Origin of the sequence: Pseudomonas sp., assembly GCF_035554175.1 — a bacterium.
Classification (GTDB): Bacteria; Pseudomonadota; Gammaproteobacteria; order Pseudomonadales; family Pseudomonadaceae; genus Aquipseudomonas.
On sequence record NZ_DATMIV010000045.1, the window covers coordinates 1 to 57,671 of the forward strand.

At 58.5% G+C, this 57,671-nt stretch carries 47 protein-coding genes, 2 tRNA genes, 1 other RNA gene and 2 pseudogenes (1 of these 52 running past the window's edge); 17 read left to right on the plus strand and 35 right to left on the minus strand.

The window, feature by feature from the left end; all coding sequences use genetic code 11:
• From nusA to rlmE, 10 genes are all read right to left on the minus strand, one after another.
• On the minus strand, window positions 1–1,400 hold a 1,400-nt coding region (gene nusA, locus VNV36_RS19560; RefSeq protein WP_325719621.1), incomplete at its 3' end, for a transcription termination factor NusA.
• A 47-nt stretch (window positions 1,401–1,447) separates the two neighbouring features.
• A complete protein-coding gene (gene rimP / locus VNV36_RS19565) occupies window positions 1,448–1,906 on the minus strand; it encodes a ribosome maturation factor RimP (RefSeq protein ID WP_007973115.1) in 459 nt (152 codons plus the stop codon).
• Between the two features lie 139 nt (window positions 1,907–2,045).
• A tRNA-Met gene (locus VNV36_RS19570) sits at window positions 2,046–2,122 on the minus strand.
• Window positions 2,123–2,219: 97 nt separating this feature from the next.
• Window positions 2,220–2,305, minus strand: a tRNA-Leu gene (locus VNV36_RS19575).
• 22 nt (window positions 2,306–2,327) lie between these two features.
• Window positions 2,328–2,711: a preprotein translocase subunit SecG gene (gene secG, locus VNV36_RS19580; RefSeq protein ID WP_016771756.1), complete on the minus strand. Its 384-nt coding sequence runs from the start codon at window positions 2,709–2,711 to the stop codon at window positions 2,328–2,330.
• 4 nt (window positions 2,712–2,715) lie between these two features.
• Window positions 2,716–3,471: a triose-phosphate isomerase gene (tpiA, locus tag VNV36_RS19585; RefSeq protein WP_325719625.1), complete on the minus strand. Its 756-nt coding sequence runs from the start codon at window positions 3,469–3,471 to the stop codon at window positions 2,716–2,718.
• 65 nt (window positions 3,472–3,536) lie between these two features.
• Complete coding sequence (gene glmM / locus VNV36_RS19590) at window positions 3,537–4,874, minus strand: phosphoglucosamine mutase (protein WP_325719627.1); 1,338 nt, start codon at window positions 4,872–4,874, stop codon at window positions 3,537–3,539.
• A 16-nt stretch (window positions 4,875–4,890) separates the two neighbouring features.
• The gene (gene folP / locus VNV36_RS19595; protein WP_325719629.1) at window positions 4,891–5,742 is read right to left on the minus strand and encodes a dihydropteroate synthase; all 852 of its coding nucleotides are present in this window, start codon (window positions 5,740–5,742) and stop codon (window positions 4,891–4,893) included.
• A gap of 8 nt (window positions 5,743–5,750) precedes the next feature.
• Complete coding sequence (gene ftsH, locus VNV36_RS19600; RefSeq protein ID WP_325719631.1) at window positions 5,751–7,658, minus strand: ATP-dependent zinc metalloprotease FtsH; 1,908 nt, start codon at window positions 7,656–7,658, stop codon at window positions 5,751–5,753.
• A 202-nt stretch (window positions 7,659–7,860) separates the two neighbouring features.
• On the minus strand, window positions 7,861–8,490 hold the full coding sequence (gene rlmE / locus VNV36_RS19605; RefSeq protein ID WP_325719633.1) for a 23S rRNA (uridine(2552)-2'-O)-methyltransferase RlmE: 630 nt from the start codon (window positions 8,488–8,490) through the stop codon (window positions 7,861–7,863).
• A gap of 101 nt (window positions 8,491–8,591) precedes the next feature.
• On the opposite strand from rlmE, the gene VNV36_RS19610 reads away from it, so the two are divergent.
• Window positions 8,592–8,900, plus strand: coding sequence for a YhbY family RNA-binding protein (locus VNV36_RS19610; protein ID WP_325719635.1), 309 nt, complete (start codon window positions 8,592–8,594; stop codon window positions 8,898–8,900).
• 9 nt (window positions 8,901–8,909) lie between these two features.
• Here VNV36_RS19610 and VNV36_RS19615 read toward each other — a convergent pair whose 3' ends face one another.
• The 8 genes from VNV36_RS19615 to grpE all read right to left on the minus strand — a co-directional run bounded on the left by VNV36_RS19615 (window position 8,910) and on the right by grpE (window position 19,381).
• Window positions 8,910–9,314 (minus strand): MFS transporter, encoded by a 405-nt coding sequence (locus VNV36_RS19615; RefSeq protein WP_325719637.1) that lies wholly within the window; start codon window positions 9,312–9,314, stop codon window positions 8,910–8,912.
• A 28-nt stretch (window positions 9,315–9,342) separates the two neighbouring features.
• Window positions 9,343–9,819 carry a transcription elongation factor GreA gene (greA, locus tag VNV36_RS19620; protein ID WP_325719774.1) on the minus strand — a complete coding sequence of 159 codons (477 nt, stop codon included), beginning with the start codon at window positions 9,817–9,819 and terminating at the stop codon, window positions 9,343–9,345.
• 2 nt (window positions 9,820–9,821) lie between these two features.
• A complete protein-coding gene (gene carB, locus VNV36_RS19625) occupies window positions 9,822–13,043 on the minus strand; it encodes a carbamoyl-phosphate synthase large subunit (RefSeq protein ID WP_325719639.1) in 3,222 nt (1,073 codons plus the stop codon).
• A 124-nt stretch (window positions 13,044–13,167) separates the two neighbouring features.
• Window positions 13,168–14,304: a glutamine-hydrolyzing carbamoyl-phosphate synthase small subunit gene (gene carA / locus VNV36_RS19630; protein WP_325719641.1), complete on the minus strand. Its 1,137-nt coding sequence runs from the start codon at window positions 14,302–14,304 to the stop codon at window positions 13,168–13,170.
• Between the two features lie 256 nt (window positions 14,305–14,560).
• A complete protein-coding gene (gene dapB, locus VNV36_RS19635) occupies window positions 14,561–15,364 on the minus strand; it encodes a 4-hydroxy-tetrahydrodipicolinate reductase (RefSeq protein WP_325719643.1) in 804 nt (267 codons plus the stop codon).
• Between the two features lie 9 nt (window positions 15,365–15,373).
• Window positions 15,374–16,498 (minus strand): molecular chaperone DnaJ, encoded by a 1,125-nt coding sequence (dnaJ, locus tag VNV36_RS19640; protein WP_325719646.1) that lies wholly within the window; start codon window positions 16,496–16,498, stop codon window positions 15,374–15,376.
• 297 nt (window positions 16,499–16,795) lie between these two features.
• Window positions 16,796–18,712, minus strand: coding sequence for a molecular chaperone DnaK (gene dnaK, locus VNV36_RS19645; RefSeq protein ID WP_325719648.1), 1,917 nt, complete (start codon window positions 18,710–18,712; stop codon window positions 16,796–16,798).
• A gap of 102 nt (window positions 18,713–18,814) precedes the next feature.
• Window positions 18,815–19,381: a nucleotide exchange factor GrpE gene (gene grpE, locus VNV36_RS19650; RefSeq protein ID WP_325719650.1), complete on the minus strand. Its 567-nt coding sequence runs from the start codon at window positions 19,379–19,381 to the stop codon at window positions 18,815–18,817.
• Between the two features lie 240 nt (window positions 19,382–19,621).
• Here grpE and recN point away from each other — a divergent pair, with 240 nt between their 5' ends.
• Window positions 19,622–21,295 (plus strand): DNA repair protein RecN, encoded by a 1,674-nt coding sequence (recN, locus tag VNV36_RS19655; protein WP_325719652.1) that lies wholly within the window; start codon window positions 19,622–19,624, stop codon window positions 21,293–21,295.
• A gap of 76 nt (window positions 21,296–21,371) precedes the next feature.
• Here recN and fur read toward each other — a convergent pair whose 3' ends face one another.
• Entirely contained in the window at window positions 21,372–21,776 is a 405-nt protein-coding gene (gene fur, locus VNV36_RS19660) for a ferric iron uptake transcriptional regulator (RefSeq protein ID WP_016771770.1), read from the minus strand.
• A gap of 97 nt (window positions 21,777–21,873) precedes the next feature.
• Between fur and VNV36_RS19665 the strand changes: the two genes are divergently transcribed.
• Window positions 21,874–22,401 carry an outer membrane protein assembly factor BamE gene (locus tag VNV36_RS19665; protein ID WP_325719653.1) on the plus strand — a complete coding sequence of 176 codons (528 nt, stop codon included), beginning with the start codon at window positions 21,874–21,876 and terminating at the stop codon, window positions 22,399–22,401.
• A gap of 61 nt (window positions 22,402–22,462) precedes the next feature.
• Here VNV36_RS19665 and VNV36_RS19670 read toward each other — a convergent pair whose 3' ends face one another.
• Genes VNV36_RS19670 through VNV36_RS19680 form a run of 3 tightly spaced genes read right to left on the minus strand, consistent with a single transcriptional unit; the run spans window position 22,463 to window position 24,615 of the window.
• Complete coding sequence (locus tag VNV36_RS19670; RefSeq protein ID WP_325719655.1) at window positions 22,463–22,807, minus strand: RnfH family protein; 345 nt, start codon at window positions 22,805–22,807, stop codon at window positions 22,463–22,465.
• Window positions 22,770–23,204, minus strand: a complete 435-nt coding sequence (locus VNV36_RS19675; RefSeq protein WP_325719657.1) for a type II toxin-antitoxin system RatA family toxin — start codon at window positions 23,202–23,204, stop codon at window positions 22,770–22,772. Before VNV36_RS19675 ends, VNV36_RS19670 begins: the two co-directional genes overlap by 38 nt.
• A gap of 7 nt (window positions 23,205–23,211) precedes the next feature.
• A complete protein-coding gene (locus VNV36_RS19680) occupies window positions 23,212–24,615 on the minus strand; it encodes a sodium-dependent transporter (RefSeq protein ID WP_325719659.1) in 1,404 nt (467 codons plus the stop codon).
• A 119-nt stretch (window positions 24,616–24,734) separates the two neighbouring features.
• On the opposite strand from VNV36_RS19680, the gene smpB reads away from it, so the two are divergent.
• A complete protein-coding gene (gene smpB, locus VNV36_RS19685; RefSeq protein WP_007953781.1) occupies window positions 24,735–25,217 on the plus strand; it encodes an SsrA-binding protein SmpB in 483 nt (160 codons plus the stop codon).
• Between the two features lie 117 nt (window positions 25,218–25,334).
• Here smpB and VNV36_RS19690 read toward each other — a convergent pair whose 3' ends face one another.
• Complete coding sequence (locus VNV36_RS19690; protein ID WP_325719661.1) at window positions 25,335–26,102, minus strand: FCD domain-containing protein; 768 nt, start codon at window positions 26,100–26,102, stop codon at window positions 25,335–25,337.
• A gap of 263 nt (window positions 26,103–26,365) precedes the next feature.
• On the opposite strand from VNV36_RS19690, the gene VNV36_RS19695 reads away from it, so the two are divergent.
• The 7 genes from VNV36_RS19695 (at window position 26,366) to ssrA (ending at window position 34,858) form a co-directional block, all read left to right on the plus strand.
• Complete coding sequence (locus VNV36_RS19695) at window positions 26,366–28,060, plus strand: lactate permease LctP family transporter (protein WP_325719663.1); 1,695 nt, start codon at window positions 26,366–26,368, stop codon at window positions 28,058–28,060.
• 149 nt (window positions 28,061–28,209) lie between these two features.
• Window positions 28,210–29,034, plus strand: coding sequence for a (Fe-S)-binding protein (locus VNV36_RS19700; RefSeq protein ID WP_325719665.1), 825 nt, complete (start codon window positions 28,210–28,212; stop codon window positions 29,032–29,034).
• Entirely contained in the window at window positions 29,031–30,488 is a 1,458-nt protein-coding gene (locus VNV36_RS19705) for a LutB/LldF family L-lactate oxidation iron-sulfur protein (protein ID WP_325719667.1), read from the plus strand. The genes VNV36_RS19700 and VNV36_RS19705 overlap by 4 nt, the downstream gene beginning before the upstream one ends.
• Entirely contained in the window at window positions 30,485–31,156 is a 672-nt protein-coding gene (locus tag VNV36_RS19710; protein WP_325719669.1) for a LutC/YkgG family protein, read from the plus strand. The genes VNV36_RS19705 and VNV36_RS19710 overlap by 4 nt, the downstream gene beginning before the upstream one ends.
• The gene (locus VNV36_RS19715; RefSeq protein ID WP_325719671.1) at window positions 31,153–33,963 is read left to right on the plus strand and encodes an FAD-binding and (Fe-S)-binding domain-containing protein; all 2,811 of its coding nucleotides are present in this window, start codon (window positions 31,153–31,155) and stop codon (window positions 33,961–33,963) included. The genes VNV36_RS19710 and VNV36_RS19715 overlap by 4 nt, the downstream gene beginning before the upstream one ends.
• Before the next feature lie 129 nt (window positions 33,964–34,092).
• Window positions 34,093–34,371: a hypothetical protein gene (locus VNV36_RS19720; protein ID WP_325719673.1), complete on the plus strand. Its 279-nt coding sequence runs from the start codon at window positions 34,093–34,095 to the stop codon at window positions 34,369–34,371.
• Window positions 34,372–34,469: 98 nt separating this feature from the next.
• Window positions 34,470–34,858: a transfer-messenger RNA gene (gene ssrA / locus VNV36_RS19725) on the plus strand.
• A 569-nt stretch (window positions 34,859–35,427) separates the two neighbouring features.
• Here ssrA and VNV36_RS19730 read toward each other — a convergent pair.
• Window positions 35,428–36,339 (minus strand): restriction endonuclease, encoded by a 912-nt coding sequence (locus tag VNV36_RS19730; protein WP_123418249.1) that lies wholly within the window; start codon window positions 36,337–36,339, stop codon window positions 35,428–35,430.
• A 26-nt stretch (window positions 36,340–36,365) separates the two neighbouring features.
• A pseudogene (locus VNV36_RS19735) lies at window positions 36,366–36,677 on the minus strand (hypothetical protein); the annotation flags it as partial.
• Window positions 36,678–37,184: 507 nt separating this feature from the next.
• Between VNV36_RS19735 and VNV36_RS19740 the strand changes: the two are divergent.
• Entirely contained in the window at window positions 37,185–42,077 is a 4,893-nt protein-coding gene (locus tag VNV36_RS19740) for a DEAD/DEAH box helicase (RefSeq protein WP_325719677.1), read from the plus strand.
• A gap of 567 nt (window positions 42,078–42,644) precedes the next feature.
• On the opposite strand, the gene VNV36_RS19745 is transcribed toward VNV36_RS19740, so the two are convergent.
• Window positions 42,645–43,010: a hypothetical protein gene (locus VNV36_RS19745; protein ID WP_130910737.1), complete on the minus strand. Its 366-nt coding sequence runs from the start codon at window positions 43,008–43,010 to the stop codon at window positions 42,645–42,647.
• 598 nt (window positions 43,011–43,608) lie between these two features.
• Between VNV36_RS19745 and VNV36_RS19750 the strand changes: the two genes are divergently transcribed.
• A complete protein-coding gene (locus VNV36_RS19750) occupies window positions 43,609–44,196 on the plus strand; it encodes a GNAT family N-acetyltransferase (RefSeq protein ID WP_325719680.1) in 588 nt (195 codons plus the stop codon).
• 28 nt (window positions 44,197–44,224) lie between these two features.
• On the opposite strand, the gene VNV36_RS19755 is transcribed toward VNV36_RS19750, so the two are convergent.
• Both VNV36_RS19755 and pmrG read right to left on the minus strand, forming a co-directional pair.
• Window positions 44,225–45,046, minus strand: coding sequence for a phosphatase PAP2 family protein (locus VNV36_RS19755; RefSeq protein ID WP_325719682.1), 822 nt, complete (start codon window positions 45,044–45,046; stop codon window positions 44,225–44,227).
• The gene (gene pmrG, locus VNV36_RS19760; RefSeq protein ID WP_325719684.1) at window positions 45,043–45,714 is read right to left on the minus strand and encodes a lipopolysaccharide core heptose(II)-phosphate phosphatase PmrG; all 672 of its coding nucleotides are present in this window, start codon (window positions 45,712–45,714) and stop codon (window positions 45,043–45,045) included. Before pmrG ends, VNV36_RS19755 begins: the two co-directional genes overlap by 4 nt.
• Window positions 45,715–46,102: 388 nt before the next feature.
• Between pmrG and VNV36_RS25840 the strand changes: the two are divergent.
• Window positions 46,103–47,029 (plus strand): annotated as a pseudogene (locus tag VNV36_RS25840) (methyl-accepting chemotaxis protein); the annotation flags it as partial.
• On the plus strand, window positions 47,024–47,887 hold the full coding sequence (locus VNV36_RS25845; protein WP_408005131.1) for a methyl-accepting chemotaxis protein: 864 nt from the start codon (window positions 47,024–47,026) through the stop codon (window positions 47,885–47,887). The pseudogene VNV36_RS25840 and the gene VNV36_RS25845, both read left to right, overlap by 6 nt.
• A gap of 190 nt (window positions 47,888–48,077) precedes the next feature.
• On the opposite strand, the gene VNV36_RS19770 is transcribed toward VNV36_RS25845, so the two are convergent.
• The 5 genes from VNV36_RS19770 to VNV36_RS19790 form a co-directional block, all read right to left on the minus strand.
• Window positions 48,078–48,497 carry a type II toxin-antitoxin system VapC family toxin gene (locus VNV36_RS19770; protein WP_325719689.1) on the minus strand — a complete coding sequence of 140 codons (420 nt, stop codon included), beginning with the start codon at window positions 48,495–48,497 and terminating at the stop codon, window positions 48,078–48,080.
• Window positions 48,494–48,739, minus strand: a complete 246-nt coding sequence (locus tag VNV36_RS19775) for a FitA-like ribbon-helix-helix domain-containing protein (RefSeq protein ID WP_325719691.1) — start codon at window positions 48,737–48,739, stop codon at window positions 48,494–48,496. Before VNV36_RS19775 ends, VNV36_RS19770 begins: the two co-directional genes overlap by 4 nt.
• 220 nt (window positions 48,740–48,959) lie before the next feature.
• A complete protein-coding gene (locus VNV36_RS19780) occupies window positions 48,960–50,519 on the minus strand; it encodes an FGGY-family carbohydrate kinase (RefSeq protein WP_325719694.1) in 1,560 nt (519 codons plus the stop codon).
• The gene (locus VNV36_RS19785; RefSeq protein ID WP_325719696.1) at window positions 50,516–52,111 is read right to left on the minus strand and encodes a glycerol-3-phosphate dehydrogenase/oxidase; all 1,596 of its coding nucleotides are present in this window, start codon (window positions 52,109–52,111) and stop codon (window positions 50,516–50,518) included. Before VNV36_RS19785 ends, VNV36_RS19780 begins: the two co-directional genes overlap by 4 nt.
• Window positions 52,108–53,712 carry an FAD-binding oxidoreductase gene (locus VNV36_RS19790; RefSeq protein ID WP_325719699.1) on the minus strand — a complete coding sequence of 535 codons (1,605 nt, stop codon included), beginning with the start codon at window positions 53,710–53,712 and terminating at the stop codon, window positions 52,108–52,110. Before VNV36_RS19790 ends, VNV36_RS19785 begins: the two co-directional genes overlap by 4 nt.
• Before the next feature lie 187 nt (window positions 53,713–53,899).
• Between VNV36_RS19790 and gliR the strand changes: the two genes are divergently transcribed.
• Both gliR and VNV36_RS19800 read left to right on the plus strand, forming a co-directional pair.
• The gene (gene gliR / locus VNV36_RS19795) at window positions 53,900–54,916 is read left to right on the plus strand and encodes an AraC family transcriptional regulator GliR (RefSeq protein ID WP_325719701.1); all 1,017 of its coding nucleotides are present in this window, start codon (window positions 53,900–53,902) and stop codon (window positions 54,914–54,916) included.
• A gap of 479 nt (window positions 54,917–55,395) precedes the next feature.
• The gene (locus VNV36_RS19800; protein ID WP_325719703.1) at window positions 55,396–55,761 is read left to right on the plus strand and encodes a DUF6124 family protein; all 366 of its coding nucleotides are present in this window, start codon (window positions 55,396–55,398) and stop codon (window positions 55,759–55,761) included.
• A gap of 78 nt (window positions 55,762–55,839) precedes the next feature.
• Here VNV36_RS19800 and VNV36_RS19805 read toward each other — a convergent pair whose 3' ends face one another.
• Window positions 55,840–56,208, minus strand: coding sequence for a glyoxalase superfamily protein (locus VNV36_RS19805; RefSeq protein ID WP_325719705.1), 369 nt, complete (start codon window positions 56,206–56,208; stop codon window positions 55,840–55,842).
• Between the two features lie 196 nt (window positions 56,209–56,404).
• Window positions 56,405–57,671 carry the 3' portion of an N-acyl-D-amino-acid deacylase family protein gene (locus VNV36_RS19810; protein ID WP_325719707.1) on the minus strand. 191 nt of this gene lie beyond the right edge of the window, so 1,267 of the gene's 1,458 nt are visible here — the last part of the coding sequence; the start codon falls outside the window, past its right edge — the gene reads right to left on this strand; it ends in the stop codon at window positions 56,405–56,407.

A 57,671-nucleotide genomic window follows, 5' to 3' on the forward strand; every position in this document is an offset into this window, starting at 1 on the left:
TCAATAGACTGCTCGGCCAGGTCTTCGCGGGTAATTACGCCGCGCACCGCCAGTTCCATCGCCAAATCCTTGTCCATACCCTCAAGCGAGAGCAGGTCTTCGGCCGGATGGGCGTCTGCCAGCTTTTCCTCAGTAGCGATGGCTTTGGTCAACAAGCGATCCTTGGCACGAGCACGAAGCTCGTCGACGATATCCTCGTCAAAGCCGTCGATGTTGAGCATTTCCTCCACCGGTACGTAGGCAATCTCTTCCAGGCTGGTGAAGCCTTCATCTACCAGCACCTGCGCCAGTTCTTCGTCGACTTCCAGCTCATCGATGAAGTTGCGCAGGATGTCGCCGGTTTCTGCTTGCTGCTTAGCCTGGATGTCCGATTCGGTCATCACGTTCAGGGTCCAGCCAGTCAACTGGCTGGCCAGACGTACGTTCTGACCACCGCGACCGATGGCCTGAGCCAGATTGTCTGCGCCAACGGCGATGTCCATGGCATGGGCATCTTCGTCAACGATAATTGCCGCGACCTCGGCCGGGGACATGGCGTTGATCACGAACTGGGCCGGGTTGTCGTCCCACAGCACGATATCAACACGCTCACCGCCCAACTCACCCGATACCGCCTGGACACGCGAACCGCGCATACCGATGCAGGCACCTTGTGGATCGATGCGCTTGTCCTTGGAGCGGACGGCGATCTTGGCACGCGAACCCGGATCACGGGACGCAGCCATGACCTCGATGAGGCCTTCAGCGATTTCCGGCACTTCGATACGGAACAGCTCGATCAGCATTTCCGGCGCGGTGCGCGACAGGATCAACTGCGGGCCGCGGTTCTCGGTGCGGATTTCCTTGAGCAGCGCACGCAGACGCACGCCGACACGGAAGGTTTCGCGAGAAATGATGTCTTCACGGGCCAGCAGCGCTTCAGCGTTGTTGCCCAGATCGACGATCACGTTGTCGCGGGTGACTTTTTTCACGGTGCCGGAGATGATTTCTCCCAGGCGTTCGCGATAGGCGTCGACCACTTGAGCGCGCTCGGCTTCGCGAACTTTCTGCACGATGACCTGCTTGGCAGTCTGTGCAGCGATGCGGCCGAACTCGATGGACTCGATTTTCTCTTCGACGACGTCACCAACCTTGGCGCCAGGATGCGTTTCGGCAACCTTGCTTGGCCAGGTCTCGATGGCCGGATCGTCAAGATCATTCTCTTCGACGACCGTCCAGCGACGGAAGGTTTCGTAGGAACCGGTGTGGCGGTTGATTTCCACACGCAGGTCCACTTCGTCTTCAAAACGCTTTTTGGTAGCAGTGGCCAGAGCCAGCTCCAGCGCTTCAAAAATTACGCTTGCCGGTACACCCTTTTCATTGGATACCGACTCAACAACCAGCAGTACTTCTTTGCTCATCGTACGCCTCGCCTTTCGCAAGCCATTGGATCCGCGGGATCCGCGTCTCAGTCAAAACTGGGAATAATGTTGGCCTTGTCGATCATATCGATCGGCAACAGGAACTCGTGGTCTTCTACCTGCACCACGACGTCCTGCTCTTCTACACCGCGCAGAAGGCCCTGAAAGTTGCGTCGACCTTCAAAAGGCGAGCGCAGCTTGATCTTCACTTGTTCACCGGCAAATTTGGCAAACTGCTCAAGAGTGAACAGCGGGCGCTCCATGCCAGGCGAGGAAACTTCAAGGGTGTATTCAACGGAGATCGGATCTTCAACATCCAGTACACCGCTGATCTGACGGCTGACAATGGCGCAATCGTCCACCAGCACGCCACCCTCTTTATCGATATAAACGCGCAACATCGAGTGCCGACCCTGAGCCGAAAACTCGATACCCCAGCATTCATAGCCCAGGGCCACGACCACCGGGGCCAGCAAGGCCTGCAACTCTTCTAGCTTGCTCGACACCTGAACCCCCTAGTGCATGATATGTGCATGCTTTGCAAAATAAAAAAATGGGCATAACGCCCATCCTTGAAACGCCGTCGAACAGCGGCGTTGAAAGTATCCAGCTAACAAAAAGCCCCTTAAAAGGGGCTCTTTAAACTGGTTGCGGGGGCCGGATTTGAACCGACGACCTTCGGGTTATGAGCCCGACGAGCTACCAGACTGCTCCACCCCGCGACAAAGCTGGGGCGGAAGTATACGACCGATCCCTTATAGGGTCAATGTAACCTTCCACCTGCAAGAAAGCCCGCAACAGCGGGCTCTCCTGACTAATTGGTACCGAGAAGGGGACTCGAACCCCTACACCCTATGGGCACAACCACCTCAAGGTTGCGTGTCTACCAATTCCACCACCTCGGCAATACTACGTTTGAAACCCTTCTTACTTCTGCTCTTGAGCTGGAGGTACGTCAGTCGCTGGAGTAGCCGACTTTTGCTCTTGAAGCACCGGGACATCATCAGAAGCCGGTTGTTGCTTAGGCACTTCCAACACTGCTGGATCTGGAAGACCTGCTTGAGTCAGCTGATGAGCTTTCTCTTTAGCAAAGTAACCTAACCCCAAGCTGGTTATGAAGAAACCGGCGGCAAGTATAGCAGTAAACTTACTAAGAAAGGTAGAGGAACCTTGGCTTCCGAACACAGTATTTGAAGCACCTGCTCCGAAAGACGCGCCAGCGTCCGCACCCTTACCCTGCTGCAGCAAAACCAGAGCAACTACGCCCAATGCACCCAGCAGATGAAAAACGACTACGACTGTTTCCAGCATTTTTTCAGTTTCCCGCGGCGCGACAAATCGCACCGAACTCATCTGCATTCAGGGAAGCTCCACCAATGAGCCCCCCATCGATATCCGGCATGCCGAACAGTTCGACCGCATTGGCCGCCTTCACGCTGCCGCCGTATAGAAGCCGCACACCTCGTGCGACTTCAGAATTCTCTGCCGCCAACTGCTCGCGAATGGCTTTGTGCACATCCTGAGCCTGTTGCGGCGTTGCAGTCAGTCCGGTACCAATGGCCCAGACCGGCTCGTAAGCGATTACTGCCTTGGCAAAGGCACCGACACCGAGCTCTTCAATGATGCTGCCAAGCTGACGCCCGACAACTTCAAGGGTTTTTCCGGATTCGCGCTGTTCGAGGGTTTCCCCTACACACAACACCGGAACCAAGCCACATGCCTGTGCCGCTGCGAACTTGCGATTCAGCATCCCGTCCCGCTCGCCGAGAATCTGGCGGCGTTCTGAATGCCCGACAAGCACTAGGGAACAACCTGCATCCACCAGTTGACTGGGAGCAATCTCACCGGTCAGCGCACCTTGCATGGCTTCCACCGCAGAATTCTGCGCGCCGACCGAAATCGACTTTCCTTTCAAGCCATCAATCACTTGATTGATATACAAGCAAGGCGGGAACACCGCGACATCAACACCGCTTGGCAAGGCCAGATGACGAAGGCCGTTGATCAGCTCAGCGACGCTGGCGCGGGTACCGTGCATCTTCCAGTTACCAGCTACCATAGGGCGACGCATGCTGTACCTCGTCGGTCAAAGTGGGCGCAGATGTTACCCAACACAATCATGGCTTGCAAGCCGTATCAGGCAGAAACTTCAGTTACCAGTTTTGCCAGCTCTTCGGCATAGCCGCGAACCTGGTTTTCGTCCTCGCCTTCGACCATGACGCGCACCAAAGGCTCTGTGCCGGACTTGCGCAGAAGCACGCGACCGCGCCCCGCCATCGCCTGAGTTACACGGGCACTGGCTTCCTTGACAGCCGGATGCTCCAGCGGGCTTTCACCGCCGCCAAAGCGGACGTTGATCAGAACCTGCGGGCACTTGCGCAGCGCCTGCCGGGTTTGGGCGAGCCCTTCGTTGCGGGATTTCAGCGCCATCAACACCTGCAGAGCCGCGATGATCGCGTCGCCCGTTGTGGTGTGATTGAAACACACGACATGCCCGGAGTTTTCTCCACCGACAAGCCAGTTGCGCTCTTGCAGCTCAGCGATCACATAGCGGTCACCGACATTGGCACGAACGAAAGGGATCGACAGATCTGCCAGGGCCAGTTCGAGGCCGAGGTTGCTCATCAACGTACCGACCACTCCACCCTGCAACTTGCCGCGCTCATGCAGATCGCGGGCAATGATAAACAGCAGATCATCACCATCGACGATGGTGCCGGTGTGATCAACCATCAATACCCGATCGCCATCACCATCGAATGCGATCCCGAGGTCGGCATGCTCGGCGAGTACCGCAGCCTGCAACGGCCCCATATGCGTGGAACCGCAGTTATCGTTGATATTCAGCCCGTTCGGTTGAGCAGAAAGCACAACAACTTCAGCGCCCAGCTCACGGAACACACTTGGCGCGACTTTATAGGTCGCCCCGTGTGCGCAGTCGATGACTATCTTCAGTCCGGAAAAATTGGTCCCGGTGGGCACGCTGCTTTTACAGAACTCGATATAGCGACCCGATGCGTCATTTATTCGCGAGACTTTGCCGATCTTGCTCGACTCGACGACGGTCATGGGCGTATCGAGCAACTCTTCGATCATCAACTCCAACTCATCCGGCAGCTTGGTGCCTTTGCCAGAGAAGAACTTGATACCGTTATCATCATGAGGATTGTGCGAAGCGCTGATCACGATTCCGGCTTCAGCCTGGAACGTACGCGACAGATAAGCGATGGCCGGGGTCGGCATCGGCCCGAGCAACATCACATCAGCACCTGCCGATGTCAGTCCCGCTTCAAGCGCCGATTCGAACATATAGCCGGAGATCCGCGTGTCTTTGCCGACGAGCACCTTGCAGGCACCCATCTTGCGGAAAGCCATGCCTGCCGCCCAGCCAAGCTTGAGCATGAAGTCAGGCGTGATCGGGTATTCACCAACGCGACCGCGAATGCCGTCGGTGCCAAAATATTTCTTGCTCATAAGTGCTCCATCATTCTTATTCGGCTGATTCTACGGCCGCGATCATTCGTACCACATCGACAGTTTCCGCCACATCGTGAACCCGCAATATCCGCGCACCCTTGACCGAAGCCAGCGCCGCAAGCGCCAGGCCACCATGCAGACGCTCGCCCACGGGACGGTTCAACGCGTGGCCAATCATACTCTTGCGCGAAACACCTACCAGCAAAGGTCGACCCAGCGCATGCAGGGCCTCCATGTGCTTGAACAAGCTTAGATTGTGCTGCAAGGTTTTGGCGAAGCCGAAGCCGGGATCAAGAATAATCCGCTCGGCGGGAATGCCAGCCTGGGCGCACTGATCCATGCGCTCGGCAAGAAACTCTCCGACCTCGCGAGTGACATTCTGATACTGCGGATTATCCTGCATATCGCCCGGCTCGCCGAGCATATGCATGAGACAGACGGGTAAACCGGTCGCCGCCGCCGCGTCCATTGCGCCATCACGTCGCAGCGAACGCACATCATTGATCAATCCGGCACCGAGCCGCGCGGTTTCGCGCATGACTGCCGGGGTCGAAGTATCGACTGAAATGACGACATCCAGCTCTCGATTGATCAGCTCGACAATTCGCGCAACTCGCTCAAGCTCTTCCAGGGGAGAAACCGCCCGTGCACCCGGCCGGGTCGATTCGCCGCCGACATCGATCAGCGTCGCCCCGGCCAGCACCATGGCTTCGGCGTGGCGCAGCGCAGCATCGAGCTGGCTGTAGCGGCCGCCGTCGGAAAAGGAATCAGGAGTGACATTGAGAATGCCCATGACATGCGTCTGGGCCAAATCAAGAACCCGGTTGCCGCAAGGCAACCGGGTCAGGGACTGTACAGAAGTCATTTCAAGCCTTAAACGTCAGCAGCCGGACCGCCAATCGGTTTTTCCGGACGCTCATCCTGCACGACAGGCGGTGGAGGCGTACCGGTGCCGCCCGACCAGTCACGCGGTTCTCGAGGCGTGCGACCCGCCATGATGTCATCGATCTGCTCGGCATCAATGGTTTCGTACTTCATCAGCGCATCGGCCATTGCATCCAGCTTGTCACGGTTATCCGTGAGGATCTGCTTGGCGGTGCCGTAGCACTGATCAATGATACTGCGCACTTCAGAGTCGATCAGCTTGGCTGTCTCACCGGAGAAGCTTGCGTTCTGACCGCCACCGCCACGCCCGAGGAATACTTCACCCTCTTCTTCGGCGTACATCAGCGGACCGAGTTTTTCCGACAGACCCCATTTCGTCACCATGTTCCGCGCAATCTGGCTGGCACGCATGATGTCGTTGGAAGCGCCGGTAGTAACACCATCGAAGCCCAGAGTCATTTCTTCGGCGATACGACCGCCGTACAGCGAGCAGATCTGACTGATCAAGGCGCGCTTGGACAGGCTGTAGCGATCTTCTTCCGGCAGGAACATGGTCACACCCAGCGCGCGACCGCGCGGGATGATCGACACCTTGTAGACCGGATCATGCTCAGGCACCACGCGACCCACGATGGCGTGGCCAGCTTCGTGATAAGCGGTGTTCTGCTTTTCTTTCTCGGACATGACCATGGATTTGCGCTCGGCGCCCATCATGATCTTGTCCTTGGCCAGTTCGAACTCTTTCATCTCGACGATACGCTTGCCGCTGCGGGCAGCGAATAGCGACGCTTCGTTGACCAGATTGGCCAGGTCAGCACCCGAGAAGCCTGGAGTACCACGCGCGATCACTGCCGGAGCAACATCATCGCCCATCGGAACTTTGCGCATGTGCACTTTCAGAATCTGCTCACGACCACGAATATCCGGCAAGCCAACCACCACCTGGCGGTCGAAACGTCCCGGACGCAGCAGCGCAGGGTCGAGTACGTCTGGACGGTTGGTTGCGGCGATCACGATGATGCCGTCGTTCATTTCGAAGCCGTCCATCTCGACCAGCAACTGGTTGAGAGTCTGCTCACGCTCATCGTGACCGCCACCCATACCGGCGCCACGGTGGCGACCGACAGCGTCGATCTCGTCGATAAAGATGATGCAAGGGGCATGTTTTTTAGCCTGCTCGAACATGTCGCGAACACGGCTGGCGCCGACACCGACAAACATCTCGACGAAGTCAGAACCGGAAATGGTGAAGAACGGCACTTTCGCTTCGCCGGCAATCGCCTTGGCCAACAAGGTCTTACCGGTACCTGGTGGGCCGACCATCAATACGCCGCGCGGAATACGACCGCCCAGACGCTGGAATTTGCCCGGATCACGCAGGAACTCAACCAGCTCGCCGACTTCCTCCTTGGCTTCGTCGCAACCGGCAACGTCAGCCAAAGTGGTTTTCACCTGATCTTCGGAGAGCAGGCGCGCCTTGCTCTTGCCGAAGCTCATTGGCCCACCCTTGCCGCCGGCACCGCCCTGCATCTGGCGCATGAAGAACATGAACACCGCGATGATCACCAGGATCGGGAAGCTGGCTACCAGAAGCTGGGTCCAGATGCTTTGCTGTTCAGGCTGCTTGCCTTCAACCACAACGTGGTTGTCGACCAGATCGCCGATCAGGCCATTATCCTGAATTGCCGGACGAATGGTCTTGAAGCTGTCACCATCGGTGCGCTTGCCGGTAATCACATAGCCATCAACGGCTACGCGCTCGACCTTGCCATCCTTGACCTGCTGGATGAAGTCGGAATAGTTGAGGGTCTGCGGCTCGTTAGGGCTGGAGAAGTTGTTCATCACCGTCACCAGGACAGCCGCGATGATCAACCACAGGATCAGATTCTTTGCCATATCGTTCAATTAACTACCCTCTGAAGCAAGCTCCGCTACTGGCGCGCGCTTCGCATGATATTCACCGGCCTAACTTACTACATTACCTACAACTCTGGCAGGCGCCGTCTGTAACCCTTTGTGAAACACTTTCTACACAATATTCGCTTATGCCCGCAGAGCGAAATATGAAAAACCTATCGCCCTGCCGAAAAACCTCGCTTTACGCATCACCACCGCGGTAACCCCAGGCCAGCATATATTGCTCGCGGGAGCTGCCACGGGAGGAGTCTGGCTTGATCATCTGGATCTTGTCGAACTTCTTGCGAGCATCCTTCAGATAAACATCGAAACCTTCACCCTGGAAAATCTTGATGACGAAATTGCCACCCGGCTTGAGTATCCGCTCTGCCAGATCGAGAGCGAGCTCGCAAAGAAACATGGCTTTGGGCATGTCCACTTCGGGCGTACCACTCATATTGGGGGCCATATCGGAAATCACAAGGTCCACCTGCGAATTACCCACGGCCTCGAGGATCTCAGCGAGCACCGTGTCCTCAGTGAAGTCGCCCTGAATAAAATGCACGTCAGGGATGCTGTCCATCTCCAGAATATCAGATGCGATCAAACGGCCCTGCCCACCGATCAATCGACTGGTGACCTGCGACCAGCCGCCCGGCGCCGCGCCGAGGTCGACAACACTCATGCCCGGGCGGATCAGTTTGTATTTTTCCTGGATCTCCAGCAGCTTGTAACTCGCACGCGAGCGGTAACCGTCCTTCTGCGCCTGCTTCACATAAGGATCGTTGACATGTCTTTTCAGCCAACCAAGGCTTGTCTTGGAACGCGCCATTGGGCACCTCGATGATTAGGGTCGTGATTAGTTGGGCGGATCCACGAACCCTCGGGTAAAATGGCCGCCATTTTACAGAATCCAGACGAAAGGGTCAGATTATGCCGCTCACTCCAGAGCAGAAGAAACAGTACAAATCCATTGGCCACCACCTGAAGCCAGTGTTGATTGTGGCTGACAACGGTTTGACTGAAGGTGTGTTAGCCGAACTCGAACGCGCATTGGCGGATCACGAGCTGATCAAGATCAAGCTCAACATCCTCGATCGCGAGTCGCGCCTGGCGCACATCGCCGAACTGTGCAAAGTCGGCAAAGCGGATCTGGTACAGGTCATCGGCAAGATGGCACTGGTTTACCGCAGGAATTTCAGCGCCAACAAGCAGCTGTCGAACGTTCATCGCTTCAAATGATGACCAGGGTCAAGGGTGTGCTTCGCGCACCCTGCCACCCCATCCCGGCACCGGCTGCATCACCAGCACCAGCCCGGAAAACCCCAGCACCAGATAACTGAATACCTGCCAGCGCTGCGCATCCGGCCAGCCGACACGTACCGCGACATACATCGCGCACGCGTACAACGCCATCAACAGCACTTGTCCGCGAAAATCCCGCCATAGACTGCCAAGGCCCTCGGCCTGTACCAGCACCAAAACCTGAAAGACAACGCACAGAGCGGCGAATCCAACCACCAGCACTTCGAATGCACGGGCTACTTCGTCGATCAACAGCGGCGCCAGGCCAATCTGGCCCAACGCCGGCTGCAAACCGATGTGAATCAGCCATAGACCACCGACCCAAAGCATTTGGGTTAGCTGCCAAAGCATGGCGCCCGCATGCAGCGGGCGCCTTCTTTCAGATGTGACGAACTTCGACAATCTCATACTCGATATCGCCGCCCGGCGTTTTCACGACGACGGTGTCGCCCTCTTCCTTGGCAATCAAGGCGCGGGCGATCGGCGAACCGACCGAAATCTTGCCGAGCTTGATGTCAGCCTCGTCCTCACCCACGATCTGGTAAGTGACGCTTTCATCGGTTTCGACATTAGCGATTTCAACAGTGGTGCCGAAAATCACCTTGCCGGTATGCGGAATGGTCGTGACGTCGATGATCACAGCATTCTGCATGCGGCCTTCAATATCGCGGACTCGCGCTTCGACCATGCCCTGCTCTTCACGAGCGGCATGGTATTCGGCGTTTTCCTTGAGATCGCCGAGCTCGCGCGCTTCGCCAATCGCCTGGCTCAGACGCGGACGCTCAACCTTGGTCAGGAACGCATGCTCTTCTTCCAGAGCTTTAGCGCCCTGAACAGTCATCGGGTACTTGGTTATGCTCATGCCTTCAATCCTGCGTGTAGATCCTGCAAGCGACGCACGGTCTTTTCCGGACCGAACTTCAGCGCTTCACAGATAGCTTCGCCAGCAGCAATAGTGGTGGTGCAGTAAATCTTGTGCTGCAGGGCATTGCGACGAATGGAGTACGAATCAGCGATCGACTGGCGACCTTCGGTGGTGTTGATGATCAGCGTGACTTCGTCATTCTTGATCATGTCGACCACGTGCGGGCGACCCTCGGTCACCTTGTTCACGCGGCGCACTTTTAGGCCTGCCGCTTCGATCAGCCTGGCAGTGCCAGCCGTGGCGACCACTTCGAAACCCAAGTTGATCAGATCACGGGCCACGCCTGCAACCAATGGCTTGTCGTCGTCACGCACACTGATGAACGCAGTACCGCCGGTCGGCAGCACTTCGCTGGCGCCCATCTGCGCCTTGGCGAAGGCTTCACCGAAGGTGTCGCCGACGCCCATCACTTCACCGGTCGACTTCATTTCCGGGCCGAGGATCGGGTCAACGCCAGGGAATTTGGCGAACGGGAACACCGCCTCTTTTACGCTGTAAAAGTTCGGGATGATTTCCTTGGTGAAACCGATTTCCTTCAGAGTCTTACCGGCCATCACGCGGGCAGCGATCATCGCCAGGGAGACACCGATGCACTTGGAAACGAACGGCACGGTACGCGAGGCGCGCGGGTTGACTTCGATGACGTAGATGTCTTCGCCTTGCAACGCCAGCTGCACGTTCATCAGACCGACAACGCCCAGCTCCAGGGCCATTTTCTTGACCTGCTCGCGCATCTCGTCCTGGATGTGCGCCGGCAGCGAGTACGGCGGCAGCGAGCATGCGGAGTCGCCGGAGTGAACCCCGGCCTGCTCGATGTGTTGCATGATCGCGCCGATGACGACATCTTTACCGTCACTGACCGCATCCACATCCATTTCTATGGCGCAGTTGAGGAAGTGGTCGAGCAGCACAGGGCTGTCGTTGGACACTTGCACCGCGTCACGCAGGTAACGCTTGAGCTCGTCTTCCTTGTAAACGATTTCCATTGCGCGGCCGCCCAATACGTAGGACGGGCGCACCACCAGCGGATAACCGATTTTTGCTGCAGCACGCACCGCTTCGTCTTCGCTGCGCACGGTGGCGTTTGGCGGCTGACGCAGGTTCAGGCGCTCAACCATCTGCTGAAAGCGCTCGCGATCTTCCGCACGGTCGATGGCGTCAGGGCTGGTGCCGATAATCGGCACGCCGGCGGCCTCCAGAGCGCGGGCCAGTTTCAACGGGGTCTGGCCACCGTACTGGACGATCACGCCTTTGGGCTTCTCGACGCGGCAGATTTCCAGCACGTCTTCCAGGGTTACCGGCTCGAAGTACAGACGGTCGGAAGTATCGTAATCGGTGGAAACGGTTTCCGGGTTGCAGTTGACCATGATGGTTTCATAGCCGTCTTCGCGCAGTGCGAGAGCAGCATGAACGCAGCAGTAGTCGAACTCGATGCCCTGGCCGATACGGTTCGGCCCACCACCGAGAATCATGATCTTGTCGCGACCCGATGGCGCCGCCTCGCACTCTTCCTCGTAGGTCGAGTAGAGGTAAGCGGTGTCGGTGGCGAACTCGGCGGCGCAAGTATCGACGCGCTTGTAGACCGGGAACACTTCCAGCTTCTGACGGTGTGTACGCAGGTTCTTCTCGGTCACACCCAGCAGTTTGGCCAGACGCTGATCGGAGAAGCCTTTGCGCTTGAGCTTGAACATCAGATCGCGGTCGATCGCGGACAGGCCGAGGGTCTTGACCTTCTCTTCGTCCTTGATCAGGTCTTCGATCTGCACCAGGAACCATGGGTCGATCATGTTCATGCCGAAGATGTCTTCGACCGACAGGCCGGCGCGGAAGGCGTCTGCCACGTACCAGATACGCTCGGCGCCCGGCACGGTCAGTTCGCGCTTGAGCACGCTCATGCTTTCCGGGTTGCTCAGGTCGAGCTTCTCGTCCAGACCGCAAACACCGACTTCCAGACCGCGCAGAGCTTTCTGCAGGGACTCCTGGAAGGTCCGGCCGATGGCCATGACTTCACCAACCGACTTCATTTGCGTGGTCAGACGCGCGTCAGCCTTGGCGAATTTCTCGAAGGCAAAGCGTGGCATTTTGGTGACGACGTAGTCGATCGACGGTTCGAACGACGCCGGGGTCTTGCCGCCGGTGATGTCGTTCGACAGCTCATCAAGGGTGTAACCCACAGCCAGTTTGGCCGCGACTTTGGCGATCGGGAAACCGGTGGCTTTCGAAGCCAGTGCCGAGGAACGCGATACACGCGGGTTCATTTCGATCACGACCATGCGGCCAGTGTTCGGACAAATACCGAACTGCACGTTGGAACCGCCGGTCTCGACGCCGATCTCGCGCAGTACCGCCAGCGAGGCGTTACGCAGGATCTGGTATTCCTTGTCGGTCAGGGTCTGGGCTGGAGCAACGGTGATCGAGTCGCCGGTGTGCACGCCCATCGGGTCGAAGTTTTCGATCGAGCAGACGATGATGCAGTTGTCCTTTTTATCGCGGACAACTTCCATTTCATATTCTTTCCAGCCGATCAGCGACTCGTCGATCAGCAGCTCTTTGGTCGGCGACAGGTCCAGACCACGGGCGCAGATTTCTTCGAACTCTTCACGGTTGTAAGCGATGCCGCCACCGGTGCCGCCCATGGTGAAGGACGGACGGATGATGCATGGGAAACCGAGGGTTTCGAGAACCGCATTGGCCTCTTCCATGCTGTGGGCGATGCCGGAACGCGGACAGGCCAGGCCGATGGATTTCATCGCCTTGTCGAAACGCGAACGGTCTTCAGCCTTGTCGATGGTGTCGGCGTTGGCACCGATCATCTCTACGCCGAACTTCTCCAGAACGCCTTCGCGCTCCAGATCCAGGGCGCAGTTCAATGCAGTCTGGCCACCCATGGTTGGCAACACGGCGTCCGGACGCTCTTTTTCGATGATCTTGGCAACGGTCTGCCACTTGATCGGCTCGATGTAGGTAGCGTCGGCCATGTCCGGGTCGGTCATGATGGTGGCGGGGTTGGAGTTCACCAGGATGACGCGGTAACCCTCCTCGCGCAGGGCTTTGCAGGCCTGGGCGCCGGAGTAGTCGAATTCGCAGGCCTGGCCGATCACAATCGGGCCAGCGCCGAGAATCAGGATGCTTTTAATGTCTGTACGTTTTGGCATGGTTTGTCACTCAAATCCGCAGGTCAGTCGGCAAGCCGTCTTGATCGATTTCTGAAGCCTGGAAGGGGCCACCGGTGCCGGGGCCGCCCTCGAGGGCTTCTCTCTACAGTCTCAAGGCGAACGCTTAGCGTCGCTTGGCCATCTCGTTGATGAAGCGGTCGAACAGTGGCGCGACATCGTTCGGGCCGGGGCTCGCTTCAGGGTGACCCTGGAAGCTGAACGCACTCTTGTCGGTGCGCTCGATGCCTTGCAGGGTGCCATCGAACAGCGATTTGTGGATCGCACGCACGTTGGCTGGCAGGGTGGCTTCGTCTACCGCAAAACCGTGGTTCTGGCTGGTGATCATCACCACCCCTGTGTCCAGATCCTGCACCGGGTGGTTGGCACCGTGGTGGCCGTGGCCCATTTTCAGAGTCTTGGCACCGGACGCCAGAGCCAGCAGTTGGTGACCCAGGCAGATACCGAACACCGGGGTCTCGGTTTCAAGGACTTCCTTGATCGCCTGGATCGCGTAGTCGCATGGCTCCGGATCACCGGGGCCGTTGGACAGGAACACGCCGTCCGGCTTGAGTGCCAGCACATCGGCGGCCGGAGTCTGAGCCGGCACCACGGTGACGCGGCAGCCGCGCTCTACCAGCATGCGCAGGATGTTGACCTTGACGCCGTAGTCGTAGGCGACCACGTGGTATGGCAGCTCGGAGGCTTCGATGGTCGCGTGGCTGTCGGTTTTCAGATCCCAGACAGTCGAGCGCCACTCGTATTGCTTCTGGGTGCTGACGACTTTCGCCAGATCCATGCCCTTCAAGCCCGGGAAGCCTTGCGCAGCGGCAATGGCCGCTTCCTCCGAGATGTTGTCGCCGGCCATGATGCAGCCGTTCTGAGCGCCTTTTTCACGCAGGATGCGGGTCAGGCGACGGGTGTCGATACCGGCGATAGCCACTACATTGTTGGCCTTCAGGTAATCGGACAGGGACATCGTGTTACGCCAGTTGCTCGCTACCAGCGGCAGGTCGCGGATAACCAGGCCAGCAGACCAGACGCGGTCGGACTCGGCATCTTCCGGCGTGGTGCCGGTGTTGCCGATGTGCGGGTAAGTCAGGGTAACGATCTGTTGGGCGTAGGAAGGATCGGTAAGGATTTCCTGATAGCCGGTCATTGCGGTGTTGAACACCACCTCACCAACGGTCTGACCGTCGGCTCCAATGGCTTCGCCGCGAAAAATGCTGCCATCAGCAAGGGCGAGTATGGCTGGCTTAGTCAAGAAGACCTCCCGTAAATAACGCATGAAAGGGCAATCGCAGGTTGTAAAAAAGCGGAGTGACGTATGGACACGTCACCCCGCTTCTTCACTGAAATTATTCTGCGCGCTTTTAGTGGACACACTAAAGCTGTAGCTTACAGAAAAGGGCGTTTTCGGTCCACCGCTAAAGAGCCTTAAAGGCCGGAGAATGCGACAGGAAGTCGCCAAGCGGTAAAAACCGGTGCAAACAGGACGCTTGCACCGGTTCAGTCACGGCTCAACGCAGGTCGAGCACGTCTTGCATGTCATACAGACCCGGCTCACGACCGTCCAGCCACAGCGCCGCACGTACCGCGCCCTTGGCGAATGTCATGCGGCTTGAGGCCTTGTGGGTGATCTCGACGCGCTCGCCATCGGCAGCGAACAGAACTGTGTGATCACCGACGATGTCGCCAGCACGCACGGTGGCGAAACCAATGGTTTCACGCCCACGCGCACCGGTCTGGCCTTCGCGGCCGTAGACCGCGACCTTCTTCAGATCACGCCCCAGCGCGTCGGCAATCACTTCGCCCATGCGCACCGCCGTGCCCGATGGCGCGTCGACCTTGTGCCGGTGATGAGCTTCCATGATTTCGATATCGACATCGTCACCCAGCACTCGCGCAGCAGTGTCGAGCAATTTCAGGCAGAGGTTGACGCCAACGCTGAAGTTGGCGGCGAAGACGATCGGAATGTCCTTGCCCGCCTCGGCTAGCAATTGCTTCTCTTCAACACTGAAACCGGTCGTACCAATGATCATCGCCTTGCCGTGTTTGCGGCAGAACGCGAGATTCTTCAGAGTCACGGTCGGGTGCGTGAAGTCGATCAGCACGTCGAACTCTTCAACCACGCGATCGAGATCTCCAGACAGTGGCACGCCGATACGACCCAGCGCTGCCAGCTCACCGGCATCGGCGCCGACCAGCGTGCTGTCGGGACGATCGACCGCCGCCGTCAGCCCGGCGCCCGGGGTTTGCTGTATCGCCTCTATCAGGGTCTTGCCCATGCGCCCGGCGGCGCCCATCACTGCAATACGTCGCATGCCGACTCCTTACAAATCGCCGAAGAAGCGCTTCACACCGTCGAACCAACCGGTGGTTTTCGGTGAGTGACTGTTGTCGTCGGCCAGGGAGCTGCGGAATTCTTCCAGCAGTTCACGCTGACGACGATTGAGGTTGACCGGCGTTTCAACGGCCACACGGCACATCAGGTCGCCTGCACCACCGCCACGCACTGGCGCAACGCCTTTGCCGCGTACGCGGAACTGCTTGCCGGTTTGCGTACCTTCGGGGATTTTCAGTTTGACGCGACCGTCGAGGGTCGGAATTTCCAGCTCGCCGCCCAACGCTGCATCGACGAAGCTGATCGGCACTTCGCAGAACAGATGCTTGCCGTCACGCTGGAAGATGTCGTGTTCGCGCACATTGATCACAACGTACAGGTCGCCAGTCGGCCCGCCCTGGGTACCCGCCTCGCCTTCGCCGGACAGACGAATGCGGTCGCCAGTGTCGACACCGGCAGGCACTTTCACCGAGAGGGTTTTGTACTCTTCGACGCGGCCGTCGCCGTGGCAGGACTCGCACGGATCGGAAATGATCTTGCCCTGACCGTGGCAGCGCGGGCAGGTCTGTTGCACCGAGAAGAAGCCCTGCTGCATGCGCACCTGGCCGATCCCGCCGCACGTCGGGCACGTCGTAGGCGAAGAACCTTTCTTGGCACCGGAACCATCGCACGGCTTGCAGTTGACCAACGTCGGCACGCGGATATTCACCGACGTGCCGCGCACGGCCTCTTCCAGATTCAGCTCCAGGGTGTAGCGCAGATCGCTGCCACGCTGGGCACCGCCACGGGAGCCGCCGCGACCGCCGCCGAAGAAATCACTGAAGACATCGCCGAAGATGTCCGAGAAGTTCTGGCCACCGAAACCGGCACCGCCACCCCCCATGCTCGGATCCACGCCGGCATGACCGTACTGGTCGTATGCCGCTCGCTTGCTGGCGTCGGACAACACTTCATAGGCCTCGTTGGCCTCTTTGAATGCCTCTTCCGAAGCTTTGTCGCCGGGATTACGGTCGGGGTGGTGCTTCATTGCCAGGCGGCGATAGGCCTTCTTCAGGTCCGCTTCGCTCGTGCCTCGCTCGACACCCAATACTTCGTAATAGTCACGCTTTGCCATAAGTTCTTTGCACTCTTAAGGACGTTCGGCAAACCCCTCCTGAGCCTCGCCAAACTCGTTGAGCCCCCATTAAGGCCCGGACCCAACTCACGTCAATTCAACGATCCTGGTCTTGATTGATGCGGTAATTGCGGCGCGAAAAGCAGGAGCATTCCCGGCCATACCACCAGCATCCGAACGTCGTCGCATGCTGTAAAAATTCGCGTATTCCAGATACGCCAACGCGGGAGGCAAGCTCCCGCGCGGCGACATCCTACCAGTCACCGCCGCAAGGCAGTCAACCGGGCGACCAACAACTTACTTGTGGTCTTTGACTTCTTCGAACTCGGCATCGACAACGTCGTCAGCCTTCTCAGCCGATTCGCCTTGCGGGGCAGCGCCATCAGCTGGCGGAGCCTGATCGGCGTACATCTTCTGAGCAACCGGAGCGGAGACTTTCGACAGCTCTTCAATCTTCGCTTCGATAGCAGCCTTGTCGTCACCTTTGACGGCGGCTTCCAGGGCAACCACAGCCGCTTCGATTGCAGTCTTCTCTTCGGCGGTGACTTTCTCACCTGCGTCAGTGATCATCTTGCGAGTCGAGTGAACCAGTGCATCACCCTGGTTACGCGCAGCGGCTAGTTCCTCGAACTTGCGGTCTTCCTCGGCATTCGCCTCGGCGTCACGCACCATGCGCTCGATTTCTTCATCGGACAGACCGGAGTTGGCCTTGATCACGATCGACTGGGTCTTGCCGGTAGCCTTGTCTTTCGCGCCGACGTGCAGAATGCCGTTGGCGTCGATGTCGAAGGTCACTTCGATCTGCGGCACGCCACGTGGAGCTGGTGGAATGTCGGCCAGGTCGAACTTGCCCAGCGATTTGTTCTGTGCGGCTTGCTTGCGCTCACCCTGCAGAACGTGAATGGTCACAGCGCCCTGGTTGTCGTCGGCAGTCGAGAACACTTGCGATTTCTTGGTAGGAATCGTCGTGTTTTTCTCGATCAGCGCGGTCATTACGCCACCCATGGTTTCGATACCCAGGGTCAGCGGGCTGACGTCGAGCAGCAGCACGTCTTTCACGTCACCGGCCAGAACAGCGCCCTGGATCGCAGCACCCATGGCAACGGCTTCGTCCGGGTTGACGTCTTTACGCGCTTCTTTACCGAAGAAATCGGTAACCAGTTTCTGCACCAGCGGCATACGAGTCTGGCCACCGACCAGAATCACGTCGTTGATCGCGCTGACGTCGATACCGGCGTCTTTCATGGCGATGCGGCAAGGTTCGATGGTGCGCTGAACCAGGTCTTCAACCAGAGCTTCGAGCTTGGCACGGGAGATTTTCACGTTCAGGTGCTTAGGACCGGTCGCGTCTGCAGTGATGTACGGCAGGTTGACGTCGGTCGACTGAGCGGACGACAGCTCGATCTTGGCTTTCTCAGCGGCTTCTTTCAGACGCTGCATGGCCAGCGGATCACCCTTGAGGTTCATGCCGCTTTCTTTCTTGAATTCGTCGACGAGGTAGTCGATCAAACGAATGTCGAAGTCTTCACCGCCGAGGAAGGTGTCACCGTTGGTGGCCAACACTTCGAACTGGTGCTCACCGTCAACTTCAGCGATCTCGATCACCGAAACGTCGAAAGTACCGCCACCCAGGTCATAAACGATCACGGTGTGATCGCCCTTGGCCTTGTCCATACCGTAAGCCAGAGCGGCTGCGGTTGGTTCGTTGATGATACGTTTTACGTCCAGACCAGCGATGCGGCCGGCGTCTTTGGTGGCCTGACGCTGGCTGTCGTTGAAGTAGGCCGGAACGGTGATCACCGCTTCGGTCACTGCCTCGCCGAGGTAGTCTTCGGCGGTCTTCTTCATTTTCTTCAGAATTTCAGCCGAGATTTGTGGCGGGGCCATTTTCTGGCCGTTCACTTCAACCCAGGCGTCGTTGTTGTCAGCCTTGACGATCTTGTAAGGGACCATCTGGATGTCTTTCTGCACAACTTCTTCGTCGAAACGACGACCGATCAGACGCTTTACCGCGTACAGGGTGTTGTGCGGGTTGGTCACAGCCTGGCGCTTGGCCGACTGACCTACCAGAATTTCGCCATCGTTGGCGTAAGCGATGATCGACGGCGTGGTACGCGCGCCTTCAGCGTTTTCAATAACCTTGGCTTTGCCGTTTTCCAGCACGGAGACGCAGGAGTTGGTAGTCCCCAGGTCGATACCGATGATTTTGCCCATGTTCACTCTCCCGAAACTTTGGATTTTGTTGCCGCAGCAGTGGTGGCCGACTGCGGTAGCACTTAAACGCTTGACTTCTAAATGGGGGCCTTGCGGCTAATTTCAAGCCTGCTCGTCAATCGAAGGCGAAACCGGCGCCGGCGCCTTGCTGACCACGACCATTGCCGGGCGCAGCAGGCGACCATTGAGCTGGTAGCCCTTCTGGAAAACCTTCAATACGCTGTTCGGCTCGACGTCGGCACTTTCCTGCATGGCCATCGCCTGATGGTGAACGGCGTTGAACGGTTCGCCATGCGGATCGATCGCTTCAAGCTGATAACGCTTGAGGGTGTCGTGGAACATTTTCAGGGTCAGCTCGATACCTTCGCGCATCGGACGGATGCTTTCGTCGTCCGGGCTCGACAGCTCGAGACCGCGCTCCAGACTGTCGACGATCGGCAGCAAGTCGCTGGCAAATTTTTCCAGGGCAAACTTGTGCGCCTTCTCGACGTCCTGCTCGGCACGGCGGCGAACGTTCTGCAGATCGGCAGCAACACGCAGAGACTGATCCTGCGCGGCGGCCAATTGCTCTTCGAGCACTTGCACACGGGTCGCCAGGTCGTCACCCGAAGCTTCGGGCGCCTGATTGGCTTCTGGGTTTTGCGTATCTACTGTCTGTTCGTCAGCCATAGAATTCTCCTTTCAATTTCGTCCGCGAGCCTGACTCGCGCTTCTGCCCCGATATATGGGGCCGCAAAATCAGGCTTCAAGGGCTTCATTGCATTGTCCCTACAAAAAAGTGCTGATTATTCATTCTCGAATGCGCTAAGAAAACTTCTTTATCAAGCAAATCGAGCTAAGCATTGGCATTGTCACGCCAGAACAAAACACTGTATAAATAACCAGACCTCAAGCTTGGGAGCGGCCTTTATGCTGGTGCACCTGTCCGTACACAACTACGCCATCGTTGAACATCTCGATCTCGAACTCGATCGCGGGATGAGCGTGATCACAGGGGAAACCGGCGCTGGCAAGTCGATCATGCTCGACGCCTTGGGCCTGACACTGGGTGATCGCGCCGACAGCGGCGTGGTCCGCCCGGGCGCTGACAAGGCCGATATTCTCGCCACGTTCGATCTCGCAGACATCCCCGAAGCCAGCGCATGGTTGGCCGAGCGCGACCTGGAAAACGATGGCCCATGCATCCTGCGCCGCGTCATCACTTCGGAAGGTCGTTCTCGCGGCTATATCAATGGCACGCCCTGCCCGCTTGGCGACCTCAAAGCCCTCGGCGAATTGCTGATCGATATCCACAGCCAGCACGAACATCAGTCGCTGTTGAAAACCGACACCCATCGCCGCCTGCTCGACGAATACGCCGGTGCCACCGATCTGGCGCGCCAGGTACAACTGGCTGCACAGCGCTGGCGTCAGACCCGCCAGGAGCTGGAGCGTCTTTCCAATTCCGGCGACGAACAACGCGCACGCCACCAACTGCTCAGTTATCAGCTCGAAGAACTGGAAAACCTCGGCCTCGGCGAAAACGAACTGGAACAGCTGGAGCAGGAACACAAAAACCTGACCAATGCCGAAACCTTGTTGGGCATTTGCCGACAAGTTGTCGAGCAGTGCAGCGAAAGCGATTCAGGCAATGTGCTGAATGCGCTGACTGCCAGCCTCAATCGTCTGTCCAGCGTGAACAACTCGGTTGGCGCCTTGAGTGAAGCCAGCAGTTTGCTGACCAGCGCGCAGATTCAGGTAGAAGAAGCGGTTGGCGAACTCAATCGCTTTCTCGACAACTTCGATGCAGATCCGGCTCGCCTGCAATATCTGGAAGAGCGCCTCGACGCGATCTACACCCTGGCGCGCAAACACCGGATTCAGCCGACCGAAGTTGGCGAGATGCAACAGAAACTGCTGGATGAAATCGAAACCCTCAACGCCAATGACGAATCCATCGAGCGACTGGGCGAAGAGCTGGCGTCCTACGCTCGCCACTATCAAGAGAAAGCCCGCGAGCTGAGCGACCTTCGTCATCAGGCCGCCGGCAGCCTCGCCAGTGCGGTAGAGCAGGAAATACAGCGTCTGGGCATGCCTGGCGGTCGTTTCACCATCGAACTGAAAGCCAACAGCAGCGACGAGTTGCTGCCGAACGGGCTGGAGCAGGTCGAATTGCTGGTCAGCGCCAACCCCGGCCAACCGCTCAAGGCACTGGCCAAAGTTGCATCGGGCGGTGAGCTGTCGCGGATCAGTCTGGCGATCCAGGTGATTACCGCGCAGACCTCCCGTGTCCCGACGCTGGTATTCGACGAAGTGGATGTGGGTATCGGCGGGCCGACTGCAGAAATTGTCGGCCAGCTACTGCGCCGTCTCGGTGATCGCGGCCAGGTCTTGACCGTGACCCACTTGCCGCAAGTGGCAGCGCAGGGCCATCAGCATCTGTTTGTGCACAAGGTTCGCGATGAAAAGGCTACACACACTGCGGTCGCGAAATTGAGCAAGAACGAACGCATCGAAGAAGTCGCGCGCATGCTCGGCGGCATCGACCTGACCAAAGAGTCTCTGGCTCACGCGAAAAAAATGGTGGTGACCGCCAAGGCCTGACCAAGAGTAGAAAGCACGAAGGCGACCCTGGGGTCGCCTTCGTTCGTTTCGCGAATGTGAAATTCGCGCGACATGCTTACTTTTTCTTGCGTACGTACAGTACGAGATTGTGATCAACCATTTCGAAGCCGTGCTTCTCAACGATCGATTTCTGAAGCTTTTCGATTTCTTCGTCGAAGAATTCAATGACTTCACCCGACTCCACGTTGACCATGTGGTCGTGGTGGCCACCGTCAGCCAGTTCGAATACCGCGTGGCCGCCGTCGAAATTGTGGCGGACCACGAGGCCGGCCGCTTCGAACTGGGTCAGTACACGGTAAACCGTGGCCAGACCGACGTCCTCGCCAGCTTCCATCAACGCCTTGTAGACGTCCTCGGCACTCATGTGGCGCTGCTCGGTGGAGTCGAGCATTTGCAGGATCTTGACCCGTGGCAGGGTCACTTTGAGGCCGGCTTTGCGTAGTTCGCTATTTTCAACCATGGTCAGCTTTCTCGCGATGCTGCTTCGCAGCTTCTCTTAATGCGGGTATGATCGGCGTTTACGTTGTCCCAGCCAAGATAGTGGAAGTCGCCCACCGATGCAAAACACCAAGCTCTTGCTAACCAGTTTCACCTTTGTGGGACTGCTCGCACTCGCCGGTTGTTCATTCCCCGGGGTTTACAAAATCGACATCCAGCAGGGCAATGTCGTCACGCAGGACATGATAGACCAGTTACGCCCGGGAATGACCCGGCCGCAAGTACGGTTTATCATGGGCAACCCTCTGCTTGCCGACACGTTCCATGCCGATCGCTGGGATTATCTGTACAGCCTGCAACCGGGTGGCGGTGAACGCCAGCAGGAACGAATCAGCGTTATCTTCAATTCCAACGACCAGCTTGTCAGCCTGTCCGGTGATTTCATGCCGGGTGTGAGCCGTGACGAGGCCATTCTCGGCAAGGACAGCGGCACGACCGTGACCGCGCCAGCTGAAAACGCCGAGAAGCCGGAAACCGAAAAACCGGCCAAGCCAGGCTCCTTGTTGGATCAGATCCAGAAGGACGTCGATGGTGTGGAAACCGTACCGGTTCCGACACCAGAGCCGCTGGATACTTCGCCGCAGTAATGGGCGAAGCAATAAAAAACCCGGAGATTCCGGGTTTTTTATTGCCTGCCGCTTGGCTCGATCAGGAATTGCGCGCCTTGGCCTCGGCAGCCTTGGCCGCGCGCAGGCGTCGAACCTCTTTGGGATCAGCCAGCAGCGGCCGGTAAACTTCGATACGATCGCCGGCCTGAACAGCACGCACATCCGCGTCAGCCACGACTTTGCCAAAGATCCCCAGCGGGCACTCTGCCAGATTCAACTCAGGAAATTCGGCGGCGATTGCCGATGCCTGCACTGCCGCACGGACCGTGACGCCCTCGGCCACGCTGATCTTTCGCAACACCTGCCGATCAGCCGCCGCATACACAACTTCTATTTCGATCACCGGCTCAACCGTGCATTTGCTTGGCGCGCTGGCAGAAAGCATCCACCAGCTGATTGGCCGCCTGGTTGAACAAAGGGCCCAACGTAGCGCGTACCAGCGGCCCTGCGTAATCGAATGACAGATCCAGACTGATCTTGCAGGCCTTCTCGTTCAGCGCCTTGAATACCCACACGCCGTGCAACTGAGTGAACGGGCCTTCTTCAAGGTTCATCTCGATCGACTGCCCAGGCACCAAGGTATTGCGCGTGACGAAATGCTGGCTGAGGCCGCCCTTAGCCACGCCCACACTGGCGCGCATATGCTCCGGCGAGCTTTCCAGCACCTCAGCCGACGAGCACCACGGCAGAAACTCCGGATAACGCGCAACGTCGTTGACCAGGTCATAGAGAAACTGTGCCGGGTACGGCAGGAGCGCGGATCGTTGGATATGTGTCGTCATGTAAGCGTTACTTCCAGAGCTGAGCGGCAAAGACTACAAGAATGCCGATAGGCGCCACGTAGCGCATCAAGAACAGGGACAGGGCAAACAGAACCGGGTTACGGATGGACAATTCATCCCGCACCGCTTCACGCCCCATCACCCATCCCGCGAACAGCACGAAACACAAGCCACCGAGGGGCAACATGATCCGCGAGGTGAAAAAATCGATCACGCCGAAGAAGTCGAGACCGCTCTGCGCACCCCATTGGTAGAGGCTGAACACCCCGCCTTCGTTCACGAAAAACTTGGCTTGCTTCCAGATATTGAAGGAGAACACCGTGCCCAGACCGACAAACCAGCAGGTGAACGCCAGCCAGAAAGTCACCCAGGCGCGGCTGATTTTGGTGCGCTCAACCAGGTAAGCCACCATCGGTTCGAGCAGGGAAATCGCCGAGCTCCAGGCCGCGACCGCGACCAGCACGAAGAACACCACGCCCATCAACTGGCCGAGAAATACATTACCAAAAGCAAATGGCAGGCTGACGAACATCAGGCCCGGGCCTTCGCTCGGGTTCAGGCCAGCGGCAAATACAATCGGAAACAACGCCAGACCGGCCACCAACGATACGAAGGTATCCAGCAAAGCAACGCCGACCACGGTGCCCGACAGCGAGGTGTTCTTCGGCATGTAGGCGCCGTAGATCATGATCGAACCAACGCCGACGCTCAGCGAGAAGAATGCATGCCCCATCGCTGGCAGCAAGCCGTCGAGGACTTTTTCCGGGTGGAAGTCGAACATGAAATGCACGCCCTCCATGAAATGCCCGGTGGTCATGCTGTAACCCAGCAGCACCAATACCATCACAAACAGCAACGGCATCATGATTCGCAGACTGCGCTCGAGCCCGGCGACCACGCCTTTGGCGATCACGTACGCCGACAGCAGCATGAAAATCGTGTGCCAAAGTGTCAGGCGCCATGGATTGGAGATGACATTGCCGAAATAGGCGCCGACCTGATCGGCCGTCGCGCCCTGAAAGTCTCCGCGCCCCATGTCGACGATGTAATCCAGCGACCAGCCGCCGACCACACTGTAGAAAGACAGAATCAGCAGGGCCGTGATCATCCCGGCAAACGCGCCCCACGACCATTTGGCCGAGTGCCCCGCCTCCAGCGCCAGCACCTTCAAGGCGTTCGCCGGACTTTGTCGGGCGCGCCGGCCGATCAGGGTTTCCGCGAGCATGACCGGTACACCGATGAGCGCGATGCACGCCAGAAACATCAGCACGAAGGCGCCGCCACCGTAGACCCCGACCATATAGGGGAACTTCCAGATACTACCCAGTCCCACGGCCGAACCGGTCGCGGCGAGTATGAATACCCAGCGGCTAGCCCAACTGCCGTGGACAGAAACCTTGTCTGTCGACATCGTTTATCACGCCCAAGCGTTAGAAAAAGAGGCCGCATTGTCCGGGATTCACTCAACGTGCTCAAGCACGCAGCAACACCGTAGCCGACAGCCGAACAACTCCATATAATGCCGCCCCTATGGCTAAACAGAAGAAACACCCAACAGGGACCATCGCGCAGAACAAAAAGGCGCGACACGATTACTTCATCGAGCACAAGTTCGAGGCTGGTCTGGTCCTGGCCGGCTGGGAAGTAAAAAGTCTGCGGGCGAGCAAGCTGCAGCTGGTTGACAGCTATGTGCTGCTCAAGGACGGCGAAGCATGGTTGCTCGGCAGCCACATCACGCCGTTGATGACCGCAAGCACTCACGTCATCGCCGACCCGGTGCGCACGCGCAAACTGCTGCTCAACCGCCGCGAGCTGGACAAGCTCGCCGCCGCCGTGCAGCAAAAGGGTTACGCCTGCGTCTGCCTGTCCTGGTACTGGAGCAAGCACATGGTCAAGTGCGAGATCGCTCTGGGCAAGGGCAAGAAGGAATACGACAAGCGTGACACCGAGCGCGAGCGCGATGCCGGTCGTGAATTGCAGCGTGCGGTGCGCAATAAGGGCAAGGAAGACTGATCTTTCCCCTTTAGCGCCAATTCGCGAGCAGGCTCGCTCCCACATCAGGAATGCATTTCCATGTGGGAGCGAGCCTGCTCGCGAAAGCTATTTCAGCATCAACACAAACGCGCCTGATCACATCCCCTTGCGCCGCTCCGCCCGAGCCATGCGCTGCACTTCCTGACGCACCTCTTCCAGCACTTCCTGCACATACAAAATATGTCGGCTGGACACTTCCCGCGCCTGCTCGGCACGCCCTTCGATAATCGCCAGATACAATTCCCTATGCTGCGAGATCAGCATGTCGCGGGTTTCCGTACGCTGTTTGTACATGCCGCCAATGTTGGTCACGACGTTGCGCTTGAGCAGATCGAACAGCCCTCGAATGGTGTGCAGCAACACCGCATTGTGGCTGGCCTCGGCAATCGCCAGATGAAACTTCGCATCCGCCGCGCCCTCTTCCGCCCGGCTGACTTCTTCATGACGCGAGTAGCAATCCTGCAGCTCTTCGAACGCGGCCGTCAGGCGCTCACGATCGACATCGGTGGCGCGCAAAGCGGCGTAGTAGGCGCACGATGCCTCCAGGGTGTGGCGGAATTCGAGCAAATCACGCTGCGCTTCAGGATTGCTCTCAAGCAACTGCAACAGCGGATCGCTGAACGTCGAACCAAGCCCCTCCACTACATAATTGCCGCCGCCCTGACGACTGACCAGCAAGCCTTTGGCCGCGAGTTTCTGAATCGCCTCGCGCAGCGACGGGCGTGATACGCCAAATTGTTCGGCCAGGGTGCGCTCAGCCGGCAGCCGCTCGCCCGACTTCAGCGTGCCCTCAAGGATCATCCCTTCGAGGCGCTGGACAATATCGTCAGACAAACGGCGCTGACGTATCTGATCAAAGCCCATAACTCATTTCTCCACAATCCCGACCGCTCGCCGGGCTGTCTATTCTGGCCTATCCGCGCGCTGCCCACACCTGCCAGACGCCAGTACGCCAAACCGGATCAGTTGCCCTCTGCACCGCACCTTCGACAAAAGTTTCAGGGCGGCAAATTGACACACCCACACCAAGGCTTTTACCCTAGCCAACAGCGCTTGTAAATTGGTCTGACCAATTATCCAAGATTGCTCACAGTGCCTGACCAACAACAATTAGGGGCCACCCCACTATGCAAACCTGGCAACAGCTCTACAGCCCGCTCGGCAGTCTCGGCGTCTCCGCACTCGCGGCCGTCATTCCCATCGTGTTCTTCTTTCTCGCGCTGGCGGTGTTCCGCCTCAAAGGCCATGTGGCCGGCACCATCACTCTCGCGCTTTCGATTGCCGTGGCGATTTTCGCCTTCCAGATGCCAGTGGACATGGCCTTCGCCGCCGCTGGTTATGGCTTCGCTTATGGTCTGTGGCCGATTGCCTGGATCATTGTCGCGGCGGTATTCCTCTACAAGCTGACGGTGAAGAGCGGTCAGTTCGAGGTCATCCGCAGCTCGGTCCTGTCGATCACCGATGACCAGCGCTTGCAGGTGTTGTTGATCGGTTTCTGCTTCGGCGCATTTCTGGAAGGTGCCGCCGGTTTCGGCGCGCCGGTGGCGATTACTGCCGCACTCCTTGTAGGACTGGGCTTCAACCCGCTGTACGCTGCGGGCCTGTGCCTGATCGCCAATACCGCGCCGGTAGCGTTCGGCGCCTTGGGGATTCCGATCATTGTTGCGGGTCAGGTCACTGGCATCGACGCTTTCAAGATCGGCGCCATGACCGGTCGGCAACTGCCGCTGCTGTCGCTGTTCGTGCCGTTCTGGCTGGTGTTCATGATGGACGGCCTGCGCGGCGTGCGGGAAACCTGGCCGGCCGCGCTGGTTGCGGGTTTGAGTTTCGCCATTACCCAGTATTTCACTTCCAACTTCATCGGCCCGGAACTGCCGGACATCACCTCGGCACTCGCCAGCCTGATTGCCCTGACCCTGTTCCTCAAGGTCTGGCAACCACGCCGCGTCGCCGGTCAGCACATCGTCGGCGCGGTGTCCGCCTCGGTGGTCAGCGCCAGCGCTGGCGGTTTCGGCCAGAAGCGTACCACCGTGGCTTCGCCCTACAGCCTCGGGGAAATTTTCAAAGCCTGGTCGCCGTTCCTGATCCTCACCGTACTGGTGACGATCTGGACGCTGAAGCCTTTCAAAGCGATGTTCGCCGCCGGCGGTTCGATGTACAGCTGGGTGTTCAACTTCGCCATTCCGCACCTTGATCAACTGGTGATCAAGACTGCACCGATCGTGGCCAACCCGACCGCCATTCCTGCGGTGTTCAAACTCGACCCGATTTCTGCCACCGGCACGGCGATTTTCTTCTCCGCGCTGATCTCGATGCTGGTGCTGAAGATCGATTTCAAAACTGGTCTGACCACTTTGAAAGAGACCTTCTACGAACTGCGCTGGCCGATCCTGTCGATCGGCATGGTGCTGGCATTTGCCTTCGTCACCAACTACTCCGGCATGTCCTCGACCATGGCTCTGGTGTTGGCCGGCACCGGCGCGGCGTTCCCGTTCTTTTCGCCGTTCCTCGGTTGGCTGGGCGTGTTCCTCACCGGTTCCGATACTTCGTCGAACGCGCTGTTCAGTTCGTTGCAAGCGACCACCGCACACCAGATCGGCGTCAATGACACCCTATTGGTGGCGGCCAATACCAGCGGCGGCGTGACCGGCAAGATGATCTCGCCGCAATCGATCGCCGTGGCTTGCGCCGCGACCGGTCTGGTCGGCAAGGAATCGGATCTGTTCCGCTTCACCCTCAAGCACAGCCTATTCTTTGCAACGATTGTCGGTTTGATCACCCTGGCTCAGGCCTACTGGTTCACCGGCATGCTGGTGCACTAAGACTACAAGAAGCATGGAAATAACCGACGCCGGCCCGTGATCCGGCGTCAGCAATTCACCACCGGTTCTGTAAGGCTGCTGAAAGCAACGCGCTTTATATTCGGCAGCCGCAGCAGACGGATAACCGGGCCCACCCGGAGACACGCCTGATGAGCGAGCTTTTTTACAACGCTGTGCCGAACGCGACCCGCGTGGCACCGCCACTGCGCGAACCTCGGCAATACCCCAGCGAAAAACCGTCGCGAGTCTACCTGTTCGGCACCTGTGTGGTCGATCTGTTCTACCCCGAAGCCGGAATGGACGCGATTCACTTGCTGGAGCGCGAAGGGATCCGGGTCGAGTATCCGCAAGGGCAGAGTTGCTGCGGTCAACCTGCCTACACCTCGGGTTATACCGAGCAGGCGCGGACGGTAGCGCGCTCGCAACTGGCGCTGTTTGCCGGGGATTTTCCGGTAGTGGTGCCATCAGGTTCCTGCGCCGGCATGCTGCGCGAGCATTACGCCGACTTGTTCAAGGACGAGCCGGAAACGTTGAAACAGGTGCAGGCCCTTGCGGCTCGCACTTATGAACTGGCCGAGTTTCTGCTGTTCGTCTGCAAGGTGCAGCTCAAGGACAGCGGCGCACCGGTGAAAGTCGCGCTGCACACCTCGTGTTCGGCACGCCGCGAAATGAACACCCACCTGCACGGCCGCGAGCTGTTGGCGCAGTTGAGCAACGTGGAGCGGGTCAATCACGACCACGAAAGCGAATGCTGTGGCTTTGGTGGGACATTCAGCGTCCGTATGCCAGACATTTCCGGCGCGATGGTGGCTGACAAGACCCGTGCGCTGAAGGAATCCGGCGCGCACAAGGTACTGAGTGCCGACTGCGGGTGTTTGATGAACATCAACGGTGCGCTGGAGAAACAGCAGGAAGTGTTGCGCGGCCAACACCTGGCGAGCTTCCTCTGGCAGCGAACCGGAGGTGCGCAATGAGCACCTCGACGATTATTCCTACGGTCGCCGTAGAAGAAGATTTCCGCACCCGGGCACACAATGCCTTGGGTGATCAGCAGCTGCGGAACAACTTCCGCACTGCCATGGATTCACTGATGACCAAGCGGGCAGCGGCTTTCAGCGATGCCCACGAAAGAGAACACCTGCGCGCACTGGGCAATTCGATCAAGGCCCGCGCGCTGTCCAAGTTGCCCGACCTGCTCGAGCAACTGGAACAGAACCTGACCCGCAACGGTGTGACAGTGCACTGGGCGGAAACGGTGGACGAGGCCAATGGCATCGTCCTGTCGATCATCCGCGCTCACGAGGCGCGGCAAGTGATCAAGGGCAAATCGATGGTCAGCGAAGAGATGGAGATGAACCATTTCCTCGAGGCTCGGGACATTGAATGTCTGGAGTCCGACATGGGGGAATACATCGTCCAGCTCGACCACGAAAAGCCTTCACACATCATTATGCCGGCGATCCACAAGAATGCCGGTCAGGTCGCGTCCTTGTTCCACGACAAACTTGGCGTGGAATACACCAAGGACGTTGACCAACTCATTCAGATCGGTCGCAGGGTCCTGCGGCAGAAATTCTTCGAAGCCGACATCGGCGTCTCCGGCGTCAACTTCGCCGTGGCCGAAACCGGCACCCTGCTGCTGGTGGAAAACGAAGGCAACGGGCGCATGACCACCACCGTGCCACCGGTGCATATCGCCGTGACCGGCATCGAAAAAGTCGTGGAAAACCTGCGCGACGTGGTGCCGCTGCTGTCACTGCTGACGCGCTCGGCGCTGGGCATTCCGATCACCACCTACGTCAACATGATCTCCGGCCCGCGCAAGGAACATGAACTCGACGGCCCGCAGGAAGTGCATCTGGTGCTGCTCGACAACGGTCGCAGCCAGGCCTTCGCCGACAGCGAGTTGCGCCAGACTCTCAACTGCATTCGCTGCGGCGCCTGCATGAATCATTGCCCGGTGTACACCCGCGTCGGCGGCCACACCTATGGCGAGGTCTACCCGGGGCCGATCGGCAAAATCATCACGCCGCACATGGTCGGCCTGGCCAAGGTCCCGGATCACCCGAGCGCGTCATCGCTGTGCGGCGCCTGCGGTGAAGTCTGCCCGGTGAAGATTCCGATCCCCGCAATTCTACGCCGCCTGCGCGAAGAGAACGTCAAAGCCCCTGACAGTCCACATCAAGTGATGCGCGGTCAGGGCAGCAAATATTCGCGCAAGGAGCGTTTTATCTGGAACGCCTGGGCCAGGCTCAACAGCTCGCCGAGGCTGTACAGAATCTTTGCTTATTTCGCCACGCGCCTGCGTGCCCTCACACCCAGCAATGTCGGCCCGTGGACGCAAAATCACAGCGCCCCAAAACCGGCCGCGCGTTCGTTGCATGACATGGCCCGCGAGCATCTGGGCAAACAGGGAGAGCGTCGATGAGCGCCAAGCAAAACATCCTCGGCAAACTGCGGAAAAGTCTGACGGGCACCACACCGATTGCCGACGACTTCGACGTCGATCTGGTAACGCAGCCCTACACCTACAGCGCCGAGCAACGCATCCCGCAACTGCGCAAACTGATGGAAGCGGTGCATACCGAAATTCATCTGACGTCTGGCGCTGAGTGGCCTGCGCTGCTTGCGCAACTGCTGCGTGACCGCCAGTTGCCGAGCCTGCTTATCGCACCGACTACACCGCATGGGCAACGCATCACACAGCACTGGGCGAATAATCCCGAGCTGCCAGCACTGAAATCCTACGACCGGCCGATGGAAGAGTGGAAAGCCGAGCTGTTCAACGACACCCCGGCCAGCCTTACCGGCACCCTTGGCGCCATCGCCGCCACCGGCAGCCTGATTATCTGGCCGACCCGTGAAGAGCCACGCTTGATGAGCCTGGTGCCACCGGTGCATTTCGCCCTGCTCAAGGCCAGCGAAATTCGCGATAACTTTTATCAGGTGCAACAGGAATTCGAATGGGCGCAAGGCATGCCGACCAACGCGCTGCTGGTCTCCGGCCCGTCAAAAACCGCCGATATTGAACAGGTGCTGGCGTATGGCGCGCATGGCCCGAAAGATCTTGTGGTGCTGATTCTGGAGGATCAATGAGTCTTCCAGCCGCTTTCCTGCGTGATGCCGAGCAATTGATTCCGGCAGACCGGCGCTTCGACGATCCGCTGTCGACCCTAGCCTTTGGCACCGACGCCAGTTTCTATCGACTGATCCCGAAACTGGTGATCCGCGTAGAATCCGAGGACGAAGTGGTAGCGCTGTTGCAACTGGCCCAACGCGACCACGTGCCGGTGACGTTCCGCGCCGCCGGCACCAGCCTGTCCGGCCAGGCGATCAGCGATTCGGTGCTGATCGTGCTTGGGGATAACTGGAACGCCCGCGAGATTCGCGGCCAGGGCACGCAGATCCGCCTGCAACCGGGCGTGATCGGCGCACAGGCCAACGCCTGGCTGGCACCGTTCGGACGAAAAATCGGCCCGGATCCGGCGTCGATCAACGCCTGCAAGATCGGCGGCATCGTCGCCAATAACGCCAGCGGCATGTGCTGCGGCACTGCGCAAAACACCTACCACACGCTGGCCGGGATTCGCCTGGTGCTGGCCGATGGCACACGACTCGATACCGAAGACCCTGCCAGCGTCGCAGCGTTTCGCTCAAGCCACGGCGAACTGCTCGAACGACTCGCGACATTGGGTCGCGAGACCCGCGCCAATGCCGAACTGGCCGCAAGAATTCGCCATAAATACCGCCTGAAAAATACCACCGGCCTGTCGCTCAATGCCCTGGTGGATTTCGACGACCCTGTGGATATCTTGAGCCACCTGCTGGTCGGCTCCGAGGGCACGCTCGGCTTTATCAGCGCGGTGACCTACGACACCGTCATCGATCACCCGAACAAGGCCTCGGCGCTTATCGTGTTCCCCGATGTGGAAACCTGCTGCAACGCGGTCACCGTGCTGAAAAGCCAACCGGTGTCCGCAGTGGAACTGCTCGACCGACGCAGTCTGCGCTCGGTGCAGGACAAAAGAGGCATGCCCGCTTTCGTACAGCGGCTGTCGGAAAATGCCTGCGCGCTGCTGATCGAATCCCGCGCGGCCTCGTCGACATTGCTGCAGGAACAATTGGCGCAGATCATGGCGTCGCTGCGCGATTTTCCCGTTGAGAAGCAGGTCGACTTCACTGAGGACCCAGTGGAAAACGCCCGACTCTGGGCCATCCGCAAGGACACCTTCCCTGCCGTCGGCGCCGTACGCCAAACCGGCACCACAGTCATCATCGAAGACGTGACCTTTCCGGTCGAACAACTGGCGATCGGCGTCAATCGCCTGATCGAACTGTTCGACAAACATGCCTACGAAGAAGCGATCCTTTTCGGACACGCACTGGAAGGCAATCTGCACTTCGTCTTCACCCAAGGCTTCAACAGCCCGGAAGAAATCGCACGCTACCAAGCATTCATGGACGACGTCGCGCAACTGGTCGCAGTGGAATTCGGCGGCTCGCTGAAGGCCGAACACGGCACCGGGCGCAACATGGCGCCGTTCGTGGAGCTGGAATGGGGCAGCGACGCCTATCAACTGATGTGGCAGCTCAAACGCCTGCTCGACCCCAACGGCATTCTCAATCCGGACGTGGTGCTCAGCGAAGATCCGCAGATTCACCTCAAGCACCTCAAACCGCTGCCAGCGGCCGATGAGATTGTGGATAAGTGCATCGAGTGCGGTTTCTGCGAACCGGTCTGCCCGTCGAAAGGCCTGACCCTGAGCCCGCGCCAGCGCATCGTGATCTGGCGTGATATCCAGGCGAAAAAACGCGCCGGCATCGACACCACCGAACTGGAAAAAGCCTACGACTACCAAGGCATCGACACCTGCGCCGCGACCGGTCTGTGCGCGCAACGCTGCCCTGTAGGCATCAACACCGGAGAGCTGGTGAAAAAGCTCCGTGGCCGAAACGCCACGCACCAGAAAACCGCTGACTGGATTGAAGGAAATTTCGCCAAGACCCTGCAAGGCGCGCGCTTCACTCTGCACGTCGCCAACGGCGCGCGGATGATGCTCGGTGCGCCGCGTCTGGCGAAGTTGTCGGCGACGCTGACGCGCTTGTCCAAAGGCCAGGTGCCGCTATGGACCAACGCCATGCCACAACCGGAAAAAGCCATTCGCTTCAGCCCGAGCGTGTCGGACGAGCGCCCGCGCGTGGTCTATCTGGCGGCCTGCGTGTCGCGGGTCATGGGCCCGGCGGCGGGCGACAAAGAACAGATGTCGTTGTACGAAAAAACCCGTGGCCTGCTGGAAAAGGCCGGTTATCAAGTAGTCTTTCCCGACAATCAGGACAACCTCTGCTGCGGCCAGCCGTTCGCCTCCAAAGGCTACGCCGAACAAGCCGAGCACAAGCGCCAGGAACTGATCAGCGCCCTGCTCCACGCCAGTCGCGGCGGCCTCGATCCGATCTACTGCGATACCAGTCCGTGTACGTTGCGACTGGTTCAGGACCTCGGCGAATCGCGACTGGATCTGTACGATCCGGTGCGCTTCATCCGTACGCATCTGATGGATCGCCTGGAATTCACCCCACAGGACGCGCCGATTGCCGTGCACGTGACCTGCAGCACTCAGCACCTGGGTGAAAGTCAGGCGCTGATCGATCTGGCGCGCAGGTGCAGCAACACCGTGGTGATCCCGGAAGGCATACATTGCTGCGGATTTGCCGGCGATAAAGGCTTCACCACACCGGAGTTGAACAGCCACTCACTGCGTACGCTTAAAGATGCCGTGCAGCACTGCAGCGAGGGGATTTCCACCAGCCGCACCTGTGAGATCGGCCTGACTCAGCACGGTGGAATCGACTACCACGGGCTGGTTTATCTGGTGGATCGGGTGACGAGGGCAAAAGTCGTCTGAAGAAAAATAGAACTCTTGAGCGAGACGGCAATCCACAGAACAGGCCTCGACCAATCGGGGCTTTTCCTCCATTCGGTGGCTCGCGCAGCGGTCAGCGAAGCCTGGATCCCTCAGTTCAAGGAGATACACATGAAGCGTTCTGTACTGTTAGGTCTGTTCGTTACTGCCTCGATGATGGCCTCCACTTCGTTCGCCGCAGACAAGCCTGCCGATCTGTGCGATGCCAATGTTAAAACCATCGAGAACATGAAGGGTCAGCTGTCAGCGAAGCCAGAGCTGAGCCAAAAGGCTGATTCCACTCTGACCAGAGCACATGACCTGAAGAGCAAAGGCCAAATCGACAATTGCGTTGCGGAAACCCAGCAGACAATCCTGGAACTCCAAAAAGCCACCGGCACCAACAACTGATCCATGCTGACGGGCCAACCTGCGGGTTGGCCTCGTCGGCAGATTGACGTACACTGCACACGCTTGTTGCCCGAACAGATTCACCGGGCAATGAGTTCGGGGCCGTTTAGGATTCGACGCCGGTTGCGAAACTCTAGGTGCATGCCGACTTGGTAACAGAAGTCGTAAATCCACTGTTGCAACTACTTATAGTTGCCAATGACGACCAATACGGTGTTGCTCTCGCTGCTTAATTGCAGCTGACAATGCTCCTGGTACCTTCGGGTCCAGCAATCATCAGGGGATGTCTGTAAACCCGAAATGATTGTCATATAGAACAGAATCGCCGTGCAGTACGTTGTGGACGAAGCGGCTAAAACTTACACAACTCGCCCAAAGCACCCTGCCCGTCGGGTCGCTGAGGGTTAACTTAATAGACACGGCTACGCATGTAGTACCGACAGCGGAGTACTGGCGGACGGGGGTTCAAATCCCCCCGGCTCCACCAACTCGATGAAGAAGACGCCTTAGGGCGTCTTTTTTTTGTGCCTGTGATTTGGTGCAATCAAGGAGACGGCCAAGCAACCAACAGCCGATAAGTATTCAGCGGTGACAATAGCGACCAAGCCCGAGCCGAGGAAAAATGACTCGATGAGTTAGGGTTCTAGCTAGCGCGAGAGCTCAATACCTCGAATGACCGTGTTAGCCTTAACCCAACTTTGCCGCAACAGCCTGATGGGTAGTCTCGCCATGATTAACGAACACCCGCATGCATACGACCTCGATTTTTCAGAGATGATGAGAATCAAAAGGCTCTCACGTAACCGGCAGGTGGAGGCTGTCTATGCCGCTAGCCCACAAGCACTAGACTTAGCTTCTGAAAGTGCAAAAGCAATCCTTCGTGGAAAGACTGGCTCAATCGCTCGCCCAAAACGTTTCACTGACATGAGCGATTGTTGAACGTCGGCAAGCCTTCGCTATCAATTGGGATAGGAGCTGTAGCAGGCCACGTTAAGCAGGGCCCTAGCCTTGAAAAATGTCACGCACGTTGACTGCCCCTGCCAGCGACGTTGCAAGTCATTCGCCCGCGAAGTAGTCACTGTCGAGTTGCTTCACTTCGTAAACTTGCTTGATGCTCACGCCCAGGTTGTTTTCTACCATCAGGCGCGCCAGTTCAACACCGTCGATCAATACCACTTTGATATCCAGCCCGAGCGCTGCTGTGCGAGCTCCTTCAGAAAAGTCCGAGGTGGTAATAAACACGCCCTTTCGTGCACGCTGTCGAGTCAGGGCGCCTATAAACTTGTCGATTTCGGGGCGATGAACAGTGTTGGCCCAGCGCTTGGCCTGCAGATAAATCACATCAAGGCCTAGCTTGTCTTCTTTGATGATGCCGTCAATGCCGTCATCATTGGTCGCTTGGGTCGCCTTACCAGCCTCTTTGCGCGAGCCGCCATATCCCATGGCGATCATGAGATCGACGACCAACTGTTCAAAGAAGCTAGGGCTGGCCAGCCTAACTTGCGTCAGCAGCTCATCTGCCAAAGACTGCACCAGTGCCTGATGCGCCTCTGCTAGTTGCTCGTCTGGAGTGGTTTCGGCAACACCAACGTTCAGCACAGCGGGGACATCATCTGCTTGCGCTTTGGCAGTATGGAATTCTGCGAATTCGGGATACTGCTTCAGCCAGCTAACCGTGATGCGCTGCGGGCCATTGGCCAAGGCGTCAAGGCCACGCGGGGTAATTTGCACCATGCCCTTGGTCGGAATGCAAAGCAGCCCAGCTTTATTCAAATAGGTACGAGCCCAGCCCACTCGATTGTTGATCACCGTCTGATAACCGGAAGGCAGGCGCTCCTTGCGTTCGTCCTCGGTCAGCTGAAACTGATCGGCTACACGCTCGCGCAACTCATTTAGCGGCAGCGCCGCACCGTTCTGTACGGTGCTCAAGACAGGGCGCATCACACTTTGAAAATCCGGAATAGCCACTGTTGCTCCTTAATTTACCGCCTGCTTCAGACACCGCCCGTATGAATATCATCGAGGGTAGCTACCGTTTTAAGCATCTTCAAAAATCACTAGCGCAAACGCCAAGCTCTTCGTCTCGTTATCCAACACTTCAAGCGAAAGCTTTTCGTGGTCAGTCATGGCGTCCAGCACAGTGTCGAGAACGCGCTTGGGAAAGAGGCCGCGCATCACTTGATCAATCGAATGATTGTTTACCTGCGCCATCACATCTTACTGACGACTGATGCCCCGCGCGATGTCGGTGAGGAGTTGCAATTGGTCGTCGTTCATTCGGCACCGAAGATATCGTTAAGCGCCTCAGAATCACCCGTATCCTGTAACTCCCCTCAGCCAGCAAGCAATCGCGAATCTGGGCGAGCTGAACCACTAACATTTATAACGCCTTAGCCTCGGCACGCGGAGGCGGCGGCCCACGTCCAGCGACGCCTTACTTAGCGCATCGCGTTGCATGGACTGCAGCGTCGAGCAAATGACGGGGCATGACTTTCGTGCGGCAGCGATAACCGTTGGAGGTGAGGTGCTAGAGCTTCGCTCTTACCTACTGGTTCATCAGCGCTCACCCGGTAAAAAATCGCTTGGAAGTGCCTTTGATCGAACCACCTTCTTGCCGAGATGCCATGAAATGAGGCAAACCTGGGCCGATTATCTGGACTCGATAAAAAACTGAATGCCCGGTCGTGGACTCAACCCGCCCCAAAAGATCACTACAAGCATTAGCCCTTAGCACCATCACTGCCCGAATTGCTAAACTGCGCCGATTTGGCGCCTGTAATGCGCCAGACGCAGTCCAAAAGGAATTCCTACCGATGTCAGCCTTATCAGCTTTGCTGAATACCTACCGCAGCGCTTCTGTCACCGAACGCGAAAAAGGTACTTACTTCGAAGAGCTGATTTGCACCTATCTACGCAACGAAGCCACCTACCGCGACCTTTACGACAACGTATGGACGTATGCGGAGTGGGCGAAGGAACAAAGCCTCAGTGGCAAGGATGCGGGCATTGATTTAGTGGCTCGTACACAGGGCACCGGCGAGTACCACGCCATCCAGTGCAAGCTGTACGCCGAGGACTACAAAGTCCAGAAGAAGGACATAGACAGTTTCTTCACCGCCTCGGGCAAAGCGCCGTTCTCGCACCGCGTCATAGTCGCCACAACCAACAATTGGAGTGAGCACGCCGAGGACGCGCTGCAGGGCCAGCAGCCTCCGGTCAGTAAAATCGACCTGCAAGCCTTGGAAGACAGCCAGATAGACTGGGCCAAGTACCAGCCCAATCAGGCAGTCGCGCTCAAGGCCAAAAAGCAGCTGCGCGAGCACCAGCAAACCGCGTTGAATGCCGTGGCCGCTGGCCTCAAGGACGCCGAACGCGGCAAGCTGATCATGGCATGCGGCACCGGCAAGACCTTCACCAGCCTGAAAATTGCCGAGCAGCAGGCCGGCAAGGGTAAGCGTGTACTGTTCCTGGTGCCTAGTCTGTCGCTGCTATCGCAGACCCTTACCGAATGGACGCAGGAAAGCGCCACCCCGCTCCACAGCTTTGCCGTCTGCTCCGACAGTGACGTAGGCAAGAAGCGAAAAGCAGAGGATGACGCGGTTCAGGTGTTCACCCATGAACTGCGATACCCGGCCACTACCAAGGCAGATCGCCTCGCGGCAGAAATGCTCAAGCGTCACGATGCCGAACACATGAGCGTGGTGTTCTCCACCTATCACTCCATCGATGTGATCAGCCGCGCCCAGGCTGATCATGGCTTGGCCGCTTTCGATCTGGTGATCTGCGACGAAGCGCACCGCACCACGGGTGCCACCTTTGGCGACGATGACGAAAGCAACTTTGTGCGCGTTCATGATGCCGACTACATCCGCGCCACCAAACGTCTGTACATGACCGCCACGCCGCGCATTTACGGTGACAACGCCAAGCTCAAGGCCGAGTCCGGCGAAGTCACCCTGTGCTCCATGGACGACGAAGCGCTCTACGGCAAAGAGCTGTTCGTCATCAACTTCTCCGAGGCCGTTCAGCGGGGCCTGCTCACCGATTACAAGGTGCTGGTACTCACCGTCGAGGAAAGCACCATCAGCCGCCGCCTTCAGGAAATGCTGAAGGACGAGAACAACCAGCTCAAAGTAGACGACGCCGCCAAAATAGTCGGTTGCTGGAAGGCACTGGCCAAGCAGGGATTGGCCGAAAACTTGGTGGGTGATGATCAGCCCATGAGACGCGCTGTAGCTTTCTGCCAGGTCATCTCGCCCAACTACAAGGGCACCAAGCACAAGGTTAGCTCGATCAACATCGCCAGCATGTTCCAGTCGGTGGTGGAAGCTTATCAAGACTCCGAAAATATCGATGAAGACTCACGCATCATCTGCGAAGCCGCACACGTCGATGGCGGCATGAATGCTAGTGCCAAAGAAGCCAAGCTCAACTGGCTCAAAGAAGAACCGCCAGCCAATACCTGCCGCATCCTCAGCAACGTACGCTGCCTGTCTGAAGGTGTGGACGTACCAGCGCTGGACGCCGTTCTCTTCCTCACCCCGCGTAATTCCCAAGTCGACGTGGTGCAATCCGTTGGCAGGGTAATGCGCAACGCACCGGGTAAGAAGCGTGGCTATGTGGTGCTGCCCGTGGTCATTCCGGCCGGCATGGAGCCCCACGAAGCGCTCAATGACAACCAGACCTACAAAGTTGTCTGGCAGGTGCTTCAGGCCCTGCGCTCGCACGACGACAGCTTCGACGCCATGGTCAACAAGCTCGACCTGATCGGCTCTGACCCGCGCAAGATGGAAGTCATCGCCATCACCGACAAGGCCGACAAAAAGACCAAGAAAAACAGCGCAACGAGCAACGGCCAGGCTGGCAAAGGCCAATACGGCATTGGTGAGAAACGCGCTAAGTACGATGTCGAAGGCCAGATGACCCAGCAGGCCGAGCTGGCCTATGAGGTGGGGGAAATAGAGAAGGCCATCTACGCCAAGATCGTCTCCAAGTGCGGCAACCGCCACCACTGGGAAGACTGGGCCAACGATATCGCCAAGATCGCCCGCACCCATATCGACCGTATCCAGGGAATTTTAGAGAACCCTGAATATACCCAGGAGAGAGCGACTTTCGAGGCCTTCGCCGCTGAGCTGCGCGATGATCTCAACGACAGCATCAGCGATGGCGAGATCGTCGAAATGCTTGCTCAGCATCTGGTAACCAAGCCAGTGTTCGATGCATTGTTCGATGAATACAGCTTTGCCAGTCACAACCCCATGTCCAAAGCTATGCAGGGCGTGCTGGACGCGCTTCATGAACATCACCTGGCCAAGGAAGCCGATACCCTAGAGAAGTTCTACGCCAGCGTGCGTCAGCGTGCTGCCGGTATCGACAACGCCCAAGGCAAGCAGAAGATCATTGTCGAGCTGTACGACAAGTTCTTCCGCAACGCCTTCCCCAAAATGACCGAGCGCTTGGGAATTGTTTATACGCCGGTCGAAGTGGTGGACTTCATCCTTCACAGCGTCAACCACCTACTCCAACAGGAGTTCGGCCAGACACTGGGCAGCAAGGGCGTTCACATCATCGATCCCTTCACGGGCACAGGCACTTTCATCACCCGCCTGATCCAATCTGGTCTGATCAAGCCGGAAGAGTTGCCGCACAAATACCGGCACGAGATCCACGCTAACGAGCTGGTACTACTAGCCTACTACATTGCTGCCATTAATATCGAAGCGGCCTACCACGGCGAAGTAATCGACGAGTACGCTCCGTTTGAAGGCATCTGCCTGACCGATACCTTCCAGATGTATGAGAAGGACGATTTGGTAGATGCGCTGTTAGAGGACAACAGCGCCCGGCGTAAGCGGCAGAAGGATTTGGATATACGCGTGATTGTGGGCAATCCGCCGTATTCAGTCGGCCAAGGTGACGCCAACGCTAACAACGCTAATGTCCCTTATCCAAGCTTGGATGAGCGCATTCGAACAACCTATGCTGCTCGTTCAAACGCGAACAACAAGAACGCGCTCTATGACAGCTATATCCGCTCCATTCGCTGGGCCAGTGATCGTATCGGCGATGCCGGCATCATTGGATTCGTTACCAACGCAGGCTTCGTAGAAGCCAATACTGCAGATGGCCTACGCAAGTGCTTGGTGGATGAGTTCTCCAGCCTCTATGTGTTCCACCTACGTGGCAACCAGCGTACCAGTGGCGAAACCTCACGTAAGGAAGGCGGAAAGATTTTTGGTAGTGGTAGCCGTGCCCCAATTGCCATCTCGCTGCTGGTCAAGAACCCCGAAGCGGTAACCCACGGCCAAATCTATTTTCACGATATTGGCGACTATCTCAGCCGCGAAGAAAAGCTGGAGAAGATCGTCAGCTATGCCAGCGTAGCCGGTATTCCAGGTTGGCAGCACGTAGTCCCCGACGAGCATGGGGATTGGTTGAAGCAGCGTGATAGCAGCTTTGATCAGTTTATCGTTCTCGGGGACAAGAAAAGCAATGGCCTCAAGATTTTCGACAACTATTCTGGGGGGGTTCAAACCAATAGGGATGCTTGGGTTTTTAACTACTCAAAAGCATCGCTTATTCACAATGTAAAACGTTTGATCGAAAAGTATAGCTACGAGTTGTCTCGATTTAATGCTACTCATCCAGTATCCGAACGACATACAAGAGACGCTGTGGCTGCCGGTTTCCTTGATAAGGATGCCACGCTTATTAGTTGGTCACGATCACTTCGAACTGACGCTATCAAGAGCAAGCCACTCAACTTTAATGCCGAGCCGATCACGGTTTCTACGTATAGACCATTTACGAAGCAATGGATGTATTTCGACAGACGCTTGAATGAAATGGTCTTGCAGATGCCGAGACTATTCCCGGTTCCGTCTGCGCCGAATTTGATAATCACGTTCAAAGAACGCTGGAACGGTGTTGGCCAGTTTGCGTTGATCACCAACTCTATTTTGGAACAGCAAACAGATGGCGGTGCGCAATGCTTCCCTCTTTATCTCTACGACGAAACCGCCCAGACCGCGAAAGATGATCTCTTTGCTGAACCTGTTGAAGGTGGCCTGCGTCGCCGCGATGCCATCACGGATGCCGGTCTGGCTCACTTTCAAACAGCATATCCCAGCGAGCAGATCAGCAAGGAAGACTTGTTCTACTATGTCTACGGCATCCTTCATTCACCGGACTACCACGAACGTTTTGCTGACAATCTGAGTAAGGATCTACCGCGCATTCCGGCTTTGAAGAAAGCCGCCGATTTCTGGGCTTTCAGCAAGTCTGGCCGCGCCCTGGCTGATCTTCACCTGAACTACGAAACTGTCGAGCCCTACCCGCTCACCATCGAAGCCAAGGGCACGCTCACCAACGCTGATTACCGCGTGGAGAAGATGAAGTTCGCCAAGAAGGGCGACAAAACCACCGTCATCTACAACCATCGCATAACCCTCAAGGGCATCCCTGAGGCGGCATGGGACTATGTGGTCAACGGCAAGGCCGCGCTGGACTGGGTGATGGAGCGCCAAGCCGTGCGCACCGACAAAGCCAGCGGCATCGTCAACGACGCCAACGACTGGGCCGTGGAAACCATGGGTAACCCTAAGTACCCACTGGAGCTGTTCCAGCGCGTGGTCACTGTTAGCCTGGAAACCCAGAAAATCGTCAAGGCGCTGCCCAAACTCGATATCGGCACAGATGAATAGTTGATTCCGATAGAACGCTGAGCATTCAATCAACTACTGCCTTCGTTGGGCCACCCTTTCCTAACCAAGGCAGAGCACCTGCTAATTGCCAGCCCGGAACTCTCATGTTAAAAAGTGTCCGTCCCAAGCGATCCCTATTGATCCGCAACAGTCCGCCACGTCGCCCTGGTAACGACGTTAAAAACGTTCGCCTCGTTCGCATCCGCTGAACGGGCAGCATCAACTGCCATTGGTTGATTTGCGTATCTGGTCAGAACACTCGCAGTCCGTTCTGCCCCTAGAGGCCTTAGTGCCCTAGAACTTCTGTAGCCCACAACGACCTCCGACGCTACCGACCATAAATCTCGGAAACGCGCATATACCTATGCGTGTGGCAAATGCCTGTGCTCACTATATAGCCAGCCGATATCCGTCTTTTACCCTTTTTAGCAGTAGTGCCGTAGGACGCTGCCCACGCTTCAGGGCTTAGGACATAAAACCTATGCGATGCAATGAACTACGTCCTTCAGCATCACAAATAGAATCACGACCACAAAAAAGCCCAGCTCGATGGCTGGGCTTCTGCACTCAAGAAACCTGTCGGCTGTTGTGCCAGTAGAGATACGCCAGGCCAACCGGTGCAATGAAAATTGCAAACGACCAGCACATCGCCATCGTGAACCCTTTGACCATTAGCATAAGAATGGCGTTGACGAAGAATACGTTCCCGCCCATCACGTAGCCTACAACGCTCTCATATACGAACCGAGAGTATGGATACAGCAGCGTGCAGATTACCGACATCACAATCAGCCCAGGCTTACCCATGAGGCCGGATGGGCTATTGGCCGCGACCGACAAAATCAGAATCGTGAACAACGATCCAAAAATAAGCTGCCGGATGTAGTAGCTGGGGGTCAGCCCGCCAAAAGTCTTTGCCAAAAACGAATGCATAAGATCCCTCTAAAAACGCTGATTTGAGTGGTGGCCATCATAACAGCATCACCACCCAGAATCAGAAGGGGCAATCCAAGTGTGGTGCCTCCCTATCGCTTTGATCATGATCTCAAGCTCACATCGGTAATTCCGGGCGCCGTTGAAAAAGGGCGTCTTTCGGGACCAAGTCAGGACTAAGTCGGGATCAAGTAGGGACTGAGTCGCTTACGAAGGAGAAACAAGCCGATACTCGCCTATCTCTATGCGAAGAGCGGTTAAAACACCCCCTTGCCAGCAGGCGACCCAACATAAGCGTGAAGCGCCGGAACGCGTCTCGCACGCTCTGGCAACCGATGGCAGGGCAACCCGCAGGTGAATGACGAAAAACGGTTGTCTTTGCGCCTGATTTGCTTCGACGATCCCGCCACCTAAATCGACATGAATTTTTCTTCACCGCACCCCGCCCCGCGAACCGATAAAATCCCCCCGCTCATTCAAGAAACTACGGTTCGCCCGCGCTCCTAGCGGGCTTTTTTTCGCCCTTCATTCCCCAAACCTTGCCGCTCCCCACCATATGCGCGACTCTGCCTGCAGATCCCTCGCCAAGGAGCGCTCGATGCCGCTGTTATCCCTGCCCTGCCCGCGCCTGACACTGGCCGTCCTCTCCCCCGAACAGGCCGAGCTCGAAAGCGCGTTCTACCAGCGCAACCTGCGCCACCTCGCCCCTTGGTCGCCCATCCGCACCACCGATTACTTCTCCACCGCCAACATCCGCCGTCGCCTGGAGATCCAGGCCAGTGCCTTCGAGGCCGGCCTGGCGATGCATTTCGCGCTGCTGTCGGCGGACGGTCAGCAGATGATTGGTGCGTGCAATTTCAGCGGGATTATTCGTGGGGCGTTTCAGGCGTGTTATTTGGGCTATCACATCGATGAGGCGCATCAGGGGCAGGGCTTGATGCAGGAGGGGCTGGCGGCGGGGATTGGTTATATGTTCGATGTGCAGAATCTGCATCGGATCATGGCCAATTACATTCCCGGCAATGAGCGCAGTGCGCGTTTGCTTGAGCGCTTGGGTTTTGAGCGCGAGGGGTATGCGAGGGCGTATCTGAACATTGCCGGGCGTTGGCAGGATCATGTGCTGACGGCGCTGGTCAATCCCGGGTTCGAGGCGCCGGATCAGCGTTGGTCGCGGCGCCTGGGCTGACGGTCAAGCCATGTTTTTCTGAACGCTTTCAGAGAGCGACTTCAGGCTGAGTGCTGAAAGCTTTCTGTGAGCGTTTGCCCAGTACAGGCAGCTCCAGGCGTGCGCGTCCGTAGAAGGCCAGAGCCGTCAGTAAACACGTCAGCCAAACGAAGATACCGGCCCAGAACGTGTGGGACATGTAGTGCCAACCCTGTAGGACCCGCGTGGTGCCGTAGACAAAACCGAGCAGCAGCGAGCCCCACAGCAATGCGCTGGAAAAGCGCCATTGATAACGACGCGCCACGAAATACAGCGCCAGCATGGTGAAACCGCCCGACGCATGACCGCCCGGCCAGCAGCGGCCACTCCCGGCTTCATGCAACAGTTGGAAATTGCTGTACCACTCGACGTGAGGCATTTTCCCGCCGTACAACGTGGTCTCGATCGGGCAGTAGACGCTGGTGTGGGATTTGAGAAAGTGAATCACGCCCGTACAGAGCGCAAAGGCGACCACGACAAAGAAAAAATCCCGACGGTGATCTGCGGTAAATCGCAGCACTGGCGCGACTCTGCTGCGCTCTAAAGACGCGCCGAGTCGTGGTCGTTTGTGCGGATTGAGCGATGGCCAGACCAGCGACAGCAGCGCGCCGATCAGGGCAATTTCTGCCGTCCAGTTCGGAATGATCCGCGCCCATTTGTGGGTGAGTTTTTCGAAGAAGTGGATTTTGTCGATCGGGAAAGTTTGGGTCAGCGGATCGAACAGCAGATTGCTGAAGGCGATGTCGGTTTTGGTCATGTCGAACATCAGGAACACCACGACCGCACAGACCAGCGGAATGCCGAGATTGTAAGCGTAGAAACGGGATTTCATCGGGTAGTCACCGTGCGCCAGTCGGAGGCTTCAATGAAGCCGAGCATCTTCGGTGCAGCCGGGCTGGCGGCGGAAATGAACAATGACGCGCCGTACCCCATGTTCGAGGCCGGCACTTTCAGGTCTTTTTCAATCTGCGCCATGCACTCGCTGTGGGTCACCAGAATCAGGTTACGCCCGGGGATCTTGTGCGCCAGCGCATCCTGCAACATGCGGCCTCTGCAGTTGATCAACCAGTCATCGCCACTGGTGGCATGGTTGAACATATAGCCGGCCGTCTGCACGGTGCGCATTGACGGGCTGTTATAGATATCAGCGTCAGCCAGGCCGAGTTGTTCGAAGCGGCCACCGACGGCCACTGCGACACTGCGCGAGCGATCGGTGATGCCGTCATTGCCACTCAGGCACGCCGCTTTGGAGTGATCGCAACGTTCGACGTGACGTACCAGCACGATAATGTCGCCCTTGGCCCATCCCGTCGCCAGAGTTTGTGCACCCGCCACATTACCGTGGGCCAGGTCCGGCACTGCGTTCGGGGCCAGCAACCACAGGGTCAGCGGGATCACCAATATCGATGCCGCCAGCACCACCCATGTATCGCGAAAACGCGCCAGACCGCTCAGATCGATCGAGCGTTTGACGCCAAACAGACTCAGTCTCAATTCCACAAAAACCGCCTCGCCACGTTGCATCACAGGTCATTCGATGCGGCGAAACTACAGAGGCGCGCGTGGGCAGCCAGTGAAACCCATGTGAAAAAGTCCTTGAGATTCGTTGCTTCGTGGACTGTCAGACAAAAATCCTTTCAGCTCTCGCCTTTGCGGCCGATACAGACCTGCTAACACCCCTGCTGGCTCAAAAGAACAACAATCTTCCAGCTTAACTGACGACCAAGAAACCCAACGTTTCTGGAGGATTTGCATGAATAGCTGGTTCGGTAACATCAGCGTGAACATGAAACTCGGCCTGGGCTTCGGCCTGGTGCTGGCCCTGACCTGCATTCTGGCGCTGACCGGCTGGACCAGCCTCGGCGGCCTGATCGACCGCAGCAACTGGATGAGCGACATCACTCAGCTCAACGCCGGCCTGACCAAACTGCGCGTGGTGCGCCTGCAGTACATGCTGACCAACGGTGACGAAACCGCCGCGCAGAATGTGCAGACCACCCTCGAAAGCTTCGCCGCGCAGCAGCAGGCGTTGATCAGCAAATTCAAAAGTCCGGAGAACGTCAAACTGCTCAAGCAGCAGGCCGCGACCATCGCTGAATACCAGACCTCGCTGAACAAAATGCGCAACGCCTACCGCACCGGCAACAGCGCCCGCGACACCATGAGCGTCAACGCTCAGACCGCGTACAACCTGATCGAATCGATCAGCCAGCGCGTGCAGCAGATGGAGTTGAGCGATCAGCGTTTCGAGCAGTTCCAGGCGGTTACTGCGGCCAAGGAAGCGTTCATCCTCGCGCGTTATGAAGTGCGTGGCTACACCGCGACCAGCAACGCCGATACCGAGCAGAAAGCCGTCGGCCAGATCGACGCGGCCATCGCCAGCCTCAAGCCATTGAATGCGCAATTTGCCGCGACGCAGCAGGATGCCTTGCGCCAATTGGAAACCGCGCTGGCCAGCTACCGCAGCGCATTGATGGCGTACAAAAACGCCAACACCGATGCCGTGCAGGCGCGTAAGGAAATGACCGATCAGGGCACCACCATCGTCGCCCTGAGCGAGCAGCTGTACCAGATTCAGCTTGATCGCCGTGACGCTGAAAGCGCCCAAGCGCGCACCTTCCAGTTGATCAGCACGTTGCTGGCGCTGCTGGTTGGCGTGATTGCAGCGGTGCTCATCACCCGTCAGATCACCCGTCCGTTGCAGGAAACCCTGGCCGTGGTCGAGCGCATCGCCAGCGGCGACCTGACCCAGAACGTCACCGTCACCCGCCGCGACGAACTCGGCGTGCTGCAACAAGGCATCGCCCGCATGGGTGTGACCTTGCGTGACTTGATCAGCGGCATTCGCGACGGCGTCACGCAGATTGCCAGCGCTGCCGAAGAATTGTCGGCCGTGACCGAGCAGACCAGTGCCGGCGTGAACAGCCAGAAAATCGAGACCGATCAGGTCGCCACCGCCATGCACGAGATGACTGCCACGGTGCAGGAAGTTGCGCGCAATGCTGAGGAAGCGTCGCAAGCCGCCGCTGCGGCGGATGGCGAAGCCCGTGAAGGCGACAAGGTAGTGAATGAGGCCATTGCGCAGATCGAGCGTCTGGCCAGCGAAGTGGTGCGTTCGACCGAAGCGATGAGTGTGCTGCAACAGGAAAGCGACAAGATCGGCAGCGTCATGGATGTGATCAAAGCTGTCGCCGAACAGACCAACCTGCTGGCGCTCAATGCCGCGATTGAAGCGGCGCGTGCCGGTGAAGCCGGGCGTGGGTTTGCCGTGGTCGCCGATGAGGTGCGCGGTTTGGCTCAACGCACGCAGAAATCCACCGAGGAAATCGAAGGTCTGGTCGCCGGCCTGCAGAACGGCACCCAGCAAGTTTCGGCGGTGATGAACAACAGCCGTGCGTTGACCGACAGCAGCGTCGCCTTGACGCGCAAGGCCGGCGTATCGCTGGAAAACATCACCCGCACGGTGTCGAACATCCAGTCGATGAACCAGCAGATCGCCGCCGCTGCCGAGCAGCAGAGCGCCGTGGCTGAAGAAATCAGCCGCAGCATCATCAACGTGCGCGACGTGTCAGAACAGACCGCAGCGGCGAGTGATGAGACGGCAGCGTCGAGTGTTGAACTGGCGCGCCTGGGTGGTCAGTTGCAGCAGATGGTCAGCCACTTCCGCGTATGACGTTAGTTTTGCGCTGAGGCTGAAATCGAATCGCGAGCAGGCTCACTCCTACATTTGGATGTGTGCCACGCTGGATTTTGATCCCGCCGCAAAATCCCTGTGGGAGCGAGCCTGCTCGCGAAAGCGGTGGGTCAGTCAAAGCAACATTAACTGATACCGCGCCTTCGCGAGCAGGCTCGCTCCCACAGGTTCAGACCTGCCACGGATTGATCACTTCAATCCCGGAAAACTCGAAATCCCGAACATTGCGCGTACCAATCGCAGCTCCGTGGCCTCGGCAGATGGCCGCGATTTGCGCATCGGCCATTGCAATCCCTCGCCCCTTCGCCTCTGCATCGGCGACCAGCGTCGCGTACTCGACGGCCGCGTGCGCATCGAATGGCAAAATCCGCCCGGCAAAATCCTCTTCGAACATTGCCAACGCGTGGGCCTGGAGTTTTTGTTTGCGCTTGCCGGAAGGTAATCGAGCGATGCCGTGCAGTATCTCCGCCACAGTGATCGCGCTGATGGCCAAGTCCATGGCTGGTTGCGCATCCACCCAAGCCAGCACTTGAGCCTCGGGATCGATTCGCATGAATTCGGATAGAACATTGGTATCGAGCACTATCATTCAGAGAAGCCCACACCGACCGGTTTCTCTGCACGCGCAGGCAGCTCGAGGTCGACTCCGCCCTCGGCCCTGAAACGCTGGTGTATCCGACTGCCGAGCCCTCCGGCACGATCAACCTTGGTGAGCGCTCGGCCCAGAATCAGCCGAGCTTCTTCTTCCATGGAGTGTCCATTGTGTGCAGCGGTAATGCGCAGCTGCTCCTTGAGCGTCTCGTCAAGGTTTCGAATAGTGATGCTAGCCATGTCGTCCTCCTGCAATCAATGAAATCATTGATTGCAGGCTAGCATATTCAGGTCTGCAAGGAGTGAGGCTTAGCCGAACGGCACCGTCGGCATCGGCACTCCGCAATACCCCCGTGGGAGCGAGCCTGCTCGCGAAAGCGGTGGATCATTCAAATCGTCATTGACTGACACTCCGCCTTCGCGAGCAGGCTCGCTCCCACAGGGATCCAGGGTGTCAGCACTATTCGGGATACCCGGTGATTTTGCGGATGCTCTGATACAGCGGTTTGAGTTGGCGATACATGCGTAGATAGACGTCTTTGTACAGTTGCTCGTAGATCTTCTGCGCCTCAACTTGTGGCATGAACACCGCTCCAACCCGAGTCATCGCCGCAATGGCCGTGGAAAAATCCCTGTGCAATCCCAACCCCACCGCACAGCAGATCGCCGCGCCCAATCCTGACGCTTCATACACATGCGGACGCTCGGCCGGCAGGCCGAAGATGTTGGCGGTCAGTTGCATGGCGGCGTCGCTTTGCGAGCCGCCGCCGGCGACGCGCAGTTGCTTGATCGATACCTTCGAACGCCGCTCGATATTTTCCATTCCCTGGCGCAACGCATAGGCCAGTCCTTCGAGAATCGCCCGGTAGATGTGCGCGCGGGTGTGTACGTCGCCGAAGCCGATCATCGCGCCTTTGGCTTCCACGCCCGGTTCGCGGATGCCCGGTGACCAATAGGGTTGCAGCATCAAACCCATGGAGCCGGGCGGCACCGCGTCGACCAGTGCGTCGAACAGTTGCTCCGGTTCGATGCCCTGCGCTTTCGCCTGTTGCATTTCGCGCAGGCCGAACTGGTTCTTGAACCAGCTGACCATCCAGTAACCGCGATAGATCATCACTTCGCAGTTGTACTGATCGGGCACGGCCGATGGGTACGGCGGGATCAGCGGGACGATTTCCAGATAGCGTGAGCGGGTACTGGTGATGGTCGCGGTGGTGCCGTAGGACAGGCACACGGTGCTCGCATCGACCACGCCCGAGCCGATCACTTCGCAGGCCTTGTCCGCGCCTGCGGCGATCAGTGGCAGCCCTTCGGGAATGCCCGTGTGGCGGGCGGCTTCAGCCGTGATGTAGCCGAGGTTTTCGCCGGGTTTGTGCAGGGTCGGCAACTGCTCCGGGCGCACCGCCAGCGCTTGCCATTTCCAGTCACGCGGGGACGCCCATTTCAGCCGTTTGAAATCGAACGGCAGATAACCGACGCAACAGCCGACAGAATCGACGAAGCGTCCGCACAAGCGATGGGTGAGGAAGCCCGAGAGCAGGAGAAGTTTGTCGGTCGCCGCCCACACGTCGGGTTGATGGCGGGCGATCCAGTTGGCCTCGGCCTGGGCGCGAAAATAATCCACCGTGGCCTCGGCGCCGACCAGTTTCAACAGCCAGCCCCATGGCCCCTTGATGCGGCCCTCGACTTCAGTCTGGCGTTGATCGAGCCAGACAATCGCCGCACGCAGCGGTTTTCCGTCGGCGTCGACATTAATCACTGTGCCGCGCTGGGTGGTCAGCGATACGCCGGCGATCTGCGCCCGGTCGCTGCCAGTCTGCTGCCAGAGTTGCTGGCAGGCCTCGCCGAGTTTCGCCCAGTAATACTCCGGGTCCTGCTCGGCCCAGCCGGGATGCGTCGAGTAATACGCCTGAAGATCGACTTTGCCTTTGCCGAGCAGATTGCCCTGCAGATCGAAGAGCAACGCGCGCACGCTCTGGGTGCCGTTGTCGATCGCCAGCAGATATTTTTTCCCGGTCATGGCGTGGCCTCCGGCAAACCGTGATCGCGCAACCACAGCAAACGATAGCGCTGAACTTCCGCTTGCCAACGCTCATCGTCCCAGGTCAATCGTGGCTGGCACAGCGTGCGAATCGCCGGCAAATAATCCTCGCCACCGCGCGCCAGCAACAAGCCCAAACGGGTGCGGCGCAACAGCAAGTCGTCCAGATGCAGCACCAGCTCAGCCTCGCAGGCAAACGCCAGTTCTGCCCACAAAGTATCGGTGGCGCCGACTGTTTCCTGACCGAGCTCAGCGAGCAAATGCGCCAGCCTCGGAAGGTCGCGGCCATGACGCCCGGCCAGCCGCCGCGAGTGATTGGCGCTTAACCCGGGAATCGTCAGCGCAGCCACGGCGGCGAATACCGGCGCGCCGTCATCGATAAAGGGACGCCCGAGCATCGCCGCGCAGGCTGTAAGCACTTCGATCGCCTGGGGACGAAACGTGGTGAGTTTGCCTCCGGCCAAGGTCACGCAACCGGGCTCCTGCCACAGCACATGTTCGCGAGTCTCGTTGGACGGTTTGTCCTGATGCGCACCCGCCGCGCTGCCCACCACCGGGCGCACGCCTGACCAGGTTGAAAGCACATCGTCGACGCCGACTTCGGCACCGGGAAATTGCTGCCGGCACGCGGCGAGCAGATAGTCGAGTTCTTCGCTGGAAATGCGCGCGCTCTGGTCGAGATCTTCGCGGTGATCAAGATCAGTGGTGCCGACCACCGTCGCGCCTTCCCACGGAAAAACAAACACAGGGCGCCGATCTTGCTGATGCAAAAACGTGAACGCCTGCGCCACCGGCAAACGCCAGCCCGGCAACAACAAATGGCTACCACGCAACGGGCGCAATTGCTTCGCAGCTTCAGCGGGACGTAAACGCTCGGCCCACGCGCCGGTGGCCACGGCCAGCACGCCGGAGCGCAATTGCAGCATCGCACCACCCTCGCAATCTTCGACCTGTACCCCGCACACCCGCCCGCCTTCACGCAGCAATTGCGTGACCCGCACACCATTGAGCACCACCGCGCCGTCAGCCCGCGCCTCGCGCAAAACGCGCATCACCAGCCGCGCATCATCGGTCAGCGCATCGACAAAACAGCTGCCGCCGAGCAAACCGTTTTCCTTCACCCCCGGAGCGAGAAAACGCAGTTGTTGTGCGTCATGAAAACGATGGCTGCGCCGCCCGGCCAAGGCGTCGTACATCGTTAGCAATCCACCCATGACGCGCGGCCCGGGAAAGCCGCCGCGATAGTGCGGCATCATGAAACTCATCGGCTCGACCAGCCCCGGCGCTTCGTCGAGCAAGCGCTGACGCTCGTGCACTGAATCGCGGGTCAGCCGCCACTGGCCCTTGGCGATATAACGCAAACCGCCGTGGACCATTTTCGATGATCGGCTGGAGGTGCCCCAGGCAAAATCCCGCTGCTCCAGCAGCAAACAGCGCCAGCCCCGGCGCGCGGCTTCGCGGACGATCCCGGCGCCGCTGATGCCGCCGCCGATGACGATCAGATCCCAGGTTTCATCCGCCAACGTAGGCAGAATCTGCTCGCGCCATTGCGCACTCCAGTCCGCATTCATGGCTTTGACTCTGGCAACAGCGTGCCCGGATTGAAGCGCCCTTCCGGGTCGAAATGTTCGCTCAGCGCCTGCAGGGTCTGCATCGCCAGCGGGCCTTTTTCGTGCAGCAAGTAGGGCGCGTGATCCTTGCCCACGCCGTGCTGATGACTGATGGTGCCGTGGTTGGCGACGATGGTCTGGCTGGCGGCGTGTTTGAGCGCCTGCCAGCGCGCCAGCGTCGCGGGATAGTCCGCCGCCGGGCGAAATACGTAGGTGGTGTAAATACTCGAGCCTTCGCCGTAGACGTGGGACAAGTGAGTGAACACATGCACGCGTTCGCCCTCGGCGGCCAAGGCGTCGCGCAAGCTGTTTTCGATCAGGCTGAGCAAGTGATCGACGTTGCTCCAGTCGGTCGCGGTTTCGAGGGTGTCGACCACGTAACCGGCGTTCCACAGGTTCTCGCGCAGGTAGGGAAAACGGAAGCGGTTCTGCGCCCACTTCTTGCCCAGCAGCGTGCCGGTGAAGACGCCGCCGAAGGCTTTGAGATGCTGGCGCGCCTGTTTCAGCGACAACGCATTCTGCTGGCGATTGCCGGTCACGCCGAAAGTCAGCAGGCATTTGCCTTCGCCGGCGCCACGCAGCTTGAGGTACTTTTCCAGCCAGGCGATCTGCTGCGGATGACCGGCCAGCGCCAGTTGCGTTTCGGTTTCCATCGCGTTCGACAGACGCAGCATCGACAGCGGCACGCGCGCCTGCGCCAGTTGCCGGATCGCTTGCAGCGCCTGCGGCCAGTCGGGCAGAAATACGCCGTAGAAACGCTCGTCCGCCGGCAACGCACTGACCCGCACTTTGACCTCGGAAATGATCCCGAAACGGCCTTCGCAACCGAGCACCATTTCACGCAGATCGGGACCTGCCGCCGACGCTGGGAATGTCGGAATCTGCAGAGGCCCGGCGAAGGTTTCCAGGGTGCCGCCGGCGAACAACTGCTCGATCCGCCCGTAGCGCAACGACTGCTGACCGCTGGAACGACTGGCGACCCAACCGCCCAGCGTCGACAGCTCCCACGACTGCGGAAAATGCCCCAGCGTGTAGCCGCGCGCGCGCAATTGACTTTCCACTTGCGGCCCGCTGGCACCGGGGCCGAATGTCGCCAGCAGGCTCTGTTCGTCGAGGTCGGTCAGGCGATTCATTCGCGCCAGCGACACCGTCAGCACCGGCCGCGCCGATGTCGGCGGGTTGATGTGTCCGGCCACTGACGTGCCGCCGCCGTACGGAATCAGGCATAAGTCCTGATCCTGGGCGAGTTTCAGCAATTGTCGGATCTGCTCGGCGGTTTCCGGAAACGCCACGGCGTCGGGATAGGTGCCCAGCGCGCCTTCGCGCAACGCCAGCCAGTCCGGCAGGCTCTGGCCGCGTGCGTGCAGCAGGCGATCGTGAGTGTCGACGCTGTACAAGCGATGAGGCACCAGGCGCGAGGTCGGCACCTGCGCCAATGCCGCGTCCAGCGTCGCATCGGACAACGTTCGGCCAGCGCCCAGGCGTTCGTGGAGAAATGTCGCGCCCTGGGCCGGCAGTTCGACCACCGTGCCTGCCTCGCCCCAGCCGTTCCAGCGTCGCATGCGTGCGTCCTTTTTTGCCGTCGGATCAAGCTTGCATACTAGTCAGCGCTGGGGTTCTGTCACGGTCGCATCCGGCCAGATCCTGTAGCCAATGGCGCCAAACGTCAGGGCATTTACTTTCGTCGGGCAATCCACTTACCTTGCGCCATTCATTCGCTCACGCGCCGTCAATCAAAGGAGCGCGACCATGCCATCGCTCGGCTTCACTTCCGTTCCGCCGCTGCTCAAATACCTGCGCCATGCCGAACAGTTGGGCATGGCCATTGAGCCTGCGTTGGCGGCGGCCGGGTTGCAGGCGCAGCAGTTGAGCGACAACACCTTGCGTCTGCCGGGTGAGGTGCACGAGCGCTTGCTGGACTATTTCTGCGAGCACTCGGGCGATGGCTTGTTCGGGCTGCACGCGGCGAATTTCGTCCTGCCCAACTCGTGGAGCGTGCTCGGCTACATCACCATGAATTGCGCGACGTTGGGCGATGCGATGAGCCGAATCATGCCGTTCGAAAAACTCGTCGGCGACATGGGCATCAGCCGCGCCGAGGTGCAGGACGATCACGTTCATCTGATCTGGACCTGCCGTTACGAGCGGCCACGGATTCGTCGGCATCTGGTGGAAAACGTGCTCGGTTCGTGGCTGCACTACGCGCGCTGGATTGCCGATACACAGCTGTCGCCGGCCTGCGTATGGCTGGAGCATTCGCGGCCGGATGAGGTGACGCTGGCCGAGTACGAAGCGTTTTTCGGTTGCCCGGTGCTGTTCGATCAGGCGTATTCGGCGCTGGTTGTGCCGCTGGCTTATTTGCAGTTGCCGCTGCGCCAGGCCGATGCGCAATTGCTGCGAACGCTGGAAGAGCACGCGATGGGTTTGCTGGCAACGCTGGAGGATGCATCACTGGCGCAGCAGGTGAAAAACATCCTGCGCGGATTGCTCAAGGAGGGCTTGCCGCGCAAGGAACAAGTGGCGGAACAGCTCAGCGTGTCGGTGCGGACATTGCAGCGGCAGTTGCAGCAGGTTGGGACGTCGTATCAGCAGATTCTCGATGAGCTGCGTCAGGAGTTGGCCGAGCACTATTTGCTCAACAGCACGTTGCCGGTTCAGGACATTGCGCAGTACCTGGGCTTCACCGAACCGCGCTCGTTTCATCGCACCTTCAAGAGCTGGCGCGGGATGCCGCCGGGGGAATTTCGGTTGCGGAATCGGCGGTGATGCTGATGGCCTCTTCGCGAGCAGGCTCGCTCCCACAGGGTTATTGGCTGCGCCCATTTCCGGGTTCACCGCAGATCCCCTTGTGGGAGCGAGCCTGCTCGCGAAGGCATCATTTGCCGCGCCGATTAAACATGTCTTGGCGCATCTGTTTAAAACCGCCAGGCATTCCGCGAAACCACCCACAATTCCTTGCGCTGCTGCCTACGCCTGCGCCAGAATCCGCCGGCTTGTACGCCTTGGGGCCTGCCGGTAACTTGATTCGGTCACTGATTTCTCAGTGATCGAGCTTAGCGGCTCGGACAGCATTCCGGTTGTACAAGTCCAACTCGGTCAGGCTCACGCCTGCGCTTGATGGTGGCTGTGCGCATGGCATCTTCGGATGCACCGGGTTGAATGCTTACCGGTCCGCTAACTTGCGCACAGCTGCCTCCCTTTGCTTAGCGGCGAAAAGGATGCAGCTTCATACGAGGCAAGCATTCATGTTCAAAGTAACCCCAAACCCGCCAACCACCGACCCTGCGTCCCCCTACGAATCCCCCGACTCGAAGAAATTCCACGAAGCCGCCGAACGCGCCCTCGATCATTACCTCGGCACGTCCAGCGCTGAATTCATGGCCCCGCCGTACAAATCCAATACGCTGTACATGGCCAATCCCGACGCCGACAACGAATCGCTGCTGGCCGATGCTTGCGAGACCCTGGGGTCGGCGACGGTGATGCTCAACGATCAGGCGGGGCTGGTGAACGGCTCGCAGCGCAAAACTCTTCAGGGCATCGCGCAGATTGTGATGGTCGCGGAGATGGCGGTGAATCGGGTGCTGGATCGGTTGGTGCCGACGGAATGAGGTGAGTGCCCGCAAGCAATTCAGATGGATGGCTTGCGGGCGGATTCTGCGCGTAGAGCGAACTATCGGGCGTTCAGTTCAAAGACTGATCGCATTGGTAAACACCAACCGATTACCAAACGGATCAGTAATCGTCATGTCCTGACTGCCCCAAGGCATCGCCTGAATCTGCGGGTGCGAGAAGGTGTATTCCTTGGCTATCAGCTGCTGCTGAAACGCCTCCAGTTCATCGGTCTCGATACGCAGCGCCGAACCCGGGCACGCATCGCCGTGATGCTCGGACAAATGCAACACACACTCGCCCCGCGACACCTGCAGATACAGCGGGAAATTCGCTTCGAAGCGGTGCTGCCAGTCGATCTTGAAACCGAGAAAATCGACGTAGAACTCGACAGCCTTGGCCTCATCGAAAATCCGCAGGATCGGGGTGGTTTTGCCGAAGCTCATGGGGTGCTCCCTGACTGATTGGCCCCACAGTGTAGACGGGGAGGATGTCAGCAAATCGGCTTGTTGATGGCATTCTTTAATCGCAATGTGCCATCACCGCATAAAATCAAAAGATCGCAGCCTTCGGCAGCTCCTACATTGGAATGCGATCTCCTGTAGGAGCTGCCGAAGGCTGCGATCTTTGGCGTCATCCGAATCAACGAAAACCTTCGCGCAAATCCCCGTCTCTGGCTAGAAACCGCCCTGCCCTGCCCCCATTCGCCTGCCCGTCGCGATAGCTCAACACGCCGTTGACCCAAACCCCGTCAATCCCCTGCGCCGCCCGTTGCGGATCGTTGAAATCGGCTACGTCGCGCACGGTTTTAGGATCGAACAACACCAGATCCGCCCAATGTCCTTCACGAATCTCGCCCCTTTCCTTCAAGCCAAAGCGCGCCGCCGACAGCCCGGTCATCTTGTGCACGGCGGTGTGCAGCGGAAACAGGCCGACGTCGCGACTGAAATGGCCAAGCACCCGTGGGAAAGCGCCCCACAGGCGCGGATGCGGGAACGGGTCTTCCGGCAGTCCGTCAGAACCGACCATCGAAAGCGGATGAGCGAGGATTCGCCTGACATCGGCCTCGTCCATGCCGTAATACACCGCGCCTGCCGGTTGCAGACGTTTCGCGGCTTCCTCTAGCGGCAATCTCCACTCGCCAGCAATGTCGATCAGGTCGCGGCCACTGACTTCCGGGTGCGGCGTGGACCAGGTGATGGTGATCCGATGGGCGTCGGTGACCTGCTTCAAATCCAGCGTCGAAGAACTCGCCGCGTACGGGTAGCAATCGCAGCCCACGGGATGGGTTTTCGCCGCCTCTTCCAGCGCTGCCAGCAGTTGTGGACTGCGTCCCCAATTACCCACGCCAGCACATTTGAGGTGGGAAATGATCACCGGTGATCGCGCGTGCCGACCGATTTGAAAAGCTTCGTCCATCGCCTCCAGCACCGGGGCAAACTCGCTGCGCAAATGGGTGGTGTACACCGCGCCGAACGCCGTCAGTTCTTCGGTCAGTTGCATGACTTCATCGGTCGAGGCGTTGAAGGCGCTGGCGTAGGCCAGGCCGGTGGATAAACCCAACGCGCCAGCCTCGAGACTGTCGCGCAACTGCTCGCGCATAGCAGTAATTTCGCCGGGCGTTGCGGTGCGGAACAAATCATCGAGGTGATTGCTGCGCAGCGCCGTGTGCCCGACCAGTGCAGCAACGTTCAACGTGGGGTTAGCCGCTTCGACGGCGGCGCGGTAGTCGCTGAAACGCGGGTAAACAAACGCCGCTGCGCTGCCGAGCAGGTTCATCGGGTCCGGCGGATTGCCCTTCAAACTCACCGGCGCAGCGCTGATCCCGCAGTTGCCGACGATCACCGTGGTCACGCCCTGGCTGAGCTTGGGCAGCATCTCAGGTTGGCGGATCACCACGGTATCGTCA

What these genes read in the sequence shown, in the direction of transcription:
- VNV36_RS19755 (WP_325719682.1), bottom strand. Translation starts at nt 45,046, where the DNA reads ATGAAATCCCGTTTCTACGCTTACAATCTCGGCATTCCGCTGGTCTGT.
- VNV36_RS19710 (WP_325719669.1), top strand. Translation starts at nt 30,485, where the DNA reads ATGAGCGCCAAGCAAAACATCCTCGGCAAACTGCGGAAAAGTCTGACG.
- VNV36_RS19670 (WP_325719655.1), bottom strand. Translation starts at nt 22,807, where the DNA reads ATGCTTTCTGCCAGCGCGCCAAGCAAATGCACGGTTGAGCCGGTGATC.
- VNV36_RS19770 (WP_325719689.1), bottom strand. Translation starts at nt 48,497, where the DNA reads ATGATAGTGCTCGATACCAATGTTCTATCCGAATTCATGCGAATCGAT.
- VNV36_RS19775 (WP_325719691.1), bottom strand. Translation starts at nt 48,739, where the DNA reads ATGGCTAGCATCACTATTCGAAACCTTGACGAGACGCTCAAGGAGCAG.
- recN (WP_325719652.1), top strand. Translation starts at nt 19,622, where the DNA reads ATGCTGGTGCACCTGTCCGTACACAACTACGCCATCGTTGAACATCTC.
- glmM (WP_325719627.1), bottom strand. Translation starts at nt 4,874, where the DNA reads ATGAGCAAGAAATATTTTGGCACCGACGGCATTCGCGGTCGCGTTGGT.
- VNV36_RS19720 (WP_325719673.1), top strand. Translation starts at nt 34,093, where the DNA reads ATGAAGCGTTCTGTACTGTTAGGTCTGTTCGTTACTGCCTCGATGATG.
- VNV36_RS19665 (WP_325719653.1), top strand. Translation starts at nt 21,874, where the DNA reads ATGCAAAACACCAAGCTCTTGCTAACCAGTTTCACCTTTGTGGGACTG.
- VNV36_RS19740 (WP_325719677.1), top strand. Translation starts at nt 37,185, where the DNA reads ATGTCAGCCTTATCAGCTTTGCTGAATACCTACCGCAGCGCTTCTGTC.
- secG (WP_016771756.1), bottom strand. Translation starts at nt 2,711, where the DNA reads ATGCTGGAAACAGTCGTAGTCGTTTTTCATCTGCTGGGTGCATTGGGC.
- VNV36_RS19805 (WP_325719705.1), bottom strand. Translation starts at nt 56,208, where the DNA reads ATGAGCTTCGGCAAAACCACCCCGATCCTGCGGATTTTCGATGAGGCC.
- gliR (WP_325719701.1), top strand. Translation starts at nt 53,900, where the DNA reads ATGCCATCGCTCGGCTTCACTTCCGTTCCGCCGCTGCTCAAATACCTG.
- folP (WP_325719629.1), bottom strand. Translation starts at nt 5,742, where the DNA reads ATGACTTCTGTACAGTCCCTGACCCGGTTGCCTTGCGGCAACCGGGTT.
- VNV36_RS19745 (WP_130910737.1), bottom strand. Translation starts at nt 43,010, where the DNA reads ATGCATTCGTTTTTGGCAAAGACTTTTGGCGGGCTGACCCCCAGCTAC.
- VNV36_RS19790 (WP_325719699.1), bottom strand. Translation starts at nt 53,712, where the DNA reads ATGCGACGCTGGAACGGCTGGGGCGAGGCAGGCACGGTGGTCGAACTG.
- grpE (WP_325719650.1), bottom strand. Translation starts at nt 19,381, where the DNA reads ATGGCTGACGAACAGACAGTAGATACGCAAAACCCAGAAGCCAATCAG.
- dapB (WP_325719643.1), bottom strand. Translation starts at nt 15,364, where the DNA reads ATGCGACGTATTGCAGTGATGGGCGCCGCCGGGCGCATGGGCAAGACC.
- dnaJ (WP_325719646.1), bottom strand. Translation starts at nt 16,498, where the DNA reads ATGGCAAAGCGTGACTATTACGAAGTATTGGGTGTCGAGCGAGGCACG.
- dnaK (WP_325719648.1), bottom strand. Translation starts at nt 18,712, where the DNA reads ATGGGCAAAATCATCGGTATCGACCTGGGGACTACCAACTCCTGCGTC.
- VNV36_RS19750 (WP_325719680.1), top strand. Translation starts at nt 43,609, where the DNA reads ATGCCGCTGTTATCCCTGCCCTGCCCGCGCCTGACACTGGCCGTCCTC.
- VNV36_RS19785 (WP_325719696.1), bottom strand. Translation starts at nt 52,111, where the DNA reads ATGAATGCGGACTGGAGTGCGCAATGGCGCGAGCAGATTCTGCCTACG.
- VNV36_RS19680 (WP_325719659.1), bottom strand. Translation starts at nt 24,615, where the DNA reads ATGTCGACAGACAAGGTTTCTGTCCACGGCAGTTGGGCTAGCCGCTGG.
- VNV36_RS19690 (WP_325719661.1), bottom strand. Translation starts at nt 26,102, where the DNA reads ATGGGCTTTGATCAGATACGTCAGCGCCGTTTGTCTGACGATATTGTC.
- VNV36_RS19675 (WP_325719657.1), bottom strand. Translation starts at nt 23,204, where the DNA reads ATGACGACACATATCCAACGATCCGCGCTCCTGCCGTACCCGGCACAG.
- fur (WP_016771770.1), bottom strand. Translation starts at nt 21,776, where the DNA reads ATGGTTGAAAATAGCGAACTACGCAAAGCCGGCCTCAAAGTGACCCTG.
- VNV36_RS19705 (WP_325719667.1), top strand. Translation starts at nt 29,031, where the DNA reads ATGAGCACCTCGACGATTATTCCTACGGTCGCCGTAGAAGAAGATTTC.
- VNV36_RS19780 (WP_325719694.1), bottom strand. Translation starts at nt 50,519, where the DNA reads ATGACCGGGAAAAAATATCTGCTGGCGATCGACAACGGCACCCAGAGC.
- VNV36_RS19695 (WP_325719663.1), top strand. Translation starts at nt 26,366, where the DNA reads ATGCAAACCTGGCAACAGCTCTACAGCCCGCTCGGCAGTCTCGGCGTC.
- rlmE (WP_325719633.1), bottom strand. Translation starts at nt 8,490, where the DNA reads ATGGCGCGTTCCAAGACAAGCCTTGGTTGGCTGAAAAGACATGTCAAC.
- VNV36_RS19615 (WP_325719637.1), bottom strand. Translation starts at nt 9,314, where the DNA reads ATGCTTTGGCAGCTAACCCAAATGCTTTGGGTCGGTGGTCTATGGCTG.
- VNV36_RS19610 (WP_325719635.1), top strand. Translation starts at nt 8,592, where the DNA reads ATGCCGCTCACTCCAGAGCAGAAGAAACAGTACAAATCCATTGGCCAC.
- VNV36_RS25845 (WP_408005131.1), top strand. Translation starts at nt 47,024, where the DNA reads ATGGGTGTGACCTTGCGTGACTTGATCAGCGGCATTCGCGACGGCGTC.
- tpiA (WP_325719625.1), bottom strand. Translation starts at nt 3,471, where the DNA reads ATGCGTCGCCCTATGGTAGCTGGTAACTGGAAGATGCACGGTACCCGC.
- smpB (WP_007953781.1), top strand. Translation starts at nt 24,735, where the DNA reads ATGGCTAAACAGAAGAAACACCCAACAGGGACCATCGCGCAGAACAAA.
- carB (WP_325719639.1), bottom strand. Translation starts at nt 13,043, where the DNA reads ATGCCAAAACGTACAGACATTAAAAGCATCCTGATTCTCGGCGCTGGC.
- VNV36_RS19800 (WP_325719703.1), top strand. Translation starts at nt 55,396, where the DNA reads ATGTTCAAAGTAACCCCAAACCCGCCAACCACCGACCCTGCGTCCCCC.
- VNV36_RS19715 (WP_325719671.1), top strand. Translation starts at nt 31,153, where the DNA reads ATGAGTCTTCCAGCCGCTTTCCTGCGTGATGCCGAGCAATTGATTCCG.
- VNV36_RS19700 (WP_325719665.1), top strand. Translation starts at nt 28,210, where the DNA reads ATGAGCGAGCTTTTTTACAACGCTGTGCCGAACGCGACCCGCGTGGCA.
- ftsH (WP_325719631.1), bottom strand. Translation starts at nt 7,658, where the DNA reads ATGGCAAAGAATCTGATCCTGTGGTTGATCATCGCGGCTGTCCTGGTG.